This window comes from Janthinobacterium salmonicoloratum (assembly GCF_051380845.1).
In the GTDB taxonomy this organism is placed as follows: domain Bacteria; phylum Pseudomonadota; class Gammaproteobacteria; order Burkholderiales; family Burkholderiaceae_D; genus Janthinobacterium; species Janthinobacterium lividum_F.
The window spans coordinates 1-57671 of sequence record NZ_JBNYXV010000007.1; the positions used below are offsets into that span (position 1 = coordinate 1).

General features: G+C 63.4%; 35 protein-coding genes (1 of these 35 running past the window's edge). 21 read left to right on the plus strand and 14 right to left on the minus strand.

What is annotated here, in order from left to right:
- Window positions 1–303: 303 nt before the first annotated feature.
- Both dacB and ACQ4WY_RS24435 read right to left on the minus strand, forming a co-directional pair.
- Entirely contained in the window at window positions 304–1806 is a 1503-nt protein-coding gene (gene dacB / locus ACQ4WY_RS24430; protein ID WP_436506300.1) for a D-alanyl-D-alanine carboxypeptidase/D-alanyl-D-alanine endopeptidase, read from the minus strand.
- A gap of 8 nt (window positions 1807–1814) precedes the next feature.
- Window positions 1815–3053, minus strand: coding sequence for a nucleoside recognition domain-containing protein (locus ACQ4WY_RS24435; RefSeq protein WP_035823177.1), 1239 nt, complete (start codon window positions 3051–3053; stop codon window positions 1815–1817).
- Between the two features lie 216 nt (window positions 3054–3269).
- Between ACQ4WY_RS24435 and ACQ4WY_RS24440 the strand changes: the two genes are divergently transcribed.
- From ACQ4WY_RS24440 to ACQ4WY_RS24455, 4 genes are all read left to right on the plus strand, one after another.
- A complete protein-coding gene (locus ACQ4WY_RS24440) occupies window positions 3270–5081 on the plus strand; it encodes an ABC transporter substrate-binding protein (RefSeq protein ID WP_436506447.1) in 1812 nt (603 codons plus the stop codon).
- Between the two features lie 217 nt (window positions 5082–5298).
- Window positions 5299–8052, plus strand: coding sequence for a TonB-dependent receptor (locus ACQ4WY_RS24445; protein ID WP_436506301.1), 2754 nt, complete (start codon window positions 5299–5301; stop codon window positions 8050–8052).
- A gap of 88 nt (window positions 8053–8140) precedes the next feature.
- Window positions 8141–9220, plus strand: a complete 1080-nt coding sequence (locus ACQ4WY_RS24450; RefSeq protein ID WP_436506302.1) for a S66 peptidase family protein — start codon at window positions 8141–8143, stop codon at window positions 9218–9220.
- Window positions 9221–9307: 87 nt separating this feature from the next.
- Entirely contained in the window at window positions 9308–10201 is an 894-nt protein-coding gene (locus ACQ4WY_RS24455) for a YihY/virulence factor BrkB family protein (RefSeq protein ID WP_436506448.1), read from the plus strand.
- 457 nt (window positions 10202–10658) lie between these two features.
- Here the strand turns inward: ACQ4WY_RS24455 and ACQ4WY_RS24460 are convergent, their stop codons facing one another.
- The 6 genes from ACQ4WY_RS24460 to ACQ4WY_RS24485 all read right to left on the minus strand — a co-directional run bounded on the left by ACQ4WY_RS24460 (window position 10659) and on the right by ACQ4WY_RS24485 (window position 17332).
- Window positions 10659–11786 (minus strand): acyl-CoA dehydrogenase family protein, encoded by a 1128-nt coding sequence (locus ACQ4WY_RS24460; RefSeq protein WP_436506303.1) that lies wholly within the window; start codon window positions 11784–11786, stop codon window positions 10659–10661.
- Window positions 11787–11825: 39 nt separating this feature from the next.
- Window positions 11826–12494, minus strand: a complete 669-nt coding sequence (locus ACQ4WY_RS24465; protein WP_436506304.1) for an SDR family oxidoreductase — start codon at window positions 12492–12494, stop codon at window positions 11826–11828.
- Window positions 12495–12574: 80 nt separating this feature from the next.
- A complete protein-coding gene (locus ACQ4WY_RS24470) occupies window positions 12575–13771 on the minus strand; it encodes an acetyl-CoA C-acyltransferase (RefSeq protein ID WP_436506305.1) in 1197 nt (398 codons plus the stop codon).
- Complete coding sequence (gene aceK / locus ACQ4WY_RS24475; protein ID WP_436506306.1) at window positions 13764–15566, minus strand: bifunctional isocitrate dehydrogenase kinase/phosphatase; 1803 nt, start codon at window positions 15564–15566, stop codon at window positions 13764–13766. Before aceK ends, ACQ4WY_RS24470 begins: the two co-directional genes overlap by 8 nt.
- Window positions 15567–15619: 53 nt before the next feature.
- Entirely contained in the window at window positions 15620–16804 is a 1185-nt protein-coding gene (locus ACQ4WY_RS24480; RefSeq protein WP_034753750.1) for an isovaleryl-CoA dehydrogenase, read from the minus strand.
- A 123-nt stretch (window positions 16805–16927) separates the two neighbouring features.
- Window positions 16928–17332, minus strand: coding sequence for a MerR family transcriptional regulator (locus ACQ4WY_RS24485; protein WP_436506449.1), 405 nt, complete (start codon window positions 17330–17332; stop codon window positions 16928–16930).
- Between the two features lie 713 nt (window positions 17333–18045).
- On the opposite strand from ACQ4WY_RS24485, the gene ACQ4WY_RS24490 reads away from it, so the two are divergent.
- On the plus strand, window positions 18046–18453 hold the full coding sequence (locus ACQ4WY_RS24490) for a hypothetical protein (RefSeq protein ID WP_034753756.1): 408 nt from the start codon (window positions 18046–18048) through the stop codon (window positions 18451–18453).
- Between the two features lie 62 nt (window positions 18454–18515).
- On the opposite strand, the gene ACQ4WY_RS24495 is transcribed toward ACQ4WY_RS24490, so the two are convergent.
- The 6 genes from ACQ4WY_RS24495 to ACQ4WY_RS24520 all read right to left on the minus strand — a co-directional run bounded on the left by ACQ4WY_RS24495 (window position 18516) and on the right by ACQ4WY_RS24520 (window position 23339).
- Complete coding sequence (locus ACQ4WY_RS24495; RefSeq protein WP_436506460.1) at window positions 18516–18923, minus strand: hypothetical protein; 408 nt, start codon at window positions 18921–18923, stop codon at window positions 18516–18518.
- 97 nt (window positions 18924–19020) lie between these two features.
- On the minus strand, window positions 19021–19635 hold the full coding sequence (locus tag ACQ4WY_RS24500; RefSeq protein WP_353659505.1) for a UbiX family flavin prenyltransferase: 615 nt from the start codon (window positions 19633–19635) through the stop codon (window positions 19021–19023).
- Window positions 19628–19939 carry a Grx4 family monothiol glutaredoxin gene (gene grxD / locus ACQ4WY_RS24505; protein WP_010402157.1) on the minus strand — a complete coding sequence of 104 codons (312 nt, stop codon included), beginning with the start codon at window positions 19937–19939 and terminating at the stop codon, window positions 19628–19630. The genes ACQ4WY_RS24500 and grxD overlap by 8 nt, the downstream gene beginning before the upstream one ends.
- 105 nt (window positions 19940–20044) lie before the next feature.
- The gene (locus tag ACQ4WY_RS24510; protein ID WP_436506307.1) at window positions 20045–20515 is read right to left on the minus strand and encodes a GNAT family N-acetyltransferase; all 471 of its coding nucleotides are present in this window, start codon (window positions 20513–20515) and stop codon (window positions 20045–20047) included.
- 4 nt (window positions 20516–20519) lie between these two features.
- Window positions 20520–22868, minus strand: a complete 2349-nt coding sequence (locus tag ACQ4WY_RS24515) for a Tex family protein (RefSeq protein WP_436506308.1) — start codon at window positions 22866–22868, stop codon at window positions 20520–20522.
- A gap of 93 nt (window positions 22869–22961) precedes the next feature.
- Window positions 22962–23339, minus strand: a complete 378-nt coding sequence (locus ACQ4WY_RS24520) for a hypothetical protein (protein ID WP_436506309.1) — start codon at window positions 23337–23339, stop codon at window positions 22962–22964.
- A gap of 193 nt (window positions 23340–23532) precedes the next feature.
- On the opposite strand from ACQ4WY_RS24520, the gene ACQ4WY_RS24525 reads away from it, so the two are divergent.
- The 16 genes from ACQ4WY_RS24525 to ACQ4WY_RS24600 all read left to right on the plus strand — a co-directional run.
- Window positions 23533–24258 carry a secretin and TonB N-terminal domain-containing protein gene (locus tag ACQ4WY_RS24525; RefSeq protein ID WP_436506310.1) on the plus strand — a complete coding sequence of 242 codons (726 nt, stop codon included), beginning with the start codon at window positions 23533–23535 and terminating at the stop codon, window positions 24256–24258.
- A gap of 2 nt (window positions 24259–24260) precedes the next feature.
- A complete protein-coding gene (locus tag ACQ4WY_RS24530) occupies window positions 24261–24818 on the plus strand; it encodes an RNA polymerase sigma factor (protein ID WP_071074977.1) in 558 nt (185 codons plus the stop codon).
- Entirely contained in the window at window positions 24811–25758 is a 948-nt protein-coding gene (locus tag ACQ4WY_RS24535; RefSeq protein ID WP_436506312.1) for a FecR family protein, read from the plus strand. Before ACQ4WY_RS24530 ends, ACQ4WY_RS24535 begins: the two co-directional genes overlap by 8 nt.
- A 174-nt stretch (window positions 25759–25932) precedes the next feature.
- Window positions 25933–39597 carry a filamentous hemagglutinin family protein gene (locus tag ACQ4WY_RS24540; RefSeq protein ID WP_436506313.1) on the plus strand — a complete coding sequence of 4555 codons (13665 nt, stop codon included), beginning with the start codon at window positions 25933–25935 and terminating at the stop codon, window positions 39595–39597.
- Between the two features lie 142 nt (window positions 39598–39739).
- The gene (locus ACQ4WY_RS24545; RefSeq protein WP_436506314.1) at window positions 39740–41377 is read left to right on the plus strand and encodes a ShlB/FhaC/HecB family hemolysin secretion/activation protein; all 1638 of its coding nucleotides are present in this window, start codon (window positions 39740–39742) and stop codon (window positions 41375–41377) included.
- A gap of 56 nt (window positions 41378–41433) precedes the next feature.
- Window positions 41434–43224, plus strand: a complete 1791-nt coding sequence (locus ACQ4WY_RS24550) for a DUF2341 domain-containing protein (protein ID WP_436506315.1) — start codon at window positions 41434–41436, stop codon at window positions 43222–43224.
- A 13-nt stretch (window positions 43225–43237) separates the two neighbouring features.
- Window positions 43238–43648: an ExbD/TolR family protein gene (locus ACQ4WY_RS24555; protein ID WP_034753784.1), complete on the plus strand. Its 411-nt coding sequence runs from the start codon at window positions 43238–43240 to the stop codon at window positions 43646–43648.
- Between the two features lie 10 nt (window positions 43649–43658).
- Window positions 43659–44375, plus strand: a complete 717-nt coding sequence (locus tag ACQ4WY_RS24560; protein WP_353659514.1) for an energy transducer TonB family protein — start codon at window positions 43659–43661, stop codon at window positions 44373–44375.
- Between the two features lie 66 nt (window positions 44376–44441).
- Entirely contained in the window at window positions 44442–46148 is a 1707-nt protein-coding gene (locus tag ACQ4WY_RS24565) for a putative porin (protein ID WP_436506317.1), read from the plus strand.
- A gap of 9 nt (window positions 46149–46157) precedes the next feature.
- Entirely contained in the window at window positions 46158–46847 is a 690-nt protein-coding gene (locus tag ACQ4WY_RS24570) for a hypothetical protein (RefSeq protein WP_436506318.1), read from the plus strand.
- 29 nt (window positions 46848–46876) lie between these two features.
- Entirely contained in the window at window positions 46877–47368 is a 492-nt protein-coding gene (locus ACQ4WY_RS24575; protein WP_436506319.1) for a YbjN domain-containing protein, read from the plus strand.
- 208 nt (window positions 47369–47576) lie between these two features.
- Complete coding sequence (locus ACQ4WY_RS24580; RefSeq protein ID WP_436506320.1) at window positions 47577–50681, plus strand: DEAD/DEAH box helicase; 3105 nt, start codon at window positions 47577–47579, stop codon at window positions 50679–50681.
- Between the two features lie 49 nt (window positions 50682–50730).
- On the plus strand, window positions 50731–51864 hold the full coding sequence (locus ACQ4WY_RS24585) for a PAS domain-containing sensor histidine kinase (RefSeq protein WP_436506321.1): 1134 nt from the start codon (window positions 50731–50733) through the stop codon (window positions 51862–51864).
- A gap of 138 nt (window positions 51865–52002) precedes the next feature.
- A complete protein-coding gene (locus tag ACQ4WY_RS24590; protein ID WP_034753797.1) occupies window positions 52003–52683 on the plus strand; it encodes a response regulator transcription factor in 681 nt (226 codons plus the stop codon).
- Window positions 52684–52837: 154 nt separating this feature from the next.
- Window positions 52838–53545, plus strand: a complete 708-nt coding sequence (locus ACQ4WY_RS24595) for a transposase (RefSeq protein ID WP_436506322.1) — start codon at window positions 52838–52840, stop codon at window positions 53543–53545.
- A gap of 194 nt (window positions 53546–53739) precedes the next feature.
- A protein-coding gene (locus ACQ4WY_RS24600) for a glutamate synthase-related protein (RefSeq protein WP_436506324.1) crosses the window boundary here: on the plus strand, window positions 53740–57671 show its 5' portion. 769 nt of this gene lie beyond the right edge of the window; 3932 of the gene's 4701 nt are visible here — the first part of the coding sequence; its start codon is at window positions 53740–53742; its stop codon lies beyond the right edge, outside the window.

A 57671-nucleotide genomic window follows, 5' to 3' on the forward strand; every position in this document is an offset into this window, starting at 1 on the left:
CCCTTCCCATCCCGAACAGGACCGTGAAACAACTTTGCGCCGATGATAGTGCTGCAACCAGTGTGAAAGTAGGTTATCGTCAGGCTTGTTATTCGTAGTAGAGAAAAACCCGATCAGCAATGATCGGGTTTTTTTTCGTCTGCCGGTTTGTGATGGTGAGCCCCAAATGAAAGCTGGGGTCAGACGCCCTCGCGCGTTGGCGTCGAATCTGACGTTAGCGGTATTGAGGGTCAGACCCCGGTGCCGCGCAACAGACGAGAGAAAGGCAGCGCTACGCGCTGCCTTTCTGTCTTTGCTTCCCTTTTATTGGCCAGCCACCACCGGCGTGGCGCCGCTCCTGGCTACCCACTCGATCAGCGCATCGACAGCAGCGCGGCCGTTGCCGTTGCGCACCAGATCGCTATTGATCATGGCGACCACCACGCACAGCTGGTTGTTGGCGTCGGGCACGTAGCCGGCGATGGCCACCACATTTTTTAATGTGCCCGTCTTGATGCGCGCGCGCGCGGCGGCCGGACTGTTCAGCATGCGTTTGCGCATGGTGCCGTCCAGTGCGGCGATGGGGAGGCTGGACTGGAACTCGGGCGCCCACGGGCTTTGCTGCATCGCTTGCAGCACGCCGGCCAGTTGCGCCGGCGCAATGCGTCCCGTGCGCGATAGGCCGGAACCGTTGTCGACCAGCATGCCTTGGGTATCGATATTGTGCCGCTGGAACCATTCCTGGATGACTAGCCGCGCGCGCGTGGCCGTGTCTTCCGGCGCCGCCATGGCAACGGGGCGGCTACCCAGCCAGCCATCGCTCTGCAAACTACCCAGGCTCAGGAACAGCGTGCGGGCCAGGGTGTTGTCGGACGTCTTGTTGATATCGCGCAAGACCTCCGGCAAGGCACGCGCCACATGGTCGGCCAGCATGCGCGTACCGACCGGCTCGGCCGTCGGCGGCAAGCCTGTTGCCGGCGCTTCGCGCACCGCGCCCGTGATCGTGCCACCCAGGCGTTTCCAGGTCGCACGGAACAAGCGGTCCGCATAATCGTTGCGGTCGAGCACATTGATGCTGGTGACCTTGCTGCAATTTTGTGGGAAGGTGCCGTGCAGGATCACCTGCAGCTTGCCGCTCGCATCGCGCCGGTACTCGGGCGGACGCCAGCCATCTTCCCATCTGGCGCAGCTGCCCTTGACCAGCTTCATGTCGCTCGTGATGCTGACATTCTCGAGCGGCGGCTGCATGAGGATGCTCAATTGCCGGTCCGTCGAGTTCATGTTGATATCGAGCAAATTGGTGTTCAGCAATAAGGCATCGGGGATGACGTTGTAGCGGAACTCTGCCGACTCATCGAAAGGCGGTGCGCCGATATCGGGCCGGGCCGGCTGGAATAGCTGGCGGTCGAGGATCAAATCGCCCTTGATTTTCACGATGCCCTGGTTGCGCAAGGTTTGCAGCATGTGCGCCAGCACGTCGGCATTGAAATCCGTGTCGGCGCCGCCGCGCAGGATCAAGTCGCCCTTCAGTACGCCATTGATGACGTCGGCGCTGGTGCGCAGTTCCGTGCGCCCGCGAAAGATGGGGCCTAATTGCTCCAGGCCCACGGCCGTCGTCACCAGCTTCATGGTGGAGGCCGGTTGCATGCTGCGCTCGGCGCCATGCGACAGCACGGTGGTGTTGCCACGCAAGACGATGGCGCCCATGGCGTCTTCGGGAATATTCGCGCTGCGCAGCAGCAGGCTGACGGATTCGGGCAATTGCGCGTGGGCAGTCGACAGGCCAAGACCCGCCAAAAGCGCAGCCATCAGAACAGGACGTAACATGGTGCTCCTTAGTGGAAAAAGACGTAGGCGACAAAGACGGCGGTGATCACGCCGGCCAGGTCCGCGATCAGGCCGGCCGTGATCGCATAGCGCGTCTTGCGGATGCCGACGGAACCGAAATACAGGGCCACGATATAGAAGGTGGTGTCGGCCGAGCCCTGGAAGACGCAGGCCAGGCGGCCGACGAAGGAATCGACGCCGTAGGTATTCATGGCGTCGATCATCATGGCTTTCGAGCCGGAGCCGCTGAGCGGCTTCATCATGGCCGTCGGCAGGGCGGGCACGAAGTCCGTATTGATGCCCAGGTTGGCGAAGAACCAGTTCATGCCGCTCATCAGGAAATTGAATACGCCCGCGTTGCGGATCACGCTGATGGCCACCAGCATGCCGACCAGATAGGGAATCACGGTAATGGATGTCTGGATGCCGCCCTTCGCTCCCTCGATGAAGGCGTCATACACATTCACCTTCTTGCGCAGCGCGCCGATGATGAAGATGGCGATGACGCTGATCAACACCAGGTTGCTGACCACCTTGGAGACCAGCTCGATTTCCTGCTTTGTCAGGTATTGCGTGAAGTACCAGATCATGGCGACGATGGCGCTCGTCATGCCGCCCATCCAGCCCAGCACGACCCGGTTGAGCAAGTTGATGCGTTGCTTGATGGATACCGTGATGATGCCGACCACGGTGGCCACATAGGTGGCGATCATGCAGGGGATAAAGATGTCGGACGGGTCGGCTGCGCCGAGGATGGAGCGTTGCGCCATGATGGCCAGTGGAATCAGGGTCAGGCCCGAGGTGTGCAGCACCAAAAACATGATTTGCGCATTCGTCGCCTCTTCCTTGTTCGGATTCAAGGTTTGCAGGCTTTCCATGGCTTTCAAGCCGAACGGCGTGGCCGCATTGTCCAGGCCCAGCAGGTTGGCCGAGAAATTCATCACCATGTGGCCGGTCGCGGGATGGTCTTTCGGGATTTCCGGGAAGATGCGCGAAAAGAAGGGCGCGATCACTTTCGCCAGCCAGCCGACGATGCCCGCTTTTTCACCGATGTTCATGATGCCGAGCCACAAGGTCATCACGCCGGCCAGCGGCAGGGCGATATCCATCACGCCCATGCGCGCCGTTTCGAACGTGCCATCGATGATGCGCTTGAAGATATCGGTATCGCCAAGAAACAGCCACTGCAGCACTGCGGCCAGGAAGCCAACGAGGAAAAAGCCGGACCAGATGTAATTAAGTGCCATATGCGATCAGTTCTGTGTGTCGGGAGTGAAAAATGTCTGCAAACAAAGTATAGGGGCAGCCCGATACGAGTTGATGAAAGAATGCAGCAATCGCATGCCAAAAAGTTATAAGCTGGCAGCCTGTTTTCATTGGCGCCCCGCAGCTTGCCCGCGTAGTGTGGGGGATGCCTGTCGCTTATCGCTGTTCGTTACCTTGTCTGCACTGGATCACTGATGATGTTTTTACGCAAAACCGCCTGCGCCGCCGGCCTGGCCCTGTTGACGCTTTTCACTGTACCGGCCCACGCCGCCACCGATGCCGTGGCGGGCCGGGCGGGCAAGACATTAAAACTGTTTCTCAGCACTAGCGAGACGGGCCTGGACCCGGCCGTGGCGTCGGACCTGGCCAGCCTGAACTTGATGGAAAACATATTTGACCCCTTGCTGCGCTATGACTACCTGGCGCGCCCCGTGCAACTGCAGGGCAATACGGCGCGCGGCTTGCCGACCGTGGAAGATGACGGACGCACGTATATCTTTCACTTGCAGCCCGGTATTTTCTTTACCCCCGATCCCGCCTTCAAGGGCAAGCCGCGCGAAGTGACGGCGCAGGATTATGTCTACAGCCTGACGCGGCTGTATGACCCTAGCCTGAAGTCGCCGTGGTTGTTCTTGCTGGAAGATAAGCTGGTGGGTGATGCGGCCCTGAAAGCCAAATTCAGCTACGACACGCCGATCGCCGGCTTGCAGGCGCTGGACAAATACACCCTGCGCATCCGCCTGAACGGCGTCGACCCGAACTTCCTGTTTTACCTGGCCATGCCGGCCACCGGCGTGGTGGCGCGCGAAGTGGCCGAAGCGTATGCGGCGCCGGGGCAGATCGGCAACCATCCCGTGGGCACGGGGCCGTTCCTGGTGAAGGAATGGAAACGTAGCGACAAGATCGTGCTGCAGGCCAATCCGACTTTCCGCCCCACCGTATTCCATACGGAAGCCAAGGCGCTGGCCGCCTTGCCGCTGGATGCGCGCGCCATCGCCACCGCGCTGGAAGGCAAGCACTTGCCCCTGGTCGAGCGCATCGAGGTGCGCATCGTCGAGGAATATCAATCGCGCATGCTGGGTTTTCTGAAAGGCGAATTCGATTACCTGGAGCAAGTGCCCGAATCGATGACGGACATGGTGCTGGAAAACGGCGCCCTGAAACCGGCGCTGGCCGCCAAGGGTCTGCAACTGACGCGCTTTCCCGTGCTGCAGACGTATTACATGTGGATGAACATGGACGATCCCGTGCTGGGTGGTACGACCAAGGACAAGCTGGCCCTGCGGCGCGCCATCGCCCTCAGCTACAACAGCCGCGAAGACATCGCGCTGTTGAAGAAAGGCCTGGCCTTGCCGGCGCAGTCGCCGCTGCCGCCCAATGTGCTCGGTTACGACAAGAACTACCGCAGCCCCGTCGGCTACGATCCCGTGCTGGCGCGCGCCCTGCTGGAGCGCTTTGGCTACAAGGCGGGCGCCGATGGTTTTCGCACCCAGCCGGACGGTAAGCCCTTGATCCTGACGATGCACACGGAACCGAGCACGGTGGGACGCCTGCGCGATGAGCTGTGGCGCCGCAACCTGAACGCCATCGGTCTGCGCGTGGAATTTAAAAGCGACAAGAAGACGGAAATCATCAAGGCGTCGCGCCTGGGCAAGGTGCAGATGTTCGAGACCAACTGGATCGCCGACTTCCCCGATGGCGATAACTTTATGCAATTGTTGTATGGCGGCAACGTTGGCCGCGCCAACTATGCCCGCTTCAACTTGCCCGATTACAATAAACGCTATGAGGAGGCGCGCCTGCTATCCGATACGCCGCGCCGACGCAGTCTGTACTTCGACCTGTTTCAGCTAATCCACGCCTACACGCCGTGGGTGCTGCTGACACATCCCATCTCCGCCGACCTGCAGCAACCGTGGCTAAAAAACTACAGGCGTCACCCCGTGGAATTCACGTCCTGGCGCTATCTGGACGTGGATAAAACCAAGGCTAGCCCCGCAGGCAAGTGACCATGTCGCTGAAAAGGGCATTCATTCCAAAAAGTTATGGTTAGGAAAGCATTTTTCATTGGCTGGCCGCGGATGCATCGCGCTACTCTGAAAATGAAAACAAATAAAGTCATGCGCAAATGTCATAAAAAAATGTACTGCGAGACAGACGTTGCGACATATCTATACAGCCTGACTTGATAACTCAAGTTTCGATTGCCCAACAAGGAGAAGACCTGTGAAATTGAAGAAGCTAGCGCAGTTGGTGGCATTGATGGGGGTGGTGGGGCCGGTCGTGGCACAGGAAGCGGTGCCGCCATCGATGCAACGGGTCGAAGTGACGGGCAGCAGCATCAAGCGCGTGGCCAAGGAAGGCGCGCTGCCGGTGCAAGTCATCACCTTTGACCAGATCGAAAAGCAGGGCATCACGACGACCGAGCAACTGGTGCGCACCCTGTCGGCGAATGGCACGGGCGCCGATAACATGACTTCGGGCAATAACGTGTTTGGCGCCGATGCCGACAGGGTTAGCGGCGGCGCCTCGTTCGCCTCGCTGCGCGGCCTGGGACCGTCGAGCACCCTGGTGCTGTTGAATGGCCGCCGCATCGCCACGCACGGCGCCAGCGGCAAGTCGGTCGATCTGAACTCGATTCCGCTGGGCGCAATTTCACGCGTGGAAATTCTCAAGGATGGCGCCTCGGCCATCTACGGCACGGATGCCATCGGCGGCGTGATCAATTTCATTCTGAAAACCAATTACAGCGGCGTGGAAGCGTCCGTCTCCACCAATGACACGCAGGCAGGCGGCGGCGCCACGCGCCGCGCTTCCATCCTGGCCGGCACGGGTTCGCTGGAAAGCGACCGCTACAACATCATGGCCAGCCTGACCGTCGACAAGGCCGAGCGTCTTAACGGCAGCGACCGCTCCTTCGTCAACGGCTACCAGCCGGGCCGTGGCCTGTCGCCCGATACCACGGGCACGCCGTTCGCCAACCAGATGGCGGGCGCCGGCACGGCATTGCATACCTCGTTCCAGCTGCCTGGCGATCCAAACAAATACCTGCAAGCCAATCCGCTGAGTTTCCAGGGCAAGTGCGACAGCGTCGCCGGCATGTCGCAATACCAGACGGAGCTGTGGAAAGACGTGACCTCGCCGCTGCGCACCAAATATTCCTGTGCGTATGACTATGGCGCCGACTATGTGCTGCAATTCCCTGTCGAGCGGGCCAATCTGCTGTCGCGCGGCACGTTCCAGTTGGCGCCTGACCACCGCATGTTTGTCGAAGTGCTCGGTTCGCGCACCAAGGCCACGGCCATTTTGACGCCGATGCAGGTGCAGGCGACCGTCGCCAACAAGAATTTGTATCCGGTCGGTGGCGCGTATTATCAGGATCTGTCGGCCTACATTCCTTCTTTCGACAAGACCAAGCCGATTTCCTATAAATGGCGCGCCAATGACGTGGGCAACCGCACGCAGGAAAACACGACCGACAATGCCCGCGTGCTGGTGGGCTTTGAGGGTAACTTTGGCAAGTGGGATTACAAGGCCGGCATTTCGCGCGCCGAAAGCAGCACCAAGACCAAGCTGACGGATGGCTATTCCTACACGGACAAGTTGTACGCAGCTTTGGCGACTGGCATCATCAATCCCTGGGTGGGCGCCGGCCAGAGCCAGACGGAAGCGGCCAAGCAATTGATCGAATCGACCAAGTTCCGTGGCGACTTCCAGCATGGCAAGACGACCCTGACGCAGATCGACGGGGCAGTTTCGGGCGAGCTGTTCCAGCTGCCGGCCGGTGCGCTGGCCATGGCGGCCGGTTTTGACTTGCGCCGCGAGGGCTACAGCTTTGGGCAAGACGTCGACGCCATCCAGATCCTGCTGGCGCCGGGCAATGCTTCATTGAAAGATGCCAGCCGTACCGTCAAGGCCGTGTATGCCGAGTTGCTGGTGCCGGTCACGAAGGACCTGGAAATGCAGCTGGCTATCCGCCGCGACGATTACAGCCTGGTGGGCGCGACGACGAATCCGAAAGTGGCGTTCCGCTACCAGCCTACCGACTTCTTGCTGTTCCGTGGTTCGGCCAGCAAGGGTTTCCTTGCGCCAAGCTTCCAACAGTTGTATTCCGGTTCGCTGAGCCAGGAATTGCCGAACGGCGTGATCGACCAGGAAGGCTGCGCCAAGCATCCGGGCGTCCCCGAGTACTGCTCCATCGACCGCCTCGACTACAAGACGGGTGGCAATACGAATTTGAAGCCGGAAACGTCGAAGCAGGGCAGCGTCGGTTTCGTCATCGAGCCATTCAAGGGCTATTCCGCCTCGTTCGACTACTGGGCCATCAATACCAAGGATCGCATCCTGAACCGCACGCCGCAAATCGTGCTGGCCAATTACCAGGCGCTGAACCAGTACATCCATCGCAATCCAGACGGCACCATCGAATACGTGCAGGCGGGCTGGATCAATGCGGCAGGCAGCCGCGTGCGCGGTCTCGACGTGGGCTTACGCGGTGAAGGCAAGATCCAGGACGCTAAATGGACGGCGACCCTGGACGGCACGTATATGGACAGCTTCAAGTTTGCGGAATATCAAGGCCAGGAGTACCAGGAGCTGGTCGGCAAGTTTTATACACGCGATCTGTACCTGCGCTGGAAACACAATGCCAGCTTCGGCGTGTCGCGCGGCGACTGGAGCGGCTTGCTGATCCAGAGTTTTTCGTCGGGCTACAAGGATCAGGTGCCGAATGGCGGCAAGGGTACGCCGCCACCGGGCTTCAAGCCGGATGTGTCCAGCTACACCACGTATAACTTGTCGGGCACGTACACGGGTTTCAAAAATACCACCATCACCGTGGGTATCCAGAACCTGTTCGACCGCGATCCACCGTTCACCGCGCACAACGTGGATGAAGTGGTGGGCGCCGGCTGGGATCCGCGCGTGGCCGACCCGCGCGGCCGTTCGCTGTCGTTCCAGCTGAAGTACAAGTTCATGTAAGGCGGCCATGCCGGCGGCAAGATTGCCGGCATGCTACTCTCGTGCGGCGGCGCCTGGCGTCGCCGTTTTTATTCCAGGAAAGGGCCGCATGTCCAGTCAGACCAATCTCAGCCGGCGCCGCTTCGGCGGCTTGCTGGCCGCCACCCTGGGGTCGGCAGGCACACCGGTGTGGGCGGCGGCCGCGCAAGGGAAGGGCAAACGCATGCAACAGCAACACGCATTGATCAAACCGGCGCGCCTGCGCGACGGCGACTTGGTCGCCATCATCGCACCGGGCGGCTTTACGGATGAGGACGCCATCGCCAAGGCCCAGCGCAATATCGAATCGCTGGGCTTGCGCGCCAGCCTGGGCGCCAACATTCGCGCCGTGCACGGCAACTATGCGGGCACGGTGCAGCAGCGTCTCGACGATCTGCACGCGGCGTTCCGCGATCCGAACGTCAAGGCGGTGTGGGCCATCCGCGGCGGCTCCGGCTGCATCTCGCTGCTGGCGCTGCTCGACTACGCCTTGATCCGCGCCAACCCGAAAGTGCTGATCGGCTATTCCGACATCACGGCCCTGCACCTGGCCATAGTCCGCCAGACGGGCCTGGTGACGTTCCACGGTCCTGTGGCCTCGTCCACGTTTTCCGACTACACGGTGACGCAGCTGCAAAACGTGCTGATGACGCCGCAAGACAGCTACACGATCCCGATGGCGCTGGACAACCACCGCCGCGCGCAGACGCACGCCAACTTCGCCATCCGCACCGTGCATGGCGGCCAGGCGACGGGACGCTTGACGGGCGGCAACCTGTGCATGGTCAGCGCGCTGGCCGGCACGCCGTATGCGGCTGATTTCCGCGAGCGCATCCTTTTCCTGGAAGAAATCAATGAAGTGCCCTACCGCATCGACAGGATGTTGTGCCAGCTCGAGCTGTCCTTGGGGTTCAACAAGGCGGCGGCCTTGATGCTGGGCATCTTCGAGCATTGCGAGGCGGCCGAGGGCGACACGGCGCTGACCCTGGATGCCACCCTGGACCAGCATTTGCAGCCTTTACGCGTGCCGGCCGTCAGCGGCTACTCGTTTGGCCATATCCGCCACCAGTTTACGATACCGATGGGCATATTGGCGACCCTGGATGCGGACCGGCAAACCTTGACCTTGTTGGAGCCGGCCGTCTGCTAGCGTACGGTGCAGCGGGGCGATTGTCAGTATGCTAGTGTGATTGCAGGCGTGGCACGAGGCCGCGCCGCCTTCTTTACCGCACCCGACATGATTAACCGCCACGCCAGTACCTACATCCTCAGCCATCCGCTGGCCTTTGTGCTGCAGGTGCTGAAGGGTTTCCGCGCCAACCAGGGCTTGCTGCTCGCGGGCGCCGTCGCGTATTACTCGCTGCTCTCCATCGTGCCCCTGTTGATGCTGGTGGTGGTGGCCCTGTCGCACGTGATTGCAGAAGATGAGCTGTTGCGGACCATCGGCCATTACCTGGAATGGCTGGTGCCAGGGCAATCGAAAGCCATCGTGGCCGAAGTCGCACATTTTCTCAACAACCGGGGCGTGATCGGTTGGCTGCTGCTGCTGACCATGCTGTTTTTCAGCTCGCTGGCGTTTACCGTGCTGGAGAACGCCATGAGCGTGATCTTTATCCACCGCGTGGCCATCCGCCGCCGCCATTTCCTCATTTCCGCCGTTCTGCCGTACTGCTACATCCTGTGCCTGGGTGCGGGCATCCTGCTCATTACCCTGGTGGCGGGCGGCCTGCAAGTGATGGGCGAGGAAAGCGTGCGCTTTTTGCGCCACGACTGGGGCCTGGAAGGGGTGTCCGGCGTGTTGCTGTATTTGCTGGGGCTGGCGGGCGAAATTCTCGTACTGAGTTCGATTTACCTGGTCATGCCCGTCGGGCGGCTGTCGATCACGCATGCGCTGATCGGCGGCGTGACGGCGGCCCTGCTGTGGGAAATCGCCCGCCATGTGTTGGTCTGGTATTTCTCGACCTTGTCGCAGGTCAACGTCGTGTACGGCTCGATGACGACGGCCATTGTCGTCATGTTCAGCCTGGAAATCGGCGCCACCCTGCTGTTGCTGGGCGCGCAAGTGATTTCCGAGTACGAAAGAGTGGCCCGCGGCGGCGAAGAGGACAAGCCGCTGGCGCTAAGGACTTGATTTAAAAAGATTATTGCACCGCACAAAAAGCTGTGCTATACTCCGTTCAGTGATTGAGATTTGGCAGCAAATTATCTCACCATCCAGTTCAGCGCGGCGACCGACAGGTGTAATGTCGATGGCGTGACAGTGCGAAGAGTGGATTTTGTAATTCCGGATACGTTGGTCGATTTACACTTGGAGTCACCATGCAGATAGCATGGGAGTCCGAAAATCAGGAGGCACTTTGCAGATAGCACTGGCGTCCATGACACGATTAAAGCATTGGTAATACATTGGAACGAAGCCCGCGACCGCGGGCTTTTTTTTCGTCTATAGCTGGCGTGTTGAGCAACCTACTGCGCAGCCCGCTCTCGACTCGGCGTTACTCGCCGTACTTCAGTACGGCTGCGTTACTCAAGCCGATATCGAGCTTGCTCGCTACGGTTGCTCAAGGCGCCGAGACTTTTACTGCTTTTTATAAAGCTCTGGCGATCAGGATTTTCTGAATATCGCTGGTCCCCTCGTAAATCTGGCATACGCGCACGTCGCGGTAGATGCGCTCGACGGGGAAGTCGGACACATAGCCATAGCCGCCGTGCACCTGGATGGCGTCCGAACACACTTTTTCCGCCATTTCCGACGCAAACAGCTTGGCCATGGCCGCTTCCTTCAGGCAGGGCAGGCCTGCATCCTTCATCGATGCCGCGTGGCGTATCAGCTGGCGCGCCGCTTCGATCTGCGTGGCCATGTCGGCCAGGCGGAATTGCACGGCCTGGTGTTCATAGATGGGTTTGCCGAAACTTTCGCGTTCGCGCGCATAGCTCAAGGCCGCTTCATACGCGGCGCGCGCCATGCCCACGGCTTGCGAAGCGATGCCGATGCGTCCGCCTTCCAGGCCGGAAAGGGCGATCTTGTAGCCTTGCCCTTCTTCGCCAATCAGATTTTCCGTCGGAATGCGGCAATTCTCGAACAGGATCTGCGCCGTATCCGACGAGTGCTGGCCCATCTTCTGTTCCAATCCCGCCACGATGTAGCCGGGCGTGTTCGTCGGCACCCAGAAGGCGCTGATGCCGCGCTTGCCGGCCGCTTTGTCGGTGACGGCCATGACGATGGCCACGTCCGCATACTTGCCACTGGTAATGAACTGCTTCGTGCCGTTGATGACGTATTCATTGCCGTCGAGGGTGGCCGTGGTGCGCAGGGCCGAGGCGTCGCTGCCCGTGTGCGGTTCCGTCAGGCAAAATGCACCGAGCATGGCGCCTTGCGCCAGCGGACGCAGCCATTGTTCCTTTTGCGCGTCGTTCGCGTACATCATGGCGATGCTGCACACGGGGCAATTGTTGACGGAAATGATGGTCGACGTGCCGCCATCGCCGGCGGCGATTTCTTCCAGCACCAGGGCCAGCGACACGTAGTCGAGACCGGCGCCGCCCAGCGCTTCCGGCACGGCCACGCCAAAGGCGCCCAGGGCGGCCAGTTCCTGCAATTCTTCCTTGGGGAAATGATGTTCCTTGTCCCAGCGGGCCGCGTTGGGCGCCAGGCGCTCGCGCGAAAAACTGCGCAGCGCTTCCTGGATCATTGTCTGTTCTTCATTGAGTATCATGGGACGTCGTCTCGTTTGTTTTTATGGTGGATGCGGGAATTACCAGGCGATGGGCTTGCCATCGTAGTTGCGGAACACAGCCTTGTCCGTGGCCGGCAAGCTGGTCAGGGTGGCGCGGATGCCGGCAGCGCTTTGCTCGGGCGAAATATCGGCGCCGGCGCCGCCCATGTCCGTGCGTACCCAGCCCGGGTGGAAGGCGACGCAGCTGACGCCTTGCGGGCCATACACGAGGGCCGTGTCGATCAGCACGGAATTCAGGGCGGCCTTGCTGGCGCGGTACAGCGAACCGCTGGGGTTGCCGCGCTCGCTCAAGGAGCCCATGTGCGAGGACAGCACCGCCAGTTTCCCTTTGGCATTGCTCACCAGCGGCGCCAATATGGGCAGCAGCCGCATGGCCGCCAGCACATTCGTGTGCATGACGGCATCGAAATCTTCTTGCGTGGGGGAACCGTCGTGACGGGGGCCGTACACGCCCGCGTTGAGGATGGCCACGTCGAGCTTTTCATCGTCGAGCTTCCAGCCCAGGCCGGCACAGCCTTCTACATCCGTCACGTCGAGCTGGTGCGCTTCCACGCCCAGTTGCGTGAGGGCGTCGCAGGCGTCCGGTGTGCGTGCCGTGGCGATCACCCGCCAGCCATCGTGGCGGTATTGACGGACGATTTCGTGGCCGATGCCGCGCGAGGCGCCGATGATCAATGCGGTTGGCATGTGTTCTCCTTGGGTAATCCAATGAAAAGGCGCGCAGCGAACGTGTCCACGCCGCGCGCGCCTGTCGTCAACAGAGCAGCTTATACCAGTTCGATCGCCATCGCCGTCGCTTCGCCGCCACCGATGCACAGGGCCGCCACGCCGCGCTTGCCGCCGGTTTTTTTCAAGGCGCCCAGCAGGGTGACGATGATGCGCGCGCCCGAGGCGCCGATCGGGTGGCCCAGCGCGCATGCACCGCCGTGGATGTTGATCTTGCTGTGTGGAATGTCGAGGTCGTGCATGGCGGCCATCGGCACGGCTGCGAAGGCTTCATTGATCTCGAACAAATCGACATTGCTGCTGCTCCAGCCCGTTTTCGCATATAGTTTTTTCACCGCGCCGATGGGGGCCGTGGTGAACTCATTCGGCGCCTGTGCATGCGTGGCGTGGCCGTGGATTTTTGCGATGACGGTGCAGCCGAGCTTTTTCGCCGTCGATTCGCGCATCAGTACCAGGGCCGCCGCGCCATCGTTGATCGACGAAGACGAGGCTGCCGTGATGGTGCCATCCTTCTTGAACGCCGCTTTCAAGGTCGGGATTTTTTCCAGGCGGGCTTTTTGCGGGCCTTCATCGATGCTGACGATGGTGTCGCCGCCGCGGCCGGAAACGGTCACGGGCACGATTTCCCATTCGAAACTGCCATCCTTGGTGGCCGCTTGCGCGCGTTTCACCGATTCGATGGCAAACGCATCCTGCGCTTCGCGCGTGAAGCCGTACTGGCTGGCGCACTCTTCGGCAAACGTGCCCATCGAGCGGGCATTGCCCTTTTCATCGCGGCTGTAGGCGTCTTCCAGGCCATCCATCATCATGTGGTCATAGATCATGCCGTGACCGATGCGGTAGCCGCCACGCGCCTTCGGTACCAGGTAAGGGGCGTTGGTCATCGATTCCATGCCGCCCGCCACCACCACGTCGGCACTGCCGGCGAGCAAGGTGTCATGCGCGAACATGGTCGTCTGCATGGCCGAGCCACACATTTTTGACAGCGTCACGGCGCCCGTGGAATCGGGCAAGCCTGCCTTGCGCAAGGCTTGGCGGGCGGGCGCCTGGCCCTGGCCGGCCATCAGGCAATTGCCGAAAAACACGTGTTCGACGGCGTCCGGCGCCACGCCGGCCCGTTCGACGGCGGCGCGGATGGCCACGGCGCCCAGGTCGCTGGCGGTGACGTTGGCAAAATCGCCCTGGAAGGCGCCCATGGGGGTGCGCGCGGCACCGACGATTACGACTGGATCATTCATGTTGGATCTCCGGTTGGGGTGAGGATGGTGGTTGCTTACAAAAACGCAGGTGCTGCGGATACGGGAAGACGTCCTCGATATGGCCGTCTTCGATGCGCTGCTTGCGCACCTGCCAATATTGCGCCGTCAGCAGGTCGGCATGGTGCTGCATGAAATACTTGCGGATGCGGGGATTGCCCAGCAGGAAGGTGCCGAATTGCTCGGGAAACACATCGTGCTTGCCGATGGGATACCACGGTTCGGCCGACATTTCTTCTTCCTCCGTACGGGCTTGCGGGATGACGCGGAACTGGCAATCGGTGATGTACTCGATTTCATCGTAATCGTAAAAAACGACACGTTGATGACGCGTCACGCCAAAGTTTTTATACAGCATGTCGCCAGGGAAAATGTTCGCCGCCACCAGTTCCTTGATGGCGTTGCCGTACTCGACGATGCCGTGTTCGACCAGGTCATCGCGGCCTTCCTTCTCGGCATTGCTCAGCCACATATTCAGCGGCACCATGCGCCGCTCGATGTACAGGTGGCGGATGATGATCTGCTCGTGGTCTTCTTCGATCAGCGAGGGGGCGAACTGTTTCAGTTCGGCCAGCAGTTCCGCGGCAAAACGGGCGCGGGGAAAGGCCACGTTGGAATACTCGAGCGTGTCGGCCATGCGGCCCACGCGGTCGTGGTGTTTCACCAGCAAATACTTTTGCTGGACTTGCACGCGCGTGGTTTCCTTGGGCGGCGGGAAAAAATCCTTGATGACCTTGAAGACGTAGGGAAACGACGGCAGGGCAAACACCAGCATCACCAGGCCGCGGATGCCGGGCGCGCTTTCAAAGTGGTCCGACGAGTGTTTCAAGTGCTGCAGATAGTCGCGGTAAAACAGCGTCTTGCCCTGTTTTTGCAGGCCCAGTATCGTATAGATTTCGCTGCGCGGTTTGCGCGGTAGCAAGCTGCGCAGGAATTGCACATAGGCCGACGGCACTTCCATATCCACCAGGAAATACGCGCGCGTAAACGAAAACAGCACGGCAATCTGCTGGTGCTCGAACAGCACCGTGTCGAGCACCAGCTTGCCGTGACGGTTGTGCAGGATCGGCACGACAAACGGATATTCGCGGTTGCCGTTGATGCCCTTGCCGACCAGGTAAGCGCCCTTGTTGCGGTAGAACAAACTGGTCAAGACCTGGATCTGGTGGTTCGGCTCCAGCCGGTCGCCGCCGAACAGCTGGTGCAGGCGCGCTTCCACCTGGGCCACGTCACGCTCCAGGTTGGCAAATACGCAGTCCAGCTGGAAGTTGCTCACCATGCGCATCAGGGTGTGGCGCAAGCCGTCCTTGCCGGGGTAATACACGCGGTAGGTGGGCACCGGGTCTTGCGTGTCGATGTATTCCGTGGAAACCACGGGACGCACGAAAATATAGTCGTTATTGAAATACGTGCGGTGCAGGATATTGCAGCAGACGGAATTGAAGAAGGTTTCCGCCAGTTCCGGCTGCTTGTGTGCCGTCAGCATGCCGATATAGTGCAGCTTGAGTTCGCGCCACACTTCGTCGCTCAACTCCGACTCTTCGTACTCATCTTCGAGCATCTGCACGCATTCCTGCACGCGCTTGTCATAAAAGTCGATGCGTTCGCGGGCCGCCGTCTGTGCCGCGGTCCAGGCGCCTTGCTCGAAATACTGCTTGGCTTGCCGGCTGGTTGCGCGGAACAGGCGGTAATGCTTGTCGAAGCCGTCGCGGATGGTGCGCGCGATATCGAATGCAATCTGGGAAGAGAGCAATTTGGGGAAGGCAATTTGCGTCATATCTGTGCTCGCATGAATAGCTCATCACCCAGTCGATAGGCGCGCGCCCGTGCTTACTTGGTTTCCGCAAACAGTTCGCGGCCTATCAGCATGCGGCGGATTTCGCTGGTCCCGGCGCCGATTTCGTACAGCTTGGCATCGCGCCACAGGCGGCCGGCCGGATATTCGTTGATGTAGCCGTTGCCGCCCAGGGCCTGGATCGCTTCGCCCGCCATCCAGGTCGCCTTCTCCGCACTATACAGAATGGCGCCGGCCGCATCCTTGCGCAGCTGGCGCACGGCTTCCGGCGTGGTGGCGCGATCGCAGGCCTGGCCTACGGCATACACATAGGCCTTGCACGCCATCATGGTCGAATACATATCGGCCAGTTTGCCCTGCATCAATTGGAATTCGCCGATGGCCTGGCCGAACTGCTTGCGGTCATGTACGTAAGGCACGACCAGGTCCATGCAGGCCTGCATGATGCCCAGCGGGCCGCCGGACAGCACGGTGCGCTCGAAATCGAGGCCCGACATCAGCACATTGACGCCCTTGCCCAGGCCACCGAGCACGTTTTCGGCCGGCACTTCGCAATCCTGGAACACCAGTTCGCCCGTGTGCGAGCCGCGCATGCCCAGCTTGTCGAGCTTTTGCGCGATGGAAAAGCCCTTGAAATTCTTTTCGATCAGGAAAGCCGTCATGCCGCGCGGGCCCGCTTCCAGGTCATTCTTGGCGTACACCACCAGCACGTCCGCGTCGGGGCCGTTGGTGATCCACATCTTGGTGCCGTTCAAGACCCAGCGGTCGCCCTTGAAGTCGGCGCGCAGCTTCATGCTGACGACGTCCGAGCCTGCATTCGGTTCCGACATGGCCAGGGCGCCGATGTGTTCGCCCGTGATCAGTTTCGGTAGGTATTTGGCTTTTTGCTCGGCCGTGCCGTTGCGCTTGATCTGGTTCACGCACAGGTTTGAGTGGGCGCCATACGACAGGCCGACGGAGGCCGAGGCGCGCGAGATTTCTTCCATGGCGATGATGTGTGCCAGGTAGCCCATGCCGGCGCCGCCGTATTCTTCGCTGACGGTGATGCCGAGCAAGCCCATGTCGCCCATCTTGCGCCACAGGTCCATGGGGAACTGGTCCGTGCGGTCGATTTCGGCCGCCCGCGGCGCGATTTCGGCGGCGGCGAATTGTTGGATCGCTTCGCGCAGGGAGGCGATGTCGTCGCCGTGGTCAAAGGTCAAGCCTGGGAGATGGAGCATGTCGTCCTCGTCGTTATAAGTGTGGCGGTCATGGATGCCGGGTCAGTGAAGCTATGATACTCAGTTGTGACGTTTACGTAAACGTAAAGCGCCGCGCGCGGCAGCTGTCCGCTGCCTGCGCCTTTAGTTTGTTTGCGCCTTATCAATATGCAAGTCCGCCAGCATGCGCGCGCAAGCGTCTTCATGCGCGCTGATTTCCGCCAGCGCCATTTCAATGTCGATGCGTTGCTGCTCCAGCGTCTGTCGATGTTGCGCCAGGACGCCCAGGAAGCGGTCCATCTGCGCGCGCGTGTCCTTCGGCGACTCGTACATGTCGACCAGACTCTTGATCTCCGATAGCGCCAGGCCCAGGCGCTTGCCACGCAGGGTCAGTTTCAGGCGGGTGCGGTCGCGCGGCGTGTAGACGCGGCTGCGCCCACCGGCGCCTTCACGTTTCGGGCTGAGCAAGCCCTGGTCTTCATAGAAACGGATGGCGCGCGCCGTGATGTCGAATTCCCGCGCCAGTTCGGTAATGGTATAGGTCGTCATTGCTGCGGGCGGTGTCGGTTGCATGGGTGGTCGGTAGCTGGATGGGTGTGGCGAGGCAATGAGTGGCAAAGTGCCGTATACGTCAACGTCTATCCTATTGTAGCGTGCCCTGCCCGTGCTGCAACAAAGAAAAAAGAGGGCATAAACAGGATAATTTGGCGAATAAGGCAACAATTACTGAAAATAAATTGATTCTTCTTGCGCAAACACGCTTAAGATCGAGAGTTGGTGGCCAAGATGACACCAAAAAGAGCTTTCCTGGCATAACGGCGACATTCTTTTCGCTGCGATGGCAGTAAAATTTTTTTGGCGCAGATTCTTTCCAGTCGGCACGATCAAAAAACAACGTTTCACTATGAGCACGTTGTACAGATCGTTTCCATATTGAAAACAAAATGGCCCTTCTGAAAACTTTGTCTACAAGAAATTGTATGACATGGGCATTGCGCGTATCGGTGGAGGAGGGCATTATCCGATACCGTACGTTGTAATGCCAAATCGAGGCTTTGAATCGTGCTGCAGTGCGAAAATCAAAGCTAGCCGCGAATTTGACCCGAAGCCACACAGAATCACAAGAGAAAATTCGGCCCACTTTTTGACCTGAAAAGCCCGGCCGGAGTGTTAATTGTTAATTTATACTCTTTTCAAATGTAACAATCTGTATGGTCATTCAAGAAACTGACTTTCATGTTACAACATGAAATAGTACACCTATGAATTCTTCTAACGAACGCGAAAGCTTCAGCCAGCGACTTCAGTTGGCTCTCAAAAACGCCCATTATTCTCCAGACAGCCCGACCAGACTGGCCCGGGAATTCAATATCCGTTTCGACGGGCGCCCGATTACCGTGCATGCAGCTAGGAAATGGTTAGTAGGTGAAGCAATTCCCACGCAAGAGAAATTGCGCATGATTGCCCAATGGTTAGGCGTTCCGGCGGAATGGTTGCGTTTTGGCGGCCCTGAAAGCGCCACGCCGAATGGCGAAGCGGGCAGCGCCTTATCGCGTTTTGAGTCTGCCGATGTGAAATTAATTGCCGATTTGCAAAGATTGGATGAACATCATCGTCAAATCGCGCGAGAATTTATTCGCATGCTGGTAAGAGTCAACTACCAAAAGTAAGCATCCAGGCCATCCCCGGCCGGCGCCGTCCGCCTTTCGCTGACGGTGCTCCCCCTGTCTTTTTATTTGCGCAACGTCATACTGGAGACATGATTTTGCCGCACAATAAGACCTCGCATGTTGCGCTGCAGCGGAATTATTTGACAATAATCCCGCACGCAGCGGCGCAGCGGCCAATACCAGCGCATAATCACATCAGAAGCAGCCAGTTCATCCACTACGGAGCCGAGCATTTGAGCCGTCTTATGAAAAGTAACTACAGCAATACCGCGCAGCTGAAGGACTTGATGACCGTGCCCCCCATGACTGCCGCGCAACATGCGGAAGTGATGCGCAAACGGATCGCCCACCGCAGGATGGTTGAAGAAGCCAGGGATTTGAAGCAGGCGAGTGCCCACCAGTTTGACAAGAGGTGATGGATGCCTGACCAAACCAGCTGCGCGTCGCGCTTTGCGGCCGGCGATGCTCACCGTACTAGAGTACGGTTGCGCTTCTCGGCCACAAATCGCTGCCGCTCGCTATGGTTTTGTCTGGCATCGTGACGTGCGTAGTTGGTGATGTAGTCTGTTAGTTTGTTGCTGACTGGTCTGATGCTTTCAAACCATTCCACCTTGGTGCCAGGCCGTGCTCGATGCCGAGCAAGTCGATGACGCGCGCCACCGTATGGTCGACCATCTCCGCAATGCTCTGCGGGTGGTGATAAAAGCTCGGTAAGGGGGGGAAGATGATGCCGCCCATTTCGGTCACGGCGGTCATATTGCGCAGGTGCGCCAGGTTGAACGGCGTTTCGCGCACCATCAGGATCAGGCGGCGGCGCTCCTTGAGCACCACATCGGCTGCCCGCGTAATCAAATTATCCGACAAGCCATGCGCCACGGCCGCCAGCGTCTTCATCGAGCACGGCGCGACGACCATGCCATCCGATTGAAACGAGCCACTGGCGATACTCGCGCCGATGTCGCGCAGCTTGTGTACCACGTGCGCCTGCGCTTCGATTTCCTTGCGCCCTACGCCCGTTTCCTGGTGCAGGGTCAGTACGGCTGCATCCGACAAGACCAGATGCGTCTCGACGCCGGGGATGGCGACGAGCAATTGCAGCAGCCGCAAGCCATACACGGCGCCCGTGGCGCCCGTGATGGCCACGACGATACGGCGCGGCCGCTGCTGTTGGCTATCAGGCATCCAGCAGGGACTTCAGTTCGCCCGATTCAAACATTTCATTCATGATATCGGAACCACCGATGAACTCGCCTTTGACATACAGCTGCGGAATGGTTGGCCAGTTCGAGTAATCCTTGATGCCTTGGCGCACTTCCGGGTCATCCAGCACGTTGACGGTGGCGATGTTTTCCACGCCGCATGCTTTCAGGATCTGGATGGCGCGGCCGGAAAAGCCGCACTGCGGGAACTGGGCAGTGCCCTTCATGAACAGCACGACTGGCGTGCTCGTCACGGTTTCTTTGATCCAGGTTTGTACGTCGCTCATAGCTGCCTCTGATGGGTAAATAAATAGATGCCGTCATTTTATAAGAAAACGACGGCACGGGTATGCGCTCAGGTCATAAATCGGGCAAGTCAGCCACGTAGAAGTTTATAACTGCTTGCCCAGGCAGATGGATTGTGCCGCGCCCACGTATTTGCCCCAGGCCATGACGGGTGTATAGCCGTGTTTGGCATAAAACGCCACCGCGCGGCTATTTACCACGCGGGTGGACAGGTGCACAGCCTGGTAGCCATGCCTGCGCGCTTGCGCTTCCACATGGGCCAGCAGGGCCGCGCCCACGCCGGTGGCGCCGGGGCGTGCATACATGCGCTTGAGTTCTGCCGTGGCGCTATCTGCTTCGCCCAGCGGCCGCAGGGCGGCGCAGCCCAGCAGGGCGCCGGCGCCGTCGCGGGCCAGGTAAAAGCCGCCGCGCGGCGTTGCCGCTTCGACATCGAAGGAAGAGCGGCCACTGTCGCCGTTGATGCGCAGCAGCACGTCCGATAATTCGTCGAGCAGCAGCTTGGCATCCAGGCTGGCGGCGTCCACCGCCAGGATGACGAGGTCATGCCTGGCGGCCATGGACTTAGCCGCGCAGCTTGGCGAACGCGGCGGCCATGCTGCCGGCCGGCTCGGGGGCGTTGCGCGACTGCGACTGGTGCTGTGCCATGCTGCGGCGGTCGTTGCGGTCGCCTTTTTGCTCCGGTTTGCTGCCCGGCTGCGGCGCGCTGTCCGTCAGGCGCATGGTCAGCGCGATGCGCTTGCGCTTTTCATCGACTTCCAGCACCTTGACGCGCACGACCTGGCCAGCCTTGACCACCGTGTGCGGGTCCTTCACAAACGTGTTCGACAGGGCCGAGATGTGCACGAGGCCATCCTGGTGCACGCCGATATCGACAAAGGCGCCAAAGGCGGCCACGTTGGTGACCACGCCCTCGAGAATCATGTCCGGGCGCAAGTCGCGGATTTCTTCCACGCCTTCCTTGAAGGTGGCGGTGGTGAACTCCGGACGCGGGTCGCGGCCCGGCTTTTCCAGTTCCTTCAAGATGTCGGAAATGGTCGGCACGCCAAACGTTTCATCCGCATATTTTGCGGGGCTGAGGGTTTTCAGCAGGGCCGTTTCGCCGATGACGGCCTTGATATCCTTCTTGATGTCTGCCAGGATCTTTTCCACCAGCGGGTACGATTCCGGGTGGACGGCCGAGGCGTCCAGCGGGTTTTCGCCGCCCATCACGCGCAAGAAGCCCGCTGCCTGTTCGTACGTTTTGTCGCCCAGGCGCGGCACCGCCTTCAGGGCCGCGCGCGAGGTGAACGCGCCCTTCATGTCGCGGTAGGTGACGATGCTTTGCGCCACGCTGGCCGACAGGCCGGACACGCGCGCCAGCAGGGGCGCCGACGCCGTGTTCACATCCACGCCGACGGCGTTGACGCAATCTTCCACCACGGCATCGAGCGAGCGGGCCAGCTGGCTTTGGCTCACGTCATGCTGGTACTGGCCCACGCCGATCGATTTCGGGTCAATTTTTACCAGTTCGGCCAGCGGGTCTTGCAGGCGGCGCGCAATCGACACGGCGCCGCGCAGCGACACATCCATGTCCGGCAACTCTTTCGAGGCGAATTCGGACGCCGAATACACCGATGCGCCCGCTTCCGAGACGACGATCTTCGTCATCTTCGCTTCCGGATGCTGCTTGATCAGGTCCTGCGCCAGTTTATCGGTCTCGCGCGAGGCCGTGCCATTGCCGATCGAAATCAGGGACACATTGTGCTTGGCGGCAAGACGGCCCAGGGTGTGCAGCGAGCCATCCCAGTCATTCTTCGGCTGGTGCGGGTAGATCACGGCCGTGTCGACGACTTTACCGGTGGCATCGACGACGGCCACTTTCACGCCCGTGCGCAAGCCGGGATCCAGGCCCATGGTGGCGCGCTGGCCGGCCGGCGCGGCCAGCAGCAGCGCCTTCAAATTGGTGGCAAAGACGTTGATGGCGTCGAGTTCCGAGCGCTCGCGCAGGGCGCCCATCAGTTCCGTTTCCAGGTGCATGAAGCTTTTCACGCGCCAGGTCCAGCGCGCCGTGTCGGCCAGCCACTTGTCGGCCGGACGGCCGAGGCTCTTGATGCCGAAGCGGGCAGCGATGCGGCCTTCGCACGGGTTGTGCGGCGCATCCCATTTCGGTTTTTCCGCTTCCGTGTCCAGGCGCAGGGTGACGTCGAGGATACCTTCGCGGCGGCCGCGCAACAGGGCCAGCGCGCGGTGCGAGGGGACTGTGGAAATGGTTTCCGAGTAATCGAAATAATCGGCGAATTTTTCGCCTTCGTCCTGCTTGCCTTCCACCACTTTCGATTCGACGATGCCATGTTCCTGCACGTATTCGCGCAAGGTTTGCAGCAAGGTCGCGTCTTCGGCGAAGCGCTCCATCAAAATCTGGCGCGCGCCATCGAGGGCCGCCTTGGTGTCGGCCACGCCCGGGTTGTTGCCGTCGGCACTCGTAAACGCGTCGCGCAGGAACTTGCCCGCTTCCATTTCCGGCGTCAGTTCCGGATTGTCCAGCAAGCCGTCGGCCAGCGGCATCAGGCCCGCTTCGATGGCGATCTGCGCCTTCGTGCGGCGCTTTTGCTTGTAGGGCAGATACAAATCTTCCAGGCGCGTCTTGTCTTCCGCGTGCATGACGGCGTCGAGCAGCTCGGGCGTCATCTTGTTCTGTTCCGTGATCGACGCCACGATGGCGGCGCGCCGCTCTTCCAGCTCGCGCAGGTAGCGCAGGCGCTCTTCGAGCAGGCGCAGCTGGATATCGTCGAGGCCGCCGGTCGCTTCCTTGCGGTAACGGGCGATGAAGGGCACGGTGGCGCCTTCGTCGAGCAGTTCGATGGCGGCGGCAACCTGCACCGGTTTGGCGGCAAGTTCAAGGGCAAGACGTTGTTCGATAGTGGGCAGCATGGTTGTTTCCAGAGCGATCAAGCCTGGAATGATACGCAATCGGCGCGATTGCGCAATCTTGACAGCGCAAATGGACTGTGCGTTGACAACAGCTTAACGGGGTGACAGCAGCGGGGCCGGCAGCAGCGGGCTGGCGGGCGGCGGCGCCGGTCTCTGCGGCGTGACGGATTTGCCAAAGGCATTGCCCATGCGGTGTTCGAGGGCGGCGCGGTTGTACAGGCCCAGCTGGTTCGACGGGCGCTGCACGGTCGCCTCCGCACCGGACAGGGCGGGTGGCTGGCGGTTCACGGTGTTGCTGTTCGGTAATAATTTTTCATTCAAGCAAGATATGGACTGCGCGCGCTTGCCATTCACTTCCACTTCCACGCAGCCCTTCTCCGGCGCGGCGGCCTTGACGACGACGGTGTGCTCGTCCGCCTGCGCGGGCAGGGTGGCGCAGGCCAACAGCAACAGTGATAACAGGCGTGCCATGGCGGCTCCCGGAGCGGTGGAGAAGCATTCAGCATAGCAAGGTCATATGTCGCGGCGATGACACAGGCTGGCATGCGGGCTTGCGGCATGTCATGCAGTTGTCATTTTATGAAGCTACCATCTTGCCATTCTGCAGACAACATTGCAGTCAAGACACTTCATGAGCAGGCTTTTTCGTTGATTTCCCTGGAAAATGACACGAACCCTCCGCCGCACCGCAACGGGCAATGCCCTGGCCTTGTCCGCTTGTTTGCTGATGACATTGATGACATTCGTGCGGCCAGCAGCGGGTGCGGACGGTGCTGACGCCGCCGCGCACGCGACCCTGCGCTTCGACTTGCCCGCCCAGCCGCTCGATGCGGCCCTGGTGGCGTTTGGCGAAGTGACGGGCTATTCCGTGCTCGTCAGCAGCCAGCTGGCGGCCGGGAGAGTGGCTGCGCCCGTGCGTGGCGACTACACGCCGGCCGAAGCGCTGCAGCGCTTGCTGGTGGGCACGCAGCTGGGCGCGCGCTTCAGCGGCAGCAACGCGTTTACCCTGCTGGCGCTGGCCGATGCACCGGTGGCGCCGGCGCCCGTGCCGGCCGAAGCCGTCCCTGCCGCGCCGCCCTTGCAAGGTTACGCGGCCGTCCTGCAGCGCTCGCTCACGCGCGCCCTGTGCCGCTTGCATCCGGACGCTTTCGGCCGCTACCGCCTGGCCTTCCAGCTGTGGCTCGATGAGCGGGGCAAGGTGCGCGCCGTGCATGTGCTCGAGTCGAGCGGCGTGGCGCAGCGCGACCGTGCCGTGCTGCAACGCCTGCGCAGCCTGCTGATGGATGGCGCGCCACCGGCGGGCCTGCCGCAGCCACTGACGATTTTACTGACGCCGCGCCCCGACCCAGGCGCCGATTGCGCGCCCTACCTCCTGGCCGGGGCGCCCTGAGCATGTCGGAATTACTCAAAACCACCTTGCGCAAGCTGTTCCTGGAACGCTACGGACAGTTTCGCCGGCACCTGCAGCGCCGCCTGGGCTCGGAAGACCTGGCCAACGACGCGCTGCATGAAACGTACTTGCGGGTGGAACGGATGAACGCGCCCGAAGCAATCAGCTACCCGTCCGCCTACCTGATGCGCATCGCCATCAACATTGCGGAAGATCAACGCCGCGACAATGCGCGCCTGCTCAGCCTGCCGGATATCGACGACTTGTACGAGATGGCCGATGAATTGGCCGACCCGGCCCGCACCTTCAGCGCGCGCGCCGAGCTGGAAGAACTGGAACGGGCCTTGCAGGAGTTGCCGAAACGCCGGCGCGCCATCGTCATCGCCGCCCGCGTCGACCAGTTGCCGCACCGCGACATCGCCGAGCGCTTCGGCATTTCCGCCCGTACGGTGGAGAAGGAATTGCGCGCCGGCCTGGAACATTGCTGCGAGCGCATGGGACGCGATTTCATTCAGCGCTTCGGTCCCGGCGCGGGAAAAACGTCTAAACATCATGACTGAACAAGCGGAAGACGACATGAGTGTCATCCAGAAGGAAGCGCAGGCGTGGGTCGTGCGCCTGGCCTCGGGCCAGGTCAGCGAGCGCGATGCGCAAGTGTTTCGCCACTGGTGTGCGCGCAGCCGCAAGCATGCCAACGCGTTTGCCGAGGCGCGCGCCGTGTGGGGCGCGATGGCGCCGGCCGCGCGCGCCGTCAAGCGGGCGCAGGCGCCCGTCAACACGGCGCGGCGCGCCTGGCTGGGCGGCGCCGTGGCTGCCTCGCTGGGCTTGCTGGTGCTGCGCCCGTCCACGGATCTGTGGCCGGCCGTGGCGGGCCTGGGCGCCGACTATGCCACGGGCACGGGCGAGCAGCGCGAAGTGGCGCTCGACGGCGGCGTGCTGGTGCAGATGAATACGCAGACGCGCCTCGACGCGGCGCCCCTGCAGGACGGTGCCGCGGCGCTGGTGCTGCTGGCGGGCGAGGCGGAATTCCAGGCCGGCTTGCGCGGTGCGGCGCGTGTGCGCGTGCAGGCGGGCGACGGCACGGTGTCGGCCGGCAGCGCGCGCTTCAATATCCGGCTGTTCGGCCAGGAAGTATGCGTGACCTGCCTGGCGGGCCGCCTGCGTGTGGCGCAGGCTGGCAACGATGCGGAACTGGCTGCCGGCCAGCAGCTGCGCTACCGGCCCGAGCATTTCGGCACCGCGCGCGCGGTGGCGAAGAGCGACGTCAGCGCGTGGCGCCAGCGCCTGCTGGTGTTCAAGCAAAGCACCCTGGCCGAGGTGGTGGACGAGGTGAACCGCTACCGTCCCGGCAAGCTGATCCTCAATGGCGACGCCTTGAAACTCACGCGCGTGCAAGCGAGCTTTTCGCTCGACCGCCTCGACGACGTGATCGCCCTGATCCAGGATGCGTATGGCGCGCGGGTGACGCGTTTGCCGGGCGGCATCGTGCTGTTTGGCTGAGCGCCAAGGCGGGGCGCCAATTATGACATTTTCATGACCTTTTGCAGTCCCGGACCTTGTTCCCTGTCAATGCTGCTGGAAGCCGCGAATCAGTGCCTGCCGCCCGCCCCCGTGCGTGCCGCGCGCCGCCTCGCGATATCGGTCAGCAACGGAACATGAAAAGGGAATGTCGCCATGCAGCGAAGCAAGTCGGTCACGAAACACGCATCCTCCTCCGCCATGGCGGGCAACCGGACCGGTCGCCCGGTGCGATTGAAACCGCTGGCGCTGGCTATCGCCATGCTGCTGCAGGCGGGCGGCGCGCAGGCGCAGCAGCCGTTCAGCGGCGCCTGGTTTGCCGGCAAGGGCGCGCAGCAGGGCACGGCCGCCGCCACGGGACGCTTGCCGAATGGCCAGCCGGCAACATCGCTGAATAATCCTTTGCTCCAGCAGCAAAAGGCCGAAGGCAAGCTGCAGCAATCGCTGAACAACCTGCTGCTGGCCGCGCGCGGCATCGCCGCCGAGCAGGCGGTGCAGGCGGCCGCGCGCCAGGCGGCGCTGGCCGCCGGCGGCGCACCCGATGGCCTGGTCAAGGGCGGCTTGCAGGTCGACAGCAACAGCCTGACGGCGGGCTGGCTCAACGCCCAGGCGCCCGTGCAGACCCAGGCCGACGGCAAGACCGTCGTGAAGGTCGTGCAGACGGACGACAAGGCGATCTTGAACTGGGAAAGCTTTAACGTCGGCAAGAACACCACCCTGCAGTTCGAGCAGAAATCGCACTGGGCCCTGTTGAACCGCGTGAACGATCCGCTGGCGCGCCCCAGCCAGATCCAGGGCCAGATCAAGGCCGACGGCACGGTGATGATCGTCAACCGCAACGGCATCGTGTTTACGGGCAGCAGCCAGATCGATACGCGCAACCTGGCGGCGGCCGCCATGGGCATGAGCGACAGCCAGTTCAAGAGCGGTTTGTATGGCAAGGCGCAGGGTGCGGGCGCCGTGCCGACCTTCGCAAATGATTTGCTGCTGGGCCAGAATGCCTACACGCATGGCGCGGCCGAGGCGGACGTCGTCGTCGCCGCCGGCGCGCGCATCGACACGCGCAAGCCGCAGACGGTCACCGAGGGCGGCGGCTATGTGCTGCTGGCCGGGCGCAGCGTCGAGAATGCGGGCGCCATCACCACGCCGAATGGCCAGACCACCCTGGCGGCAGGCGACGCCATCGCCGTGCGCCAGGGCATGGGCACGGACAAGAACCAGTATTCGAGCACGCGCGGCAATGAAGTCGAGATGCTGCGCGTGGCCGGCAGCAGCGCCGGCAGCGTCGTCAACAACGGCTTGATCCAGGCGGCGACGGGCGACATCACGCTCAGCGGCAATAGCGTACGCCAGGATGGCGTGCTGTTGTCGAGCACCACCGTCAACGGTCGCGGCACGATACACCTGGCGGCGGCGGGCGAGAACGCTGGCGTCACCCTGGCGCGCGGCAGCGTCAGCGCCATCCTCATCGATGACAACGGCGCCACCGCGCTCGACGTGCAGCGCGATACCTTGCTGAAAGACACGGGCAAGGGAACGGACACGCCGCAGGACCGGCGCGACCAGTCGCTGCTGCGCATCGTCTCCGCCGGCAACGTCGAGTTCGAAGGCGATTCGCTGACCCTGGCCACGGGCGGCCAGGTGCTTGCCGATGCGGCCCGTCGCAGCCACGTGGCGCGCGGCGCCGCCATCGACGTTTCCGGCGCCGTCGGCGTGAAGGTCGACATGAGCAGCAACAATGTGCTGATCAATGTGCAAGGCAACGAGCAGCGCGACGCACCGGGTAGCCGCGATGCCAAATATCTCAACAACAGCGATGTGTGGGTCGACCGCCGCGACCTGGTGCTGGTGCCAGCTGGCACCAACGGCTACGCCACGGACCGCTGGTACACGGCCGGCGGCTTGCTGGAAGTGAGTGGCTACCTGAACACCAGCGGCCACGGTATCGGCGAGTGGGCGGCCCAGGGCGGTACCGTCGGCTTTGGCGGCGGCGAAGTGGTGACGCAGGCTGGTTCGCGCATCAATATCGCCGGCGGGTCGCTGGACGTGCAGACGGGCATGGTCAAGCAGACGTGGCTGAAGGGGGCCGATGGCGCGATGTATAAGCTGAGCACGGCTCCCGGCGACAATCTGTACACGGGCCTGTATCGCGGCTATGAAAGCACGCATGCGCGCTGGGGCGCGAACACGACGGAAACCCACGCGAATGCCTTGATCGGGCCCCGCGAGCGCCTGGAAAATGGCTACACGGTGGGCCGCGATGCGGGCCGTTTGATCGTTTCCACGGGTGCCGCCGTGCTGGAAGGCGACATCGATACGTCCGTGTTTCAGGGTGAACGCCAGCAGCGCAAGCGCGATGAAGGCATGGATAGCTACAAGCAGTCGCAGACGGCGGCGGCGCGCGCCGGTCAATTGATTGTGGGCAAAATGACGCCCGTCTTCGATCCCAAGGCGGGCCAGTTGCGCGACAGCCCGCAAGCTGTGCTGCAAAACGTCGAGATCGGCAAGGTAGCAGCCATCGCCGATGGCCAGTTGCTGAGCGAAGCCTTGCCGGCCGCGCGCAGCAAAGCCTTGCAGCTCGACGCGGACTGGCTCAATGGCCTGGAACTGGGCGCGCTCAATATCTATGCCTACGACAAGCTCGACGTTAATGCGGACGTGCGCGTGGCCGATGGCGGCGACATCGCCCTGCACGCCACCGACGTGGCCATCAAGGCCAATGTCAGTGCGCGCAGTGGCAGTATCGCCGCCGGCAATATGGTGTCGCGCTATCAGTCCAGCGGGAGCGCCACGTGGCTGGATGCGCCCATATCGCCGGAAGCGCGCCCCACGGGTCCGGCCGGCGTGCGCGTGGCGCCCGGCGTGCGCCTCGATGCGCGCGGCCTGTGGAGCAATTTGGAACTGGAACCGGGCGCCGTTGCCGGCTTGCCGTATGTGAACGGCGGCAAGGTCACACTGAAAAGTTCGGGCGGCATCGAACTGGCCGGCGGCAGCGTCATCGACGTTTCGTCCGGCGCCGCCCTGATGAGCAATGGCAGCCTGCAGGGCGGGCGCGGCGGCGACATCACCCTGGCCGTCGACTTGCCGCGCGAAAAAACGCCGACGGGCGCCTTGCTCAAGCTCGACGGCGAGTTGCGCGGCCACGGCGTGAAGGGCGGCGGGCGCCTGACGATCGACAGCGGCACGGCCGTCAGCATCGGCGGCAAGCTGCAGGGTGGCGACGTGCTGCCAGGGGGCAGCAGTGCCCCCGTCGGCCTGCGCCTGAACGATGATTTTTTGATCGCCAGGGGCGAGAAGATTCCCTTCGATTTCGCGCTCACACTCAGCCTGATCAAGCCGGGACAGACCTTGAGCCAAGTTGTGACGGCGGACGTGTCGTCGCAGAAACCGCTGGTCGTGGCGGCCAGCGTGGTGGTGCCGCCGGGCGCGAGCTTCTTCATCAACGGCACGACATATCTCCAGGGCGGTTCCATCGTTCCAGCCGGCAGCGTGGTAACGGCCATCAATGGCCTCACCACGGGTTTCGTGGTCTCGGCGGCGGCCTTTCCGAACGGCTTGCCCATCGTGCCGATAACGACGCAGTATGCGGCCGGCAGCATCGCCGCCGCCGACGTGCACGCGCCGCGCGGCGTGCTGCTGCCAAGCGGCACCATGCTGGGGCGCGACGTTGCCGTGCAGCCCATGCTGGCGCTGGACGCCAATCTGTTCCAGAGCGGCTTTGCCGACTATGCCGTCACGGGCCGTGACGGCGTCGCGGTGGTCAAGGATGCGCATATCGACGTGAGGATGCCTGTGCTGCGCTTCAAGCCCGCCACCGGCCACACAGTGGCGGGCGGCACCGATCCGGATGCCGCGCTGGAAGCGTGGACGCCGCAGCTGTACCAGGAAGATGCGCGCAAGGGCCAGCTGACGCAGCGCGCCGGCGCCGACCTGACGCTGACGGCCGGCAGCCCGTACGTGAAGGGCGCCCTGGCGGTGGCGCAAGGCGCCGTCGTCACGGTCGATCCGGGCCGCCAGATCAACATGACGAGCAATGGCCAGGTCAGCATCGATGGCCGCCTCGACGCCTGGGGCGGCAAGATCGCCGTGCTGCCCGGCACGCTTGGCACGGGCAGCGATGCGGATGTGCCGAACGGCAAGGGACAAGCCACGTCGATCTGGATCGGCGAACACGCCGTGCTCGACGTGGCCGGCCGCGCCACCGTCGCCACCGACATGCGCGGTGGGCGCTATGGCCGCGCCGACAAGGGCGGCAGCATCGAAATCGGCGCCCGCTACAAGGCCGACGCCGCCAGCGTCGATGCGGCCGATGCCTTTATCGTCGTGCGCCCGGGCGCACTGCTCGACGCCAGCGGCGCGCAAGCCACGCTGGACTTGCCGAAGCAGGGCGCCGTCAACGTGGCCGGCAGCGGCGGTTTGATTTCGCTCAGTTCGTACAACGGCATCTTTGCCGACGGTACCCTGCGCGCGCTGGCCGGTGGTGCCGGGGCGGCCGGCGGCACCCTGGCGATGGCCTTGGACACGCCCAATTACGGCCAGGTGAACCGCCTGACGCTGCAAGGCGACAGCGTTGCCAATGCGGTGCGGGTGCCGCGCGAATTCGTGCTGGCGCAAGTGCAGGGCGAGAGCGTCTTGCCGGCCGGTTTGCGCGCGGGCCAGCAGGATGAAGCCTTGCGCTACGGCAGCGCGCGCCTGGGCGTCGACCGCGTGCAGGCAGGCGGCTTCGACAACCTGGCCATGCATGTGAACGGCATGCTCAGCGTGGCAGGCGACGTCAACCTGGCGCTGGGCCAGAGCCTGCGCCTGAGCGCCACATCGCTGGGCCTGGCGCAGCCGCAGCAACAGTCGCAGCCGGCTGCGGAAGGCCAGGACAAGGTGCCAGGCCTGGCCAGCCAGGTACATCTGGCGGCGCCGTATGTGCGCCTGGGAACGGCCGCGCGCGCGGAGAAAGATAACTACATCGTGCCCAATGCCGTGAAAGGGTCGAAAAACTCGGGCAAGGGGCGCGGCATGCTGGGCGTGCCGCTGGTGGCCGATGGCTCCCTGCTGCAGATCGATGCGGGCATGCTCGATCTCGCGGGCGAGGTCAACATGGGCACGCGCGGCGAGATCGTGCAGAGCAGCGGCAAGCCGCTGGCCGTCGAACGCGATGCCTTCGAACAACTGACCCTGAACAGCCGCGGCGACTTGCGCATGTCGAACAACGCCGCCCTGTACCAGCCGGGCAACGCCACTCTGGTCGCGGCGCAAATCTATCCGGCCACGGGCGACAGCGGCATGGTCACGGTGGGGCAGAGCAGCCGGGTCGACGAATACGGCAACGTGCGCGTCACGCTCGATCCGCTGCGCACCCTCACTGTCGAGCGCAGCGCCGGCAGCGCCACGCCGAACCAGCCCTATTCCGTGTTTGGCAGCTTGAGCCTGGTTGCGCCCACCATCAACCAACACGGCGTGCTGCGCGCGCCGCTGGGCAAGATCACCCTGGGCGCCGAAGGCTTTGAAGCCTACACGGGCCATGTCAATCTGTTGCCAGGCAGCCTGACGTCGGTCAGCGCAAAAGGCTTGACGATGCCGTATGGCGGCACGCTCGATGGCCTCAGTTACCTGTACGACGGCAACGATGTCGTGTTCAAGGGCGTGGGCAATGGCCCCGAGATCGCCTTGACGGGCGCCGCCATCGACGTGCAAGCCGGCGCCGTGCTCGACCTGTCGGGCGGCGGCACCTTGACGGGCGCGGCTTTTTTGGCCGGACGCGGCGGCTCCACCGATGCGCGCCTCAATCCGCTGGTGCAGATGAAGCCGAATGGCGGTTTCACCCTGCCCGGCCTGAATACCAATCCCGTGTACGCCATCATTCCCGGCGTGCAGCCGGACGTGGCGCCTTTGATGGCCGAGCAAGGTGCGGGCAAGCCTGCCGTGGGACGCCAGATCACCATCGCCGCGGGCGTGCCCGGCCTGGCCGCTGGCACCTATACCCTGTTGCCATCGAATTTCGCCTTGCTGCCGGGCGCCTTCCGCGTGGAACTCAATGGCCTGGCCGGCGCTGCCGAAGCGGGCAGCACGGTAGCCATGCGCAATGGTTCGTATGCAACGGCGGCACAGACGGGCATCGCCGGCACGGCCATCCGCGACGCCGTGCCCGGCCAGGCCATCCTGACGCCGGCCGCCGTGCTGCGCAGCTATTCGCAATACAATGAAACGGGCTATGCCGCCTTTGCCGTGGCCCAGGCCACGCGCGACGGCGTGCCGCGCGCCACGCTGGAACGCGACGCCAAGGGCGTGCGCGTGCAGCTGATCGCTCCAGCCCTGCACAGCGTCGAGAATAACCACACGCCATTGATGATGGATGGCAGCGCCCTGTACACGCCGGCCGAGGGCGGCTTCGGCGGCTCGCTGCTGCTGGGCACGGGTGCCCATGCGGGTACCCGCTACGAAGTGCTGGGCGACGGCACGGCACCGTTGGCGGACTTCAATGGCGTCTCCGTGCACGCCTCGCAGATCAACGCCTTTGGCGCCCAGCGCGTGGGCATCGGCGGTTTGCCGCGCGTCACCTACAGCGATATCGGTACGGGCAGCAACCAGCGCGCCAATATCGCCGCCGTCAACGAATCGGCGGGCGGCATCGTGCTGCGCGACGGCGCCGTGCTGAAGGCGGCCGAAGTGTTCCTGGTGACCACGAAAACCAACGACGGCATCTTCCTCGAGCAGGGATCGGGCATCAATACGCTGGGCCGCGGCAAGGCGGCCTGGGACTCGCGCGATGGCTATGTTTACCAGCCGATGGGCAGCGTGCTGGCCGTCTCGAACGGCTGGCTGGACATGCTGCCGGCCGTGCGCACGCCGTCCGATTCGGATGGTCCCGGCATCATCGACATCGGCGCGTGCGCCAAGGCGAATGGTGTCTGCGGCGGCACGACCTCGCTGTATTCGGAAGGCACCATCGCCGCCGTGACGGAGCGCGCTTTTACCCTGCGCGATAACGTGCGCTACGGTACGCGCAACTTGGTGCTGGCGATGGGGGCTATCAATATCGGCAGTGAAGCTGCGCTGGCGGACGCCCGCGCCCGCGGCGCCCTGCCGGACGGCCTGGCGCTGAACCAGGGCGTGCTCGACCGCCTGCTGCGCGGCGACACCAGCACGGGCGCACCGGCGCTGGAAAGCCTGGGCTTGACGGCGCGCAACTCCTTCAATTTCTATGATTCTGCGCAACTGTCGACCATCGATGCGGCCACGGGCAAGTCGTCGCTGTCGCGCCTGGTGCTCAATACGCCCGCCATCTACGGCTATGGCGGCGCCGACGCGCTGGCGCGCATCCACACGGACACTCTCGTGTGGCAGGGCGCGACGAATGCGCCCGGCGCCGTCGTCGCGGCTGGCCCCGGCACGGGCAGCGGCCGCCTGCAGGTTGATGCCAAGCGCATCGAGTTCGGTTTCACGGCGGACAGCCGTCCCGACACCATCCACACCCTGGACCGTTTGATACTGGGCTTCGGCCAGGTGGCGCTGAATGCCAGCGAGCAAGTCACCGCCAACAACAAGGGCAGCCTGTCCGTGTATCAGTCGCAAAGTGCGTGGGACACGGCCACCAATGGCTTTCACAACAGCGGCGGTAATCTGCTGATCAACACGCCGCTGCTGACGGGCGCGGCCGGTTCCGTCAACCGCATCACGGCGGGCGGCGAGCTGAAGGTGAGCGCGCCGGCAGGCGCGGCCGCCACCACGCCGACGAATGCGGCGCTGGCCGGCGCCCTGGGCGCCGAAGTGGCGCTGAGCGGCAACAGCGTCAGCGTGGATACGTCCGTGGTCTTGCCAAGCGGAAAATTGACCCTGTCGGCCGAGCGCGATGTGCTGCTGGGCGACAAGGCCAAGCTGGACCTGGCGGGCCGCAAGATCGATTTCTATGACACCAGCAAGTACAGCTGGGGTGGCGACGTGATACTCGACAGCCGCGAGGGCGACGTGCGCCAGGCGGCCGCTTCCGTGATCGACGTGTCGGCCGTGAACAACCGTGCCGGCAAGCTGAGCGTGATCGCCACGGGCGATGCGGCCGGCACGGCCGACTTGCGCGGCACTTTGCTGGGCGGCGCCAGCGGCAGCTATGACGCGGGCGGCACGCAGGTGCCCTACGCGGCTGGCGGCCTGGAGATCCGCGCCCAGCATCTCGGCGACTTTGCCGGCCTGAACCAGCGCTTGAACACGGGCAAGGTGTTCGGCAGCCGCAGCTTCCAGCTCAAGCAGGGCGATCTGGCCATCGGCGACGAGCTCAAGGCGCGCGAAGTGAGCGTGTCCGTCGACGGCGGCAGCTTGACGGTGAACGGCCGCATCGATGCCAGCGGTGAACAGGTGGGCAGCATCCGCCTGGCCGGCCGCGACGGCGTCACCATCAAATCCGGCGCCGTGCTCGACGCGCATGGCACGGTGCTGCGCACGGACAGCTACGGGCAAGTGATCGAGGCGCCGAACCGCGCCGTGATCGAGCTGGCTGCGCCCGGCGGACGCCTGACCCTGGAAAGCGGCGCGCGGCTGGACCTGCGCAGCGGAGACAAGGGCGGCAGCTATGGCAGCATCGACCTGAACGCGCGCCGCCTCGGTGGCGCCACGGGCGACGATATCGACATCGATGCGGCTGGCGCGCTGAACATCGCCGGTGCGCGCACCATCAACGTCAACGCCTTCTGGCAATACAAGGATGCGCCCGCCGGTGCGGGCAAGGATGCGGATGGCCGCAGCTATCAGAGCATCAACCAGGCCTATCTGGACGAGAAACACGGGGACAGCCAGGCCTTTATGGTAAAGGCGCTGGCGAATGGCAACTTGATGAACAGCAAGCTGCGCGGCTTGCGCGGCGATGCCAACGCTTTCCACCTGCGCCCTGGCGTCGAGATCGTCAGCGCCACGCCGGGCGGCGACCTGCATGTCGACGGCGACATCGACCTGTCCGGCCACCGCTACGACGGCGTCAATCCGCTGGCGCGCCTGAGCGGCGTGTACGGCTCGGGCGAGGCCGGTGCGCTGGTCGTGCGCGCCGGTGGCAAGCTCAGCGTCTTTGGCAGTATCACGGATGGCTTCGATACCCGCAGCCTGCCTGTCACGCCGGACGACCAGGGCTGGCAACTGGTGAAGGGCCGCCTGCCGTGGGGCGGCGAGGTCGTCGTGCCGCAAGCGGGCCTGGTGACACTGGCCGAAGACACGTATTTCGTCTCGGGCACGAGCGTCAATTTCGCCGTGCCGATGAAAGCCATGCAACTGCGCGGCGGCACCTTGCTGGCGGCGCCCGCCACCTTGACGGCGGAGTTGACCTTGCCTGCCGGTAGTGTGCTGGGCGGCGCAGTGCGCAACGCCGACGGCAGCGTGCTGTACGCGGCTGGCACCGTCTTGCCGAAGGCGCTGACCCTGTCGAGCGGCATACAGCTCGATCCCGGCCTGCGCCTGCCCGGCGCGGCCAGTGTCGCGGCCATGCTGTGGCCGGCGAATGTGGCTTTGCCCTTCCCGGAAGGCAAGCCGCGGGACACGGGCGATAGCGTCAATTCCGTCAACGGCGTGGTGCTGGCCTCGGCGCTGGCGCTGGACAAGGGCAGCGTGCTGCCGGCCGGCACGCTGGTCAAGCTGCCTGGAGACGCGACCATAGTGGCGCTGCGCCCTGCCGACGGGGCGGGCCGCCAGGGTCGCAACCTGGCGCTGGCGCCCATGCTGGCCCAGGGTTCGCAAGCGTGGTCGCTGCGCCTGGTGGGCGGCGCCGATACGGCTGCCGCCGATACGCGCGCGCTGCGGCCGCATGCGAAGGATGCCCATCTGATGCTGGCCGATACGCATTACGGCATGGGCGCTGCCCGCGAGTTAATTCCAGGCACCGGCTTACCCGGACAATACATATGGGGCGACGATGCCGCCCAGATTGGGCAGGAACCGGGCACGCCGATCGATATGAGCCAATTTCCCAATGAACAAGACCTTCTTGACTACAACGACTGGGGTATTGGCGTGCTCGTGGTCAAGATCGCCGATGGCACGCCGCCCGAATACAGGGACGTGATTGCGCCGGCGCGCCAGCCCTTGCTCAGCGTGCTGCGCACGGGCACGGGCGACCTCGATTTGCTGGCTGCCGGCGATTTCGACATGCGTTCGCTGTACGGCGTCTACACGGCGGGCACGCAGTCGGCCTCGCCGCTGGTCGATGGCAAGGATCTGTTCAATCTGCCGCGCGGCCTGAGCGCCAAGGGCAAGTTGCTCGGCGCGCTCGATGACAATTTGACGCGCTTCGTCGATGGCGGCAGCGAGAGCCTGTACCGCGCCTGGTATCCCGAGCACGGCGGCAACCTGCTGTTGCGCGCCCAGGGCGACGTCAAGGGCGACACGGTGGGCACCGCACTCACCCGCCGCGAGGATGCCATCGGCACCCTGAACGCGCAGCAGGACACCAGCGACATCGGCACCTGGTTGTGGCGCCAGGGTAGCGGCAGCACGGGCGCGGGCGTGCCGACGGCATGGTGGATCAACTTCGGCACCTATGTCGCGCGCCCCGAAGGCGGCGACCTGTTTGCCGGCCAGCCTATCGTGTCGGGTTTTACGGGCATCGGCACCCTGGGTGGCGGCAATGTGCTGCTGCAGGCGGGCGGCGACGCCGGCATGCTGACCTCGCGCGCCGATCCGGGCGGCGCATACACGCCGCGCAGCCAGGGCCTGAACGTGGCCGTGGGCAGCACGGGCAGGGTGACGCCGGACGGCAAGCTGCTGCTGACCGGTGGCGGCGACCTCGACATCCGCATCGGCGGCGGCCTCAACCCTGTCGCCGCGGTGCGCAGCTTCGATGCAAACAGCGACTTCCCGAATGCCGATACGCGCTTCGAGCGCCAGTATCCCACGCTCAACAGCACCTTCACCAATCTGCGTGGCGCGCTGCGCATGGAAGCGGGCGCCGTGGGCGGCGTCGAGCTGCGTTTCGACCGCGCCGATCCGAAGGAATCGCGGCCGTATGAAACCTACACGGCGGGCACGGCCATCGCCAGCGGCGGGCCTATCCTGGTGCCGGGCGACAGCGGCGTGCGCATTGATGCGCGTGGCGACCTGGTGCTGGGCGGCACGGCCGATGCGGGCCGCGTCAAGCAGCTGGCCAACGGCTCGCCGTTCAACTACCAGGGCGTGGAGCGCAAGGGCGAGGGCTGGAGCTGGTTCTCGCTGTGGACGCCGGCCACGGCCATCGACCTGTTCAGCGCGGGCGGCAATCTGACGCCGACGTCCGCCTGGATCCAATCGGTGACGGGCGACAACCACGCGCCATCGGACGGGCGTTACGTCATGCCATCCGTGCTGCGCGCCGTGGCCGCCAGCGGCAGCTTGTACTACGGCAATGCCAGCCTGGGCCGGGAGGGCGAGAGTGGCAAGGTCGACATGCCGCAAAACGGCGTGATCCTGGCGCCGTCGCCGGTGGCGCCGCAATTTGTCAGGACGGGCACGGGCCAGCTGGAAATGCTGGCCGCCGATTCCATCCATGCGGCTGGCTATCCGATCACGCCATCGGGCGCCGATCCGCGCCTGTTGCCGAACCCGTTCAACCCCGGTTTCGTCGGTGCGCTGGACAAGGTCTGGTTCGGCCTGTTGCCGCTGCATAACGTCAGTGCGAATGCGCTGGCGCCCTCGCCACTGCTATCGTTTGGTTCGAATCCCAACGGCGCCGGCGAGGCCGCACAGACCTATCCGCTGTTCAGCATGACGGCGCCGACGGTGTCGGACTATGTGCCGGTGGGCCAGGTGCCCGCGCATTTCTATGCCAACAGCGGCGACATCGTCGGCCTGCGAACGGGCGGCATCGTGTACCGGGGGACACTGAAAGGTGAAACGGGCCCGCTGGGCGTGTGGTACGAGGGCGGCGGCGCCGTCGCCGTGCGCGCCGGACGCGACATCGTCAATTCCGGCACACCGCTCGGCAGCGTCGAGAACGTGCCGGAAGGCGCGGCGGGATGGACCAGCAAGGGCTATGCCGGCCGGCCCGACTATCCGGACAAGCCGGTCGTCTCCGGCGTCTCGTCGGCGCGCGGCAACCTGTTCGTGCACCGCCATGCTGACGACGTTTCCGTCGTCAGCGCCGGACGCGACATCCGCTACAGCACTTTCTATGTGGCGGGATCGGGCCAGCTGAACGTGAGCGCCGGGCGTGACCTGTACATGGCCGACAAGGCGGAGTTGCGCAGCCTCGGCGCCATCGTCAATGCCGGTACCGGCGCCAGCGGCAATGGCGCCGGCATCAGCGTGGCCGCCGGCGTGGGCCGCAATGGCCCCGACTATGCAGCCTTCGCGGCGCGCTACCTGGACCCGGCCAAGCTGGCGGACCCAGGCCGGCCGCTGGCCGACCAGGCCGGCAGCGCCGTGTACGTCTACGGCGGCAAGCTGACCCTGGCTGACTGGCTGCGTGGCCAGTTTGGCTACAAAGGCGACGAGGCGGGCGCATCCGCCTTCCTCGGCACGAAGCAGGCTGAACTGGAGAAGGCCGGCCAGCAGACGGGCGGCGTGCGGCGCGACCTGGCGCGCGAATATGCGCAGGTGAGCCAGCTGCATCTGGTGAACTGGCTGACGACGCGCTTTGGCGGCGACAGCGGCCTGGGCATCCGCTACGACCCGGCCACCGATGCGCGCAGCTTCTTTGCCGCCTTGCCGAAGGAACAGCAGCAGGTGTACCTGAGCAACGTCTACTTTGCCGAACTGAAGGCGGCCGGGCGCGAATACAACGATCCGGACGGCATGCGCCGCGGCAGCTACCTGCGCGGCCGCGAAGCCATCGCCACCCTGTTCCCATCGCAGGACAAGGCGGGCAAGAAGATCGAGTACAAGGGCGACCTGACGATGTTCAGCAGCGCGCTGTATACGGTCAATGACTACGACGGCATTTACACCAAGCGGCCGCTGGCGGGCGTGCGCTACCTGAGTCCGCAGGAATGGGCCGAAGCGGGTCGTCCGACCGTCAACGTGCCGCACGTGATCGTCAACGATGCCGGCATCCACACCGACTTCGGCGGCGATATTGGCATCACGGTGCCGGGCGGGCGCGCGCTGATCGGCGTCGATGGCGGCTATGCGCCGGGCGAAGGCTCGGGCGTGCTGACGCAGGGGGCGGGCGAGATCCAGATGTATGCGAAAGACAGCATCCTGCTGGGCCAGAGCCGCATCTTCACCACCTTCGGCGGCAACATCCTGGCCTGGTCGGCCACGGGCGACATCAATGCGGGCCGTGGCACCAAGTCCACCGTCGTCTACACGCCGCAGCGCCGCACCTACGACAGCATCGGCCTGGTCAGCCTGTCGCCCAGCACGCCGAGCACGGGCGCCGGCATCGCCACCCTGAACCCGATCCCGGAGGTGCCGCCCGGCGACATCGACCTGATCGCCCCGCTGGGCAGCATCGACGCGGGCGAGGCGGGCATCCGCGTCTCGGGCAACGTTAACCTGGCCGCGCTGCAGGTGGTGAACGCGGAAAACATCCAGGTGCAGGGCAAGTCGGCGGGCATGCCGACGATCACCTCGGTGAACGTCGGCGCGCTCAGCAATGCCAGCGCGGCCGCGACACAGGCCGTGGGCGCGGCACAGGAGGTGCTGCAGCGCGAACGGGCCGCCACGCGCCAGGCGCTGCCGTCGCTGTTCACGGTGAAAGTGCTGGGCTTTGGCAACGAGCAGGCGGACGAAGCCGGGGCAGGCAAGCACCAGGGTGGCGAGCCGCAAGCGTCCAGCTACCAGCCGGCCGGCGTGGTGCAGGTGCTGGGCGCGGGGCCTTTGACGGCGCCGCAGCTGCAGGCGCTGACGCCGAACGAGCGGCGCGGCCTGCAACCGTGAGTTTTATGAACATTTGATGACATTCGGCAGTCGCCGCGCGCGGCGGCTGTCTAGGCATCAGTAGATCAGCATTAGCAGTGAAAAATACGCCGGCCCAGCGCCGCAACACAGGGCAACCGTTTGATTTTAAGGTGAATGGAAGATGCGTGAGATGAAAAAACAGGGCAAGGGGGCAGCACCCGCGGCACCCGCGACTGCCTTGACGATGCTGTGCCTGGCCATGCTGGCGTTGCCCGGCATGGCGCGCGCGCAGGACGCGATCCCGGCGGCGGCCCCCGTGGCCGCGCCGGAACGGCAAGTGACGATCGAGGAATACCTGGTGCGCGGCAATACCGTGCTCGATGCGCGTGCCATCGAAGAGGCGGTCACGCCCTTCCTGGGGCCGGGCCGTACCCTGAAGGACGTGGAAGGGGCGCGCGACGCCCTCGTTGCGGCCTATCAGGCGCGCGGCTACCAGTCCGTCTACGTGGACTTGCCCGAGCAGCAGGTGGAGCAGGGCGTGGTGGTGCTGCAGGTGAGCGAAACCAAGGTGGGGCGCTTGCGCGTGGTCGGCGCCCAATACAACTCGCCGCTCGACGTGCGCCAGCAAGTGCCGGCCTTGACGGAAGGCAAGGTACCCGACTTTACGCAGGCGCAAGTGGAACTGACGGCCCTGAACCGCGGACCCAAGCGTCAGGTGATGCCGCTGGTCAAGCAGGGCAGCCTGCCCGGCACCATGGACGTGGACTTGAAAGTGGAAGACAGCAGCCCATGGCGCGCCAGCGTGGGCTTGAACAACGATTACAGCGCCGATACCAAAAAATTGCGCACCAGCATGTCGGTCGGTCACGACAACCTGTGGCAGATGGGGCATAGCGCCACCATCAGCTTTTTCGGCACGCCGGGCGACCTGAACCAGACCAAGGTGTGGTCCGCCTCGTATGTGGCGCCCATCGGCACGCAGGGCTGGAGCGTGGAAGCGACCGGCTATCAATCGAACAGCAACGTGGCCAGCACGGGCGGCACCAGCGTGCTGGGCAAGGGCCACGCGCTGGGCATGAAAGTCAACTACACGGTGCCCAACAGCGGCATCTGGTGGCACAGCTTTTCTGCCGGCATCGATTTCAAGGATAACCAGGAAGCGCTGCAATTGAATGGCGCCGGCTCCAGCATTCCCCTGAAATACGTGCCGCTCAGCGTGGCCTACAACGGCTTTGCACAGACGGAGACGGCGACCTACGGCCTGGGCCTGTCGCTGGTGGCCGGCACGCGCGCCGCGTTCGGCTATGGCAGCAACAGCGCCGCCTATGACAACAAGCGCTACAAGGCTTCGCCCAGCTTCCTCGTGCTGAAGGGCGACGCCAACGCCACTTACACCCTGGGCAGCGGCGCGCAACTGCATGGCCGCATGTCGGGCCAGCTGGCCGACGCGGCGCTCGTCTCGGGCGAGCAGATGGCCGCCGGCGGCGCCAATTCCGTGCGCGGCTACCTGTCGGCCGAAGCGACGGGCGATTACGGCGTCTCGGGCACCGTCGAATGGCGCACGCCCCAGCTGACATATTTCAGCCGCCTGGAAAACTGGCGCTTGTTTGCCTTTGCCGATGGCGCGCGCTTGCGCCTGCGCGACCCGCTGCCGGAACAGAAAGACCTGTTCGGCCTGGCCTCCGTGGGCGTGGGCAGCAGTTTCCAGTTCCTGCGCTACCTGAATGGCCGCATCGATTTTGCTTACCCGCTGCGCGATGGCCCGCGCACGCACAAGCACGTGCGCCGCATCAATTTCAACCTGTCGGCCAGCTACTGACGGGCCAGCTCACCAGCACTGCACTTTTTTAGACTTTTCTTCGGAGAATCACTGTCATGCAACGTTTTCGACGTCTCTTATTCTTGCTCACGATCCTGGGCACGCTCGTTCCCGGCCTGGCGCATGCCTGGTGGCAGCCCGACTGGGCTTACCGCAAACCCGTCACCGTCGACGCTGGCCCGAAGGCCGGCGCCGTCGGCGGCGATCCCGGCCGCATTCCCGTGCTGCTGCGCTTGCATTCGGGTAACTTCAACTTCGAAGGCGTCAGCGACAACGGTGCCGACCTGCGCTTCGTGGCGGGCGACGACAAGACGGTGCTGAACCACCAGATCGAACAGTTCAACCCGCTGCTGGGCATCGCCCTGATCTGGGTTGACGTGCCGGCCCTGACGGCGGGCACGCCGCAGCAGTTGTGGATGTACTACGGCAATCCGAAGGCGCCCGCGTCCGGCAATGGCCAGCGTACTTTCGATCCCGACTACAGCCTGGTGTACCACTTCACCGAGCCGGGCGTGCCCTCGCGCGACAGCACCGCCTACGGCAACCATGCCCAGACGGCCGTGCCGGCGCTCGACGGTTCCGTCATCGGCGCCGGCGCCCGCCTGGGTACGGCGCCGCTGATGCTGCCTGCCTCGCCTTCGCTGGCGCTGGCCGCCGGCGCGTCATTCACCTTTTCCGCCTGGGTGCGTCCCGACAACCTGGGCGCGCGACAAGTGCTGTATGCACGCCGCGACGGCGCCAGTGAATTGCTGATCGGTATCGACCAGGGTGTGCCGTTCGTGCAGGTGAATGGCCAGCGCAGCAAGCCCGGCCAACCGATCCAGGCCGCGCAATGGTCGCACCTGGCCGTGAAAGCCGATAAAAACAATGTGGCCCTGTATGTGGGTGGCCGTCCGGCCGTATCGCTGGCCACCGCGCTGCCGGCCTTCACCACGGCCGCGTCGGTGGGCGCCGATGCGTCGCCGGCCGCCTCCGGCGCCGACACCCTGGCCAACTTTACGGGCGCCATTGACGAGCTGCGCCTGTCGCGCACGGCCCGTCCCGATGCGCTGCTGCTGGCCGACGCCGTCTCGCAAGCTTCCGAGTCGCGCCTGGCCGTGTTTGGCGCAGATGAACAGCAGGCCGGCAAAAGCCATTTCGGCTTCATTATCGCCGCCATGCCGCTCGACGCCTGGATCGTCGTCGGCGTGCTGGGCCTGATGATGGTCTTGTCGTGGATCATCATGATCGGCAAGGGCCGCAGCTATGGCGCCATCTCGCGCGCCAATGCGCAATTCATGCAGTCGTTCCACGAAGCGGCCGGCGCGCCGCTGGACCACCTGGCGCGCAACGGCAAGCTGAGCGCTTCCGTGAAGACGGATTCCTCGCTGTGGCGTCTGTACGACGTGGCCATCGACGAGATGCGCCGCCGCCATGATCGCGGCTATGACCTGAACGCCGTCTCCAACGCGACGATCGGCGCCATCCGCGCCGCCATGGATGGCGTGATGGTGCGCGAAAGCGAGCGCATGTCGAAACGCATGATCTGGCTCTCCACCACCATCGAAGGCGCGCCGTATGTCGGCCTGTTCGGCACCGTGATCGGCATCATGCTGGTGTTCGTCGTCGCTGCCATGGCCGGCGCCGTGGACATCAACTCGGTGGCGCCGGGCATGGCGGCAGCGCTGCTGTGTACGGCTGCGGGCCTGGGCGTGGCGATTCCCGCCCTGTTCGGCTACAACTGGCTGTCCTCGCGTTCGGACGCCATCGTCGCCGATATGGCCGTCTTCGTCGATGAATTTGCCACGCGCCTGGCTGAAGAGCAGGGCGACGGACGCCAGATGCGTCCTGTGCTGCAACAGGCGTGAGGGGCGCATAACCATGGCCACCTCCGCCAAGTTTACCCCCCGCAAGCGTAGCGGCGGCATCAACATCACGCCCTTCGTCGACGTGCTGCTGGTGGTGCTGGTGATCTTCATTTTGACCAGCAATGCCAGCATTCCCGGCATCAAGGTCGACCTGCCCAAGGCCAGCTCGGCCATGGCGCTGGAAAAACCGAAGACCAAGGCCATCACCATCGACAACGCGGGCCAGGTCTTCCTCGACGCCTATCCCGTCACCCTGCCCGAGCTGGAAGAGCGCCTGCGCACGGAAAAGGCCCTGACGCCCGACTTCCCTGTGATCGTGCGCGGCGATGCCGCCGTGCAATACGCGAAAGTGGTTGAAGTGCTGGACTTGCTGCGCCGCATAGACCTGAACCAGGTGGGCCTGGTGACCGGCAAGCCGGCATGAGGAGCGCAAGGTGAAGCGTGACGACATGATGAAGATGCCTGCCTCGGAATCGTCGGGCGCGGAGCAGTGGTGGCGCCGCTGGGGCGGCGTGGCCGGCGGCGTGCTGCTGGCCGGCGCGCTGGCCGCGCTGGTCTGGTATTTGCTGTCGGACACGGCCGCGACCAAGCGCGAAGTGGCGGCGCCGCCGATGCTGATGCTGCCCCCTCCGCCGCCACCGCCGCCGGAACCGGAAAAACTGCCGGAACCGACGCCCGACAAGGTGGTGCCGGAAGTGTCGGAGCCGGAACCGACGCCGGCTGACAAACCCATGGATGACGCGCCGGAAAGCCCGTCGCCGGACAAGGGCGACCCCGTCACCATCGACGGTGCGGCGCAGGCTGGCAGCGACGCCTTTGGCATCCAGGCCGGGCGCGGCGGCGGCATGACGGGCGGCGGTGGTGGCGGCGGACTCGGCGCGGGATCGTATGGCCGCTATGTGGCCAACGCGCTGCAGCTGGCCTTTGCCCGCGACCCGCGCACGCGCCAACTGGCGTTTAGCGACATCCGCGTCGACCTGTGGCTCGATGCGGAAGGCAAGACGACGAAAGTGCAGCTGGTGCAAGGCACGGGCAATGCGCAGACGGATGAGCAAGTGCTGGCCATGGTGCGCGACTTCCGCGCCGACGAGCGGCCGCCGGCGTCCCTGCGTTTCCCGGCCCGCGTATCCATTAAAGGCCGGCGCCCGTAAGCGCATGAACTAATTCCACATTTACCGAAAGAAGCGATGAATTCCTTATTTTCTCCCTCACAGCGTATGCGCCGCCTTCCGCTGGCGCTGGCTGCCTTGGCCCTGAGTGTGGCGGCAGGCGCAGCGCAAGCCCAGACTGCACCGGCCGACAGCACCATGGTCAAACTGATCCGCGGCCTGATCCAGAGCGGCGCCCTGAACAAGGATGCCGGCGAAGCGCTGCTGGCGCAGGCGCAGAGCGAAGCGCTGGCCGCGGCGCAAGCCCGTCCGGCCGCAGCGCCGGCGGCCCTGGCGCAGGTACAGCCGGGCGACGTGCGCGTGCCGTATATTTCGCAAACCGTGCGCGAGCAGATCCGCGACGAGATCAAGGGCCAAGTGCTGGCCGAAGCGAAGGCGGGCGGCTGGGCGGCGCCGAATGAAACGCCGGCCTGGACCAAGCGCATCCGCCTGGAAGGCGATGTGCGCGCGCGCTACGAATCGCGCTATTACGACATGGCCAACAGCAATATCGAGATCGACTGGCGCTCGCTCAACAGCGGTAGCGGCTACGACGTCAATTCGAACACCAACCTGGCCCTGCCGGCGTTGCTGAACACGCGCGAAGACCGCAAGCACTTGCTGCGCGCCCGCGCCCGCCTGGGCATCCTGGCCGACATCTCCGACAGCACGCAAGCGGGCATCCGCCTGGCCAGCGGCAATGACGACAGCCCGGTGTCCACCACGCAAACCCTGGGCGGCGGCCTGGGCAAGAAAAACATCTGGCTGGACCAGGCCTGGCTGTCGTACCAGCCCGCTTCGTGGCTGAAACTGACGGCGGGCCGTTTCGATAACCCGTTCGTCTCCGGCGACGAACTGTTTTCCAGCGAACTCAATTTCGACGGTATCGCCGCCAAGGTGCAGCAACCCCTCGGCGACAGCAAGGACGTCACCGTGTTCGGTACGCTGGGCCTGATTCCGCTCGAGTATTCGTCCGACAATGCGCCGAGCCGCAGCCAGGCAAAAATGTCCAGCGAGAACAAGTGGCTGCTGGGCGCGCAAGTGGGCGCCTCGTGGAAGATCAACAGCGACCATCAATTGCGTGGCGCGCTGGCCTACTACAACTTCCGCAACATCAGCGGCGAGTATTCGCAGCCGTGCGCCCTGTACGCGGGCGCCGATGGCTGCAGCACGGACTGGTCGCGTCCGTCGAGCATGCAAAAGGGCAATAGCTTGATGCTGCTGCGCAATATCGCCCTGAACCCGCTGGACCCGGCGAATACGCCGCAGCCGCAATTCGTGGGCCTGGCGTCGAAATTCCGCCTGGCCAATCTGAATGCGCGCTGGGATAGCAAGGTGGCCGGTGGCACGGACTTGCGCATCGAAGGCGATTATGTGCGCAACATGGCCTACGACAAGAACGCCATGTGGGCGCGCGCCAAGGGCGGCATCATGAACAACTTCGGCGGCACGGGCGGCGTCTCGCAAGCCGATTTCAGGAGCGGCGGCAATGCCTATATGCTGCAGGCGACCCTGGGCAAGGCCAGCCCGGCGGCGCGCGGCGACTGGAACGTGCTGCTCGGCTACAAGCGCATCGAACCGGATGCCTTGCCTGACGCCTACAACGATTCCACCTTCCACCTGGGCGGCACGAATGCGCGCGGCTACTACCTGGGCGGCGCGTATGCGCTCGACAAGAATACCTGGCTCAATGGCCGCTGGACGTCGAGCCGCGAAGTGTTCGGTTCGGCGCTGTCGATCGACACCCTGCAAATCGAACTGAACGCGCGTTTTTAAGGAGCCATGATGTTGATACTCAACAAAACGCGCTTGCCGGTTTTGCTGCTGATGCTGCTGGCCGGTGGCGCAGCCCAGGCGCAGGGACAGAAGGGGCAAAGCATGGAAGAGCGCCTGCGGGCCGAGTTGCGCAATGTCACGGCGCAATTGCAGCAGACGCGCGGCGAGCTGGAATTGCTCAAAGCGAAGGGTGTGCCTGCCGCCAAGGCCGCACCAGCCGCCGCACCCGCCAGCGATGGCTTGAAAAAGGAGCTGGCGCGCAGCCAGTCGCAACTGGCGCAGGAGCGCGCCCAACGGGAAAAACTGGGCGAGCAGCAACAGCGCAGCGCCACCGCCGCGCAAGAGGCTGCCGCCAACCTGGCGCAGTACCGCCAGGCCAGCGAGCAGCTGGTCGCCAAGGGCAAGCAACTGGAAGCGGAGCGTGCGCGCCTCGACGGCGAAGTGACGTCCCAGCGGGGCGCCCTGGCGCGCTGCGAAAGCAAGAATGCCCAGCTGTATGCGACCGGGCAGGAAATCCTGCAAGCGTATGAAGGGCTCGACGTGCTGGGCGTCATGCAAGCGCGCCAGCCGTTCGCCGCGCAAAGCCGGGTCAAGCTCGAGCAAATCGCGCAGCAGTACGGCGACCAGCTGTACCAGGGCCGCTTTGATGCGCGTCAAACAAGTGACACGCCGGCCACTCCCGCGCCGGCACCCCAATAATTTTACTTTCTGAAATGAATGGAATGACGATGGAAAACACCACCAATAACTTGCTGAGCACCCTGAATGCGGAACAAACGGCCGAGGCCATCAAGGCGGCCGGCTGCGCCGTGACCAGCATCGAACACGACGGCGTCGTGCGCCTGCATAGCGCCAGCCATGGCATCGGCTTTCAGGTGCTGTGGGGTAACGAAGCATCGCCTGGCCAGTACGCGGATCTGACCCTGAGCTGCCCGCTGCGCGTGCAGGGCGGCGACTTGCCGGCCGGCTTGCTGGCCGAATGGCACCGCAGCAAGCGTTTTGCCCGTGTGGCCCAGCATGGCGATTTCGTCGTGCTGGAAATGGATGTGCTGGTCGCCGGTGGTGTCAGCAAGGAGTACCTGAATATCAATCTGCAACTGTGGACGCAGATGATGGGTCAGTTCTTCTTGTTTTTGCGCAACTTTACGCCGGCCGATACGAGCACCGCACCGGTAGTCGAGGCCGCCAGTGTGGCAGAAGAAGAAACTGTACCGGCCTGACAAGCTGGCCAAAGGCGGTGAAAAAGGCCCATGACGGGCCTTTTTTGCCGCCTGCGGGTCCCAAGTGTCGCATTAAATACTTATTTTTTAGGCATCGCGCATTAAAACTGCTCAAAGAGCGTGTGTGAATCAAGCCAGCAACGGCTGTATGGCGGATAATATTGCCTGTTGCCGATTTGGATAAGACCTTTACACAAAAATGCGCCCCATGGATTTTACCCGCGACGAAACCAGTGAAACCCCAGTTGCCCCGGCCAGCGCGCCGGGAGCGCCTTTGCCGTATGCCGTCGCCACCTGGCTGCAGCGGGTGGAGGCTGCAGCCCATCCGAAGGCTGTGCTGACGATTGCCGAGCCGGACCCGAAACTCAACCAGCATCGATTGATCTACGTGCTGGCGCCCACCAGCGGTGGCCGTCACGTTGCCCTGTGCCTGTACAAGGCGCGGCTGCGGCCGAATGGCGACGTGGCGGCGGCTAGTCCCATCAGCGAAATCTTTTCCCTGCTGTCGGCGCCGCCCACGTTTTTGACGCCGGCCGACGAAGACCTCGTGCGTTTCTTCGTGGCCATGCGCAGCGGGCAGAATTCGCAGACGGGCAGCGCCACGGAGCCGAAGGGCAAGGTGGGCGCGGCCCTGCTGAAAATGCTGGCCGAGCAGGATAAATTATTGTGGGCCAATTCCTGGGCCGATGTGGGCAATGGCCTCGTGTACCCGTTGAAGGAAGGTCCCGTGCGTCCCGCGCGCCTGTTCTGGCGCGACGAAGGCAAGACCATGCGCCTGGGCTGGCAAGTGGACCCGCCGGAAGGCGCGAAGCACCATGGCGCCGACCAGATCGACTACATGTTGCCCACCGATCCGCCGTGGTACATCGACAACCTGTCGTGCGGCGTGCTGGAATTGAACCAGGGCGGCTCCGACATTTCCCTGGCCGACTTGCAGGCGCTGGTGGCGCAGGCGCCGCCTTTGAGTGCGAACGACAAGGTGCGCGTGTCGCAACTGCTGCTGGCGCAGGGCTTGCAGCATTTGATGCCGCTGCCGCAGCCGTTGCCGCAGCGCTTGCGCAAGGACGTGCCGGCGCAACCGGTCTTGCTGCTCGATAGCGCCATGCTGGCCGATGGCAGTGCGCAGCGCTGGAGCGATTTCGCCGTGCTGTCCTACGACTATGATGGCGAGCGCGTCTCGTTCGACCCGTCGCAGCGCGTGGTGCGGCAAGTGGGCGAGGTGACGGAAATTATCCAGAGAAACACGGTCGATGAAGCGCGCGCCCTGGCCACCCTGGCCGAGCTGCAATTCAAGAAGCCGGGCTTCGTCCCCTTGAGCGGCTTGAAGGGCGCCTTGCTGCTGCCTTCCCAGGCGGAATGGCTGCGTTTTGCCGAGTCCGGCATCGATGCCTTGCTGGAGCAGGGCTGGATCGTGGAAAAAACGGCCAAGTACCGCTATGACGTGAGCGACGTGGGCGACTGGTACGCGGAGATCGACGACCAGGATCCGGATAGCGGCAACGCCTGGTTCGAGCTGGAACTGGGCATCGTCGTCAACCATGAGCGCGTGCCGCTGCTGCCCGTGCTGGTGCAGCTGATCCGCAACGCGCCCAACGATTTCAATCCGAAAGTCATCGAAGCGCATGCCGACGATGACCAGATGCTGGCGACCTTGCCGGACGGCACGCGCGTCGCCCTGCCGTGGGGCAGGGTGCGCCCCATCCTGAACACCCTGGGCGAACTATATTTCAGCGACAAGATCAAACATGCCGTGCGCATGTCGACCCTGGACGCGGCGCGCCTGGAAGAGCTGGCGCGCGGCCTGGAAATGCAGTGGACAGGCGGCGAGCAGCTGCGCACCATGGGTCGCAAGCTGAGCCAGTTCGGCTCCGTGCAAAAAGTGGCGGCGCCAGCCGGCTTGCAAGCGACCCTGCGCGATTACCAGGCCGATGGCCTGGCATGGATGCAATTCCTGCGCGACCATGACCTGGCCGGCATCCTGGCCGATGACATGGGCCTGGGAAAAACCGTGCAAACCTTGGCGCATATCCTGGTGGAAAAGGAAGCGGGCCGGTTGACGCATCCGGCGCTGGTGATTGCACCGACGAGTTTGATGGGCAACTGGCAGGACGAGGCGGCCAAGTTCGCGCCCAGCCTGAAAGTGTTGCTGCTGCAAGGCAAGGACCGCGCGCAGCAATTCGACCAGATCGACCAATGCGACCTGGTGCTGACGACGTATGCGCTGCTGCCGCGCGACGAGGAAACCTTGCGCGAGCACGATTTCCACCTGGTGATTCTCGACGAATCGCACTACATCAAGAATACGCGCAGCAAGGCGGCGCAAAGCGCGGGCCTGCTGCGCGCGCGCCACCGCCTGTGTTTGTCCGGCACGCCGCTGGAAAATCATTTGGGCGAATTGTGGTCGCAATTCCACTTCTTGCTGCCGGGCTTGCTGGGCGACGAAAAGACGTTTAACACCCAGTTCCGTCACCCAATCGAGCGCCAGGACGACCCGTTGCGCCGCATGCTCCTGAACCGCCGCATCAAGCCTTTCCTGCTGCGCCGCACGAAGGACAATGTGGCCAAAGAGCTCCCGCCGAAGACGGAAATGGTGCGCAAGGTGGAATTGACGGGGCCGCAGCGCGACCTGTATGAAACCGTGCGTCTTGCGATGGATCAAAAGGTTCGCGAAGAAATCGACAAGAAGGGCGTGGCGCGCAGCCAGATCGTCATCCTGGAAGCGCTGCTGAAACTGCGCCAGGTCTGTTGCGACCCCCGCCTGGTGAAGTCCTTGCCGGCGAAGAAGCAGTCGGCCGGTTCGGCCAAGCTGCTCGACCTGATGCAGATGGTGGAAGACTTGCTCGACGAAGGGCGCAAGATCCTCGTCTTCTCGCAATTTACCAGCATGCTGGAATTGATCGAAGAAGAGCTGGAGTCGCGCGACATTCCCTACGCCTTGCTGACGGGCGAGACGAAAGACCGGGGCGCGCAAGTGGCGGCCTTCCAGCAGGGCGCCGTGCCCATCTTCCTGATCAGCCTGAAGGCGGGCGGCGTGGGCTTGAACCTGACGGCCGCCGATACGGTCATCCACTACGACCCGTGGTGGAACCCGGCGGCGGAAAACCAGGCCACGGACCGCGCCTGGCGCATCGGCCAGGACAAGCCCGTGTTCGTCTACAAATTGATTGCGAAGGGCACCTTGGAAGAAAAAATCCAGCTGCTGCAGCAAAAAAAATCGGAGCTGGCGCAATCGATCCTGGCCGAGGGCGAGTCGCAGAAGATGGCCCTCACGCAGGAAGATTTGCAGCAGATTTTCGCCCCGCTGGAAGATTAACGCTGCCGCACGCTTATACTTGGCGATTCTTTCTTGCCAGGTATAAAGCATGCTGCCCTTTCTTCTCCTGCTGCTTGCCGGCGTCATCCTCATGGCGCTGCGCTTCGTCCAGTTGCGCCGCGCCCTGCTGCGCGCGCGGGCGGGCGAAGCGCAGTTCCGCCTGCTGGCCGAGCACGGCCGCGACGCGGCCTTCCTGCTCGACGCCGCCACTCTCGAATTGCTCTACATCAGCCCCGCCGCGCAGCGCCTGACGGGCCATGACCTGGCCGCCTTGCGCGAACACGCGGCGCGCCTGGCGGCGGACTTGCCGGCCCGGCTGCAGCGCTGGCGCGATGGTGATACCAGCCGATTGACACTGTTGCGTGAAGTGGAATTGCCGCACGCCGATGGGCATCCGCTGGCGCTGGAAATCAGCTCGACCATTGTTCCGTCCGCGGCGGCGATGGGGCGGGGCGTCACCGTGGTGGGCACGGTGCGCGACGTCAGCGCTGCCCAGGCGCAGGAAGCCGAACGGGAAAAGGAGCAAAAACGCTTCGCCTCGATGCTGTCGCATGAATTCCGTACGCCGCTGGCCACCATCGATGGCGCCATTCAGCGCCTCGTCTCGACATCGCAGGACGCTGACGAGGCCACGCGCAAGCGCTACGTGAAAATCCAGACGGCCGTCGACCGTTTGTTGTCCATGATCGACGACTATCTCTCACCTGAACGCATGGCGGCCATCGGCCGCGAGCGGGCCGCCGACGGCATCGCGCCGCTGGCCTTGCTGCAGCAGGCGGCCGCCACCGTGCCGGCCAGCCACCGCGTGCAGCTGGAACTGGACGAGGACTTGCCGGCCAGGCTGCGCTGCGACGTGCCCGGCATGGCCCTGTGCCTGAAAATCCTGCTGGACAACGCCGTCAAGTTCAGCCCGCCAGGCAGCGCCATCACCGTGTCGGCCAGGCTGGTGCCCGAGGGCGGCGTGGCGCTGTGCGTGCGCGATGCGGGGCCCGGCTTGCGGGAAGAAGAACTGGCGCAGTTGTTTGAAAAAGGAAGCCGTGGACACTATGCGACGCATCCAGGCGCGGGCCTGGGTCTGTACATGGCGCGCGCCGTGGTGGACGTGCATGGAGGGAGTTTGCAGGGGCATAATCTGCCCGAAGGTGGGGCCGTTTTCCGGATTTGGCTGCCGCTTCCTGTCTAGACAAGGAAAAGCCTTGCTTCCGCTGAAGGCAACCGTGATAATTCCTTGACGTAAACCTATTGTGCCGTCCATCATGGTGCAGAAGTGCATGGCATGGTTTGCCCTCGGTATGCTCACTAACGGAAGAATGGCGTAGCAATGACGAAAATACTGATCGTCGAAGACAATCTCGACTACGCCGAAGACATGGCGGAGTTCCTCGTTGAGCTCGAACACGAAGTCCATATCACCAGCTCCGCTGGCGGTATGTGGACGGCGCTCAGCCATGGCAATGTCGGCGTGGTCGTGCTGGACCTGGGCTTGCCCGATGAGGATGGCTTCAACGTCATCCCCCGCATGCGCCAGCTGTACCCGCAAATCGGCGTGCTGGTGCTGACGGGGCGTGTCGCTTTCGACAGCCGCATCCTGGGCTTGCGCCTGGGCGCCGACCACTATCTGACCAAACCGATCAAATTCCCTGAACTGGCCGCCCACATCGAGGCGCTCGACCGCCGCGTCGGGCCGCAAGATCCCGTGCCCGAGCCGGGCAAGTGGACCTTGAAAGTAAGCGCTCGCCAACTTGAATTGATGGGAGCGGTCATCGCCCTGACGGAAAAGGAATTCAACTTCCTGCACCTCCTGACCATCAATACCCGCCCCGTGCCGCGCGACGTCATCGTGGCCGGCATGGGCGGCGAAGATCCCGATGCGGGCCGCAGAGTCGACATGCTCGTGTACCGGCTGCGCAAGAAAGCCAAGACGGGCCTGGGCCAGGACTTGCCGCTGCGCAGCGCGTATGGCGAGGGTTACAGCCTGTCGGCCAGCTTTAACCTGTCCTGATGACCTTGTTGCGCCGCCCGCTAGGGGCTGGTGCAATAAAAGGGACAGAGTAGACCGCTTTTTTCAGCATCTCAAATAAAACAGGGTCAGAGTCGCGCCTTGGGCGCGCAAGTGTGTAAAATCAAGGTCTTAGCCTATATTTTGCGATTCTGCCATGGCCCGTTTGCCTCGCCTCATCATCCCTGCACTGCCCCATTACGTGATACAGCGCGGCAGCAACCGCCAGCCCGTGTTCCAGGATGCGCTTGACTACGCGCAATTCCTTTCCTGGCTGAAAACGGGCGCAAAAATGTTCAAGGTGGCCGTCCACGCCTACGTTTTATTGCCAGATCAGCTGCATTTATTGGCCACGCCCAGCGATGCCACGGGCCTGGGACAGCTGATGCAGTGGCTGGGACGCTATTACGTGCCGTATTTCAATCAAAAATACGGCCGCGAAGGCGCTTTGTGGCAGGGACGCTACAAAACCTCCGTCATCGATCCCGATAATTTCTTCCTCACTTGCTGCCGCTATCTGGAATGCGTGCCCGTGCAAACGGGTCTGGCGGGTCAGGCACTCGATTACAGTTGGTCCAGCTATGCCCACCATGCCGGTGTGCGACCCGATCCCGTCATTACCGACCATGCGCTGTACTGGGCGCTCGGCAACACGCCGTTTGACCGCGAGGCGGCCTATCTGCGCCTGTTCGAGCAAGGCCTGGGCAGCAGCCAGGTAAACACCGTGGAACAGGCTGTATTGAAGGGCTGGCCGCTGGGTTCCGACGCGTTCAAGCAGGCGCTGGAGCAGAAAATGCAGCGGCAAGTACTGCCTGCGAAGCGGGGCCGTCCCCGAAAAATCGTGGCGGACGCGGCCGCTAATTAAAAAGCATTCGCATTTAAAACAAAAAATGGTTTCTTTCTGACGTTTTATTGAAATTGCTTTGACTATGTCCCTATTAAATTTTTGGAGCGACGGAATCGAATTTAATTCGACTCCGACCCTAATTGTTGTAGTTGAGTTTTTTGTTGCGTTGCACTACTCTAGTTTTTCGATAGTCATATGCAGCGGAGAAGCCCATGAAAGCGCAAGGCCTGTACGACCCAGCCAATGAACACGATGCCTGCGGCGTCGGTTTCGTCGCCCATATCAAGGGCAACAAGACCCATTCGATCGTCGAACAGGGTTTGCTGATTCTGAAAAACCTCGATCACCGGGGCGCCGTGGGCGCCGATGCGCTGATGGGTGATGGCGCCGGCATCCTGATCCAGATTCCCGACCAGTACTACCGCGAAGAAATGGCCAAGCAGGGCGTGGAATTGCCGCCGCCTGGCGAATACGGCGTGGGCATGGTCTTCCTGCCGAAAGAACACGCGTCGCGCATCGCTTGCGAACAGGAAATCGAACGCGCCGTGCGCATCGAGGGACAAGTCGTACTGGGCTGGCGCAACGTGCCCATCGATACGGACATGCCGATGTCGCCTACCGTGCGCGCCAAGGAACCGGTCATCCGCCAGATATTCATCGGCCGCGGCCCGGACATCATGGTCACCGATGCGCTCGAGCGCAAACTGTATGTGATCCGTAAATCGTCGGGCCACGCTATCCAGGCCTTGAAACTGCTGCACGGCAAGGAATTCTTCGTGCCGTCGATGTCGGCCCGTACCATCGTCTATAAAGGCTTGCTGCTGGCCGACCAGGTGGGCGTGTACTACAAGGACTTGCAGGATGCGCGCTGCATCTCGGCCCTGGCCCTGGTGCACCAGCGTTTCTCGACGAATACCTTCCCCGAATGGCCGCTGGCCCACCCGTACCGCCTGATCGCGCACAATGGCGAGATCAACACGGTGAAAGGCAACTTCAACTGGATGCGTGCGCGCGAAGGCGTGATGAAGTCGGCCGTGCTGGGTGACGACCTGCAAAAACTGTTCCCCTTGATCTATGAAGGTCAGTCCGACACAGCGTGCTTCGACAATGCGCTGGAACTGCTGCTGATGGCCGGCTATCCGATCGCCCAGGCGATGATGATGATGATTCCGGAAGCGTGGGAAAACCACACGACGATGGACGACAACCGCCGCGCTTTCTATGAATACCACGCGGCCATGATGGAACCGTGGGACGGCCCCGCCGCCATGGCGTTTACGGACGGCCGCCACATCGGCGGCACCTTGGACCGCAATGGCTTGCGTCCGGCCCGCTACATCGTCACGGACGACGACCTGGTGGTGATGGCGTCGGAATCGGGCGTGCTGCCGATTCCCGAGTCGAAAATCATCCAGAAATGGCGCTTGCAGCCTGGCAAAATGTTCCTGATCGACCTGGAAGCGGGCCGCATCATCGACGACCAGGAACTGAAGAACACCTACGCCAACGCCAAGCCGTACAAAGCGTGGATCAACTCGGTGCGCATCAAGCTCGACGAGATCAAGATGGCCGAAGGCCAGGCGAAACAGGACCGCGCCCAGGGCGAAAAAGAGCAGCCATCGTTGCTGGACCGCCAGCAGGCGTTCGGCTATACGCAGGAAGACTTGAAATTCCTCATGGCGCCAATGGCCGTGGCTGGCGAAGAAGCGACGGGCTCGATGGGCAATGACTCGCCGCTGGCCGTCATGTCGAACAAATTGAAGCCTTTGTATAACTACTTCAAGCAGCTGTTCGCGCAGGTGACGAACCCGCCGATCGACCCGATCCGCGAAGCGATGGTGATGTCGCTGGTGTCCTTCATCGGCCCGAAACCGAACTTGCTGGACACCAACAACGTCAATCCGCCGATGCGCCTGGAAGTGGCACAGCCCGTGCTGGGCTTTGACGACATGGCGCGTTTGCGCAACATCAGTGCGCATACGGGCGGCAAGTTCAAATCGTACGAACTGGACATCTGCTACCCGCTGGCCTGGGGCAAGGAAGGCGTGGAAGCCTGCCTGGCCTCGCTGTGCGCGGAAGCCGTCGACGCCGTCAAGTCGGGCCACAACATTCTGATCGTCTCGGATCGCGCCATCTGCGCCGACCAGGTGGCGATCCCCGCGCTGCTGGCCACCTCCACCGTGCACCAGCACCTGGTGAGCAAGGGCTTGCGCGCCTCCACCGGCCTCGTCGTGGAAACGGGCTCGGCCCGCGAAACGCACCACTTCGCCTTGCTCGCTGGCTATGGCGCGGAAGCCGTCCACCCGTATCTGGCCATGGAAACCCTGGTCGAGATGGCGCATGGCTTGCCGGGCGACCTGTCAGGCGACAAGGCCATCTATAACTACACCAAGGCCGTGGGCAAGGGCTTGATGAAGGTCATGTCGAAGATGGGCATTTCGACGTATATGTCGTACTGCGGCGCGCAAATCTTCGAAGCCATCGGCTTGAACAAGTCGCTGGTGGACAAATACTTCAAGGGTACGGCCTCGAACGTGGAAGGCATCGGCGTGTTTGAAGTGGCGGAAGAAGCGCTGCGCCTGCACGCGCTGGCCTTCGGCAACGATCCCGTGCTGGTGGACAAGCTCGACGCAGGCGGCGAGTATGCGTTCCGCGTGCGTGGCGAAGACCACATGTGGACGCCGGATGCGATTGCAAAATTGCAGCATTCCACGCGCAGCAACAATTTCTCCAGCTATAAAGAGTACGCGCAAATCATCAACGACCAGAGCCGTCGCCACCTGACCCTGCGCGGCCTGTTCGAGTTCAAGCTCGACCCGACCAAGGCGATCCCGCTGGACGAAGTGGAACCGGCCAAGGAAATCGTCAAGCGTTTCGCCACGGGCGCCATGTCGCTCGGCTCGATCAGCACGGAGGCGCACGCGACCCTGGCCGTCGCCATGAACCGCATCGGCGGCAAGTCGAACACGGGTGAGGGCGGCGAAGATCCGAACCGCTACACGCAAGAATTGAAGGGCATCCCGATCCGCCAGGGCGACACCATGGCTTCCATTGTGGGCGCCGAGCAGATCGTCGTCGATATTCCGCTGCAGGAAGGCGATTCCATGCGTTCGCGCATCAAGCAGGTGGCGTCGGGACGTTTCGGCGTCACGGCTGCCTACCTGAACTCGGCCGACCAGATCCAGATCAAGATGGCGCAGGGCGCGAAACCGGGCGAAGGCGGCCAGTTGCCGGGCCATAAGGTGTCCGAATACATCGCCAGCCTGCGCTTTTCCGTGCCGGGCGTGGGCCTGATTTCGCCGCCGCCGCACCACGACATCTATTCGATCGAAGACCTGGCGCAGCTGATCCATGATTTGAAGAACGCCAATCCGCGCGCCTCGATTTCCGTGAAACTGGTGTCGGAAGTGGGCATCGGCACGGTGGCCGCCGGTGTCACGAAGGCAAAAGCCGACCACGTGGTCGTCGCCGGCCATGACGGCGGCACGGGCGCGTCGCCCTTGTCGTCCGTGAAACATGCGGGCACGCCGTGGGAGCTGGGTCTGGCAGAAACGCAACAAACCCTGGTCTTGAATGGCTTGCGCAGCCGTATCCGCGTGCAGGCCGACGGCCAGATGAAGACGGGCCGCGACGTGGTCATCGCCGCCTTGCTGGGCGCCGACGAGATCGGTTTCGCCACGGCGCCGCTGGTGGTCGAAGGCTGCATCATGATGCGCAAATGCCACTTGAATACGTGCCCGGTGGGCGTGGCAACGCAAGATCCGGTGCTGCGCGCCAAGTTCTCGGGCAAACCCGAGTATGTCGTCAATTACTTCTTCTTCGTTGCCGAGGAAGCCCGTCAATTGATGGCGCAGCTGGGCATCCGCACCTACGACGAACTGATCGGCCGGGTCGACTTGCTGGATAAATCGAAGGCGATTTCGCACTGGAAGGCGCAAGGCCTGGACTTTTCGGCCATCTTCTACAAGCCGGAAACGCCGGATGGCCAAGCCTGCCGCCACGTGGAGTTCCAGGACCATGCGCTGGAAAAGGCGCTGGACCACAAGCTGATCGCGCAAGCGCGCGCAGCACTGGAAAAGGGCGAGCGCGTCTCCTTCATCTCGCCCGTGCGCAACCTGAACCGCACGGTAGGCACCATGCTGTC

What these genes read in the sequence shown, in the direction of transcription:
- dacB (WP_436506300.1), bottom strand. Translation starts at nt 1,806, where the DNA reads ATGTTACGTCCTGTTCTGATGGCTGCGCTTTTGGCGGGTCTTGGCCTG.
- ACQ4WY_RS24435 (WP_035823177.1), bottom strand. Translation starts at nt 3,053, where the DNA reads ATGGCACTTAATTACATCTGGTCCGGCTTTTTCCTCGTTGGCTTCCTG.
- ACQ4WY_RS24440 (WP_436506447.1), top strand. Translation starts at nt 3,270, where the DNA reads ATGTTTTTACGCAAAACCGCCTGCGCCGCCGGCCTGGCCCTGTTGACG.
- ACQ4WY_RS24450 (WP_436506302.1), top strand. Translation starts at nt 8,141, where the DNA reads ATGTCCAGTCAGACCAATCTCAGCCGGCGCCGCTTCGGCGGCTTGCTG.
- ACQ4WY_RS24455 (WP_436506448.1), top strand. Translation starts at nt 9,308, where the DNA reads ATGATTAACCGCCACGCCAGTACCTACATCCTCAGCCATCCGCTGGCC.
- ACQ4WY_RS24460 (WP_436506303.1), bottom strand. Translation starts at nt 11,786, where the DNA reads ATGATACTCAATGAAGAACAGACAATGATCCAGGAAGCGCTGCGCAGT.
- ACQ4WY_RS24465 (WP_436506304.1), bottom strand. Translation starts at nt 12,494, where the DNA reads ATGCCAACCGCATTGATCATCGGCGCCTCGCGCGGCATCGGCCACGAA.
- ACQ4WY_RS24470 (WP_436506305.1), bottom strand. Translation starts at nt 13,771, where the DNA reads ATGAATGATCCAGTCGTAATCGTCGGTGCCGCGCGCACCCCCATGGGC.
- aceK (WP_436506306.1), bottom strand. Translation starts at nt 15,566, where the DNA reads ATGACGCAAATTGCCTTCCCCAAATTGCTCTCTTCCCAGATTGCATTC.
- ACQ4WY_RS24480 (WP_034753750.1), bottom strand. Translation starts at nt 16,804, where the DNA reads ATGCTCCATCTCCCAGGCTTGACCTTTGACCACGGCGACGACATCGCC.
- ACQ4WY_RS24485 (WP_436506449.1), bottom strand. Translation starts at nt 17,332, where the DNA reads ATGACGACCTATACCATTACCGAACTGGCGCGGGAATTCGACATCACG.
- ACQ4WY_RS24490 (WP_034753756.1), top strand. Translation starts at nt 18,046, where the DNA reads ATGAATTCTTCTAACGAACGCGAAAGCTTCAGCCAGCGACTTCAGTTG.
- ACQ4WY_RS24500 (WP_353659505.1), bottom strand. Translation starts at nt 19,635, where the DNA reads ATGCCTGATAGCCAACAGCAGCGGCCGCGCCGTATCGTCGTGGCCATC.
- grxD (WP_010402157.1), bottom strand. Translation starts at nt 19,939, where the DNA reads ATGAGCGACGTACAAACCTGGATCAAAGAAACCGTGACGAGCACGCCA.
- ACQ4WY_RS24510 (WP_436506307.1), bottom strand. Translation starts at nt 20,515, where the DNA reads ATGGCCGCCAGGCATGACCTCGTCATCCTGGCGGTGGACGCCGCCAGC.
- ACQ4WY_RS24515 (WP_436506308.1), bottom strand. Translation starts at nt 22,868, where the DNA reads ATGCTGCCCACTATCGAACAACGTCTTGCCCTTGAACTTGCCGCCAAA.
- ACQ4WY_RS24520 (WP_436506309.1), bottom strand. Translation starts at nt 23,339, where the DNA reads ATGGCACGCCTGTTATCACTGTTGCTGTTGGCCTGCGCCACCCTGCCC.
- ACQ4WY_RS24525 (WP_436506310.1), top strand. Translation starts at nt 23,533, where the DNA reads ATGACACGAACCCTCCGCCGCACCGCAACGGGCAATGCCCTGGCCTTG.
- ACQ4WY_RS24530 (WP_071074977.1), top strand. Translation starts at nt 24,261, where the DNA reads ATGTCGGAATTACTCAAAACCACCTTGCGCAAGCTGTTCCTGGAACGC.
- ACQ4WY_RS24535 (WP_436506312.1), top strand. Translation starts at nt 24,811, where the DNA reads ATGACTGAACAAGCGGAAGACGACATGAGTGTCATCCAGAAGGAAGCG.
- ACQ4WY_RS24540 (WP_436506313.1), top strand. Translation starts at nt 25,933, where the DNA reads ATGCAGCGAAGCAAGTCGGTCACGAAACACGCATCCTCCTCCGCCATG.
- ACQ4WY_RS24545 (WP_436506314.1), top strand. Translation starts at nt 39,740, where the DNA reads ATGCGTGAGATGAAAAAACAGGGCAAGGGGGCAGCACCCGCGGCACCC.
- ACQ4WY_RS24550 (WP_436506315.1), top strand. Translation starts at nt 41,434, where the DNA reads ATGCAACGTTTTCGACGTCTCTTATTCTTGCTCACGATCCTGGGCACG.
- ACQ4WY_RS24555 (WP_034753784.1), top strand. Translation starts at nt 43,238, where the DNA reads ATGGCCACCTCCGCCAAGTTTACCCCCCGCAAGCGTAGCGGCGGCATC.
- ACQ4WY_RS24565 (WP_436506317.1), top strand. Translation starts at nt 44,442, where the DNA reads ATGCGCCGCCTTCCGCTGGCGCTGGCTGCCTTGGCCCTGAGTGTGGCG.
- ACQ4WY_RS24570 (WP_436506318.1), top strand. Translation starts at nt 46,158, where the DNA reads ATGTTGATACTCAACAAAACGCGCTTGCCGGTTTTGCTGCTGATGCTG.
- ACQ4WY_RS24575 (WP_436506319.1), top strand. Translation starts at nt 46,877, where the DNA reads ATGGAAAACACCACCAATAACTTGCTGAGCACCCTGAATGCGGAACAA.
- ACQ4WY_RS24580 (WP_436506320.1), top strand. Translation starts at nt 47,577, where the DNA reads ATGGATTTTACCCGCGACGAAACCAGTGAAACCCCAGTTGCCCCGGCC.
- ACQ4WY_RS24585 (WP_436506321.1), top strand. Translation starts at nt 50,731, where the DNA reads ATGCTGCCCTTTCTTCTCCTGCTGCTTGCCGGCGTCATCCTCATGGCG.
- ACQ4WY_RS24590 (WP_034753797.1), top strand. Translation starts at nt 52,003, where the DNA reads ATGACGAAAATACTGATCGTCGAAGACAATCTCGACTACGCCGAAGAC.
- ACQ4WY_RS24595 (WP_436506322.1), top strand. Translation starts at nt 52,838, where the DNA reads ATGGCCCGTTTGCCTCGCCTCATCATCCCTGCACTGCCCCATTACGTG.